Genomic DNA, 57,671 nt, shown 5'->3' on the forward strand with positions numbered 1-57,671 from the left:
TTCAGTTCGAGTTCTTTTGCAAGCCCTTCTGTGAAGGCACTCACATAATATTTAGATGCAGAGTAAGCAACACTACCGACAGCAATGACATATCCGAGTGCTGATGATACGTTAATTAACTGAGTACCTTCTACGTCAGCATAATCTCGCACATATAGTGTTGAAAGGATGGTCAAGGATTCGATGTTAACGCGTAACATGGTTTCGACTTTTTGCAGTTTCTGCTCGGCTACGAAGGAGCCTTCACCAAGCCCTGCATTATTAATCCATGTCTCGATTTGATATTCCTTTAAATCGTTATACAGTATATAGGCTTGATCCGTAACCGACAGGTCGCTTGTACGAATCACAACATCTACGTCAGGATGGTTATTTTGGATCTTCGATTTAAGCTCTTCTAATTTGTCCAATCTTCTGGCTACCAAAATCAAGTTTTTGCCACGTGCAGCAAACGCCAATGCTGTTTCATATCCAATGCCGGAGCTTGCTCCTGTGATCACGGTGTACTTCATATTAATCTCTCCTCCAAAAGTTCAGATTCATCTGTGTAACATAATTGAAGAATGATCATTCTAATTAGAATAAAAAAAGTTAGATCTAACTTGCTTTTACTATACCATTTCTAGAACGATCAGTAAAGAATTTATTAAAAGGATTAAATTCTACCTATGCCTAGAAAGTGATCCCGCTGGCCATCATACCCAAAGTTCTTCTCTTTTAGGATCCGGATACAAGTTCTTTTCTTGGAGGAAGACAAGAACTTGTATCATTGCAACAAATAAGGGTGTTCGGTTGCCCCTTCAGCTCTATCTGCTGTTCGCCCGCATTGTTATGGTATTCAAAAATGACACTGGTTGTAATCACGTTCAATCTAATACAGCCAGCGTCGTATCAACAATATCCTTTAGCTTTTGTTGATCCGTCGTGGTCTTAACCAATGTCCGTAGTCCCAACCAGGCATTCATTAAAAAGTGAGACATAACTTTAGTTTCAAGGTTAGCCCTGATTTCACCGGTTTGCTGCCCTTCCTGAAGAAGTTGAGTCAAAAACGCTTCAGTCTTGGAATAACTTTCCTCAACCAAGGATGCAACTTCCGGATCCAATACGCCCAATTCCACACCCGAATTCACAAGTAAACATCCCAGAGGCTCTCCTTCATTTCTCAATGTCAATTGGAACATTTCCCGAATTAATTCCTTGACCGGCTTTTGCTTTTCAACGAGAAATCTCATTTTTTGGGTTTGCTTAGCTTCATACCGTTCGAGAGCTTTCATAAACAAGGCATGCTTATCCCCAAACGTATCATAGATACTTCTCCGATGAATGCCCATAAAATCAACTAATTCCTGCATTGAAGTTTTCTCATATCCTTGTGTCCAAAACAGTTGTATTGCTTTATCCAGTACTTCATTAACTTCAAATTCTTTGGATCTTGCCATTGTTATCACCTCAGACAATCATTATACATTTAAGTGAACGATCAGCAAACTGGATGTGAAAAAAACAAAAATAAAATCAAGCGTGGCGCTCGATTTTATTCTTTACAATGCTATACGATGATTCAGATCGGTTTACCGAAGGATTCTTCGTTAGTACGCTTGTAACCCAACCGGATTTCAGCCTTTTTCCAACGTATCCAGGAAACTCCCACTCAAACTAAGAATAGATCCTAGTAGAACCTTCCATACTCAATACTCAATGGTACCGCATAAATAACACTTCTCAACTGCCGGAAGCGATATATGTTCTTGTCCTTAATCGGGAAACGATATATGTTCTTGTCACTGGCTTTTGACAAGAACATATATCGTTAAAATAAAAAAAGCCGCAGCTAAGCGACTTCTTATGGATATATGTTCTTGTCACCCGACAGATTCTTATAAAAAAAGCAGGAAGCCTCATGTTAAGGCTTCCTGCTTTCTTATCACTATCAACTACTTCAACAATGTGTAAGAGCCAATGATCGGCAACGGTTTCACTTGCCCCTGCGCTGCAGCTATAATGCCAAGAATGGCGAGTACACAAATCGCCAGATTCGCTATAGGCAGCAAAATCCACCCAATGATCGGGATGATGCTGAGTACGATATTCGCCAGAACTGCTGTTAGAAACAACGTTAACCCTTGATTCGCGTGGTACATGGCAAATTTAGATTCTTTGGCGGCTAGAAGCGGAACGAAAAACAAAATGTACGCGATAATAGCCATTGCTTTATTATTCTGAATATCTGTGGAGTCATACATGGGCTTCACCTCTTTGTTCAATAATCGTTATATTTCATTATATTCGGTTTGGCCCATGTATTCTGTTAATTTTGAAACATTTTGCAAAATTTATTGGATCGGCTTCCATTCATATAATTGCTTTACATCACAACCTATTGCATCTGCGATATGGATAGCTGCTTTTAATGACATAACTCTCTTGTTATCCATGAAATCTTGAAGCTTTTCCGGTTTGTACTTTAGTACACGCGCAAGGTCTTCCTTATTCATTCCGGATTCGTCCAGTCTTTCTTGCAAAAGGCATCGTCCAAGCTCATCTTTCATCGTACACGCTTCACCCCAATGTTACATTCTGAGCCTACAACACCCGATCATGCCAACGGCGAAGCAACTCCGATTCGCGGGTTGGTTCCATGCCCGCCTTGCGTTTCGCATCGGTTGGGCGGCTCTGGTCCCACTTTAATGTATCTTGCACCGTTTCGAGCAGCGGTCTTGTCGTTAGTCCTGACGCTATAGCTTTGGTATTATCTACGCCAAACATACCTACTAAGCTATCGCTTCGAATCCATAGCGGCAATTCCAACCACTCTCCAACTTCCTCTGCGATTAAAAAAGACTCTGAGACCCACGTACACGTTGTCTTTACTTCAGTTGCCCGACCGCAAGTCTCGACCAGCTCTTCCATCGAATAATTACTGCCGCTGGCATGTATGATGCCAACCGTCTTCTGTTCCACCAACCGTACAATCCATGAGGCAAGATCTCTCACGTCAATGAATTGCAAGTTGCGTTCTTTCGGCAAAGGTACCAACGCCTCCCCACCCCGATTCAACCGAGAAGGCCAATAGGTGAAGCGATCAGATGAGTCAAAAGGTCCAACGATGAGCCCTGGGCGGATGTGCAGCGTTCGACCAGGCATCGCAGCTTCAACTGCCTGTTCGCAAAGTGCTTTAAGCGCACCGTAATGCTGCGCAACATCCTCCGTACTTTCATCTTCAAGTCTGGCAACTGGAGCACTTTCGTTCACATTCATTTGCCGCAGGTCTTCATAAACCGATACGCTGGAGATGAACGTATAGTGATCAACTTGATCTTTGAGCAACTGTGTCGCCGCGCTTACGACTCGAGGGACATAGCCGCTTGTATCGATCACGGCATCCCAACGTCGGCCTTGCAATCGAGCAAGTTCGCTTTCACGGTCTCCAATGGTATGCTCGACCTGAGGAAATGCTGAGGGATCATGCTTACCCCGGTGGAATAAAGTAATATCATGACCTTGCTCCAACGCTGCTTCGGTAATCGCTCTTCCAAGGAACTTCGTACCGCCTAAAATAAGTAACTTCATAAGGACAGACCTCCTCAAATCAATTGTTATCGTAAAATAATATTATTACGTAAATCATTTGTTGTAAACAAAATCTTCTGTAGCTCTGCTAATTGTTAGTCCCAAGCAGCCAATGCAATTGATTCATCTGTATTTGCTCCGGCATAAGGCGCAGTATTTGATTACGGATGCCTATGGCCAAAGGATTATCCAACTGCACCATTCGGCCCATTTTGCGGGATTGCCGAACAACTCTGCATGTTCGAGGTATCCTGATTTGTTCATAATTTCTCAACCCTCGGGTAACATCCACATCTCCTTGCAAACACTGAGCAAGTACAAGTGCATCCTCCATGGCCTGAGCGCCTCCCTGACCAAGAATAGGCAGCATCGGGTGCGCGGCGTCGCCGAGCAAGGTGATGCTGCCTTGACTCCAGCGTTCAAGAGGTTCACGATCGAAGATATCGTGAGAAAGGATTGCATCAGCATCCGTCGCTTGAACAACTGCTTCAATGGGGTCGAACCACCCGTGAAAATGGCGCAGTACTTCCTCCTTCAATTGTTCTTGTGGAATTCGTTGATTTGCAGGCGCGTTGATGGCCGCGAACCAGAAGATTCGGTCCTGCCCCAAATGCGAATAGCCGAAGCGTTTGCCGCGCCCCCACGCCTCAAATCCTCCACCCTTTTCAAGTACATAACGCTTATCTTGAAATGATGTAACGCCTCTATAAGCTGTAAACCCCGAGTAGCGAAGCTCTGCATGACCAAAAAGCTTGTCTCGTACAGCGGAATAGATACCATCGGCGCCAATCAGAATATCACCTGTTTCTTTATTCCCATCCTCAAATCGTGCAGTCACACCTCCTTCTTTTTGTTCTATTCCTGTGAGCTTCATATTTAGTTTTAACGTCGCATGTTCAGTTAAGCCGCGATACAGAATGGACTGGAGTGCAGCTCGATGAATCAGATAACTGTACGTCCCGTATCGCGCAGCTAGTTTATGCGTGGGCAAAGCTGCGATCAGATGCCCGTTCCAAGTTCTAATTTCTGCTACTCCTACCTTTGCACCGGCATCACGCACTTGTTCGGCTATGCCCAAACGTTCCAATACCTCCATGGCATTTGCCGCAAGTACGATCCCCGCTCCATATTCCGAAAGCGCAGACTTTTTTTCAAATAAAGTCACTTCCCATCCTTGCAGCTGTAGGAAATTAGCGATACATAATCCGCCGATTCCCGCCCCAATGATAAGCGCCTTATTCTCCCTCATATGCCAGACTCCTCATTTCTTCCCAAAGATGATGACTATTTTCATTCACTTTAACATAAACTACACATGAAAAAACCCCCAAACCGAAGTCAGGGAGCTGCTTTATGAAAGTGATGACTATTTTGCAGCTAATTTCGGCTGCACTTCCACCATTTCTAGATTAGAAAAGGAACGGCTTAATTTAATCATTTTTTCCGTAGCCTCTAGCTTGGTTAACGGGGAACATAATGGTTTCCCTTTGTAACAAATGACGTACAACAAGATCGACCACCCCAGTTCATCAACATAACATCCGATACACAATGTATCATACAATATTTAGGAGATCATTGCAACAAAAAAAGATAATTACCTACATATTATGCAATATATGAAGCCGAGGTTCAGGACTTTTGTACCTTATTGCCGGTTTAGGCCTATTGGAGTTATTTTTTTAAATTTTCTGAATATATTTGATTTATAAGTTGAAAAGGCTTACAATAGGAAATAATAGGAACAAAAGCTGTGTGAAGGGTGATGATAATGATGAATAATTATCCAAACACTGCAACAGGCTTTGTCAATGGCATTATGTTAAGCGCATTCATCTGGATAAGTGTATTTACGGTGTGTTGGTTTATTAGACTTCTCTAAGATTACGAGGCCACTTTCGAGTGGCTTCTTTTTTTATCATGTAATAATAGACAAGCCACACTTTCCAAAAGGAAGGGGCAGCTTGTCTTTGCTATCGATTCGTATTTAGGCGATTCCTAATTCCTTAAGCTTACAACGAACACTTTCAACTACATCAGCAGCATCAGCAGCACGGTTAACAACATCCACACGATCCATATCAACGATCAGTACTTCAGAGGCATTGTAGTGATTCATCACCCAGTCGTCATAACCAGACCACAAAAGCCGATAGTAATCGACTAACGATTGGTCTTGCTCGAAGCTGCGGCCACGCAAACCAATTCGGTACATCACAGTATCGAATGAAGCTTTCAGATATACCATTAAATCAGGTGCTTTTTTAGGCAGTTCTGCGAGCTCGGACATCATGTTGTCAGCCAGGCCTTCATACACATCGAATTCCAACTGACTAATCCTTCCCAGCTGACGGTTTACCTTGGCAAAGTACCAATCCTCATAAATGCTTCGATCCAGGATATTGCGATTATGTACCAGCGCTTGCTTTATCGATTTAAAACGCGTATTCAAAAAGTGCAATTGAAGCAGAAACGGATACCGCTTCTTCTCGATTTCTTCCGGTGTGGACGTATAAAACAAAGGTAAAATCGGATTATCATCTACGCTTTCATAGAATACATCCGAATTCAGTTCTTGCCCGAGCAGCGTGGCTACCGAAGTTTTACCAAGCCCGATCATTCCCCCAACCACAATCACAGCCATTGACCCCTTTCCCCTTCTACCATTCCTGATATTAACCAACAGTCAATTCTTGAAAACTCCCCTATTATACAAGGAAATGAGAGCCGTGGGAACCCTGTAATTATGAACTCTATCCTTCTCCCTCTTCTTTCGTGATACGTTCAATCACGGCATGAAGATCATCCGGTCTTAACAGCTCGACTGGAGAGACACCTTTCTCGAAATGAAGATATTCCCCTTCGATGAGAATGACGTACCGTTCGCCTTGCCGGGCAATGTGTACCTTGCGGCCGTAATCGGCCAACTGCGCTTTAACGCCTATGTGGTCAAGCTTGATGCGCATCTCGAGATCGGGCTTTTGCTCAACCAGATAATTAGCTGCTTCCATCACCTGCACGGGTGTCCACTTCTCTTGAAGCTCCCGTTTCTCGCTTGCTGCCCACAGCTCCAAGTCTCTTTCCTCACGCTCACGGTCTTCGGGCATGTGTCCATAATCCCGTTCGAGCTGCTGTTGGACGAGACCGACCACTTGGTGATGCAAAATTTCAGGCATCGACTGCTCATATTCTACATATTTAAGGAAATCCTCAAAGTATCGGGCATGCGAAGCTTGATGAATTTTGAGCTCTGCTTCCTCGAGCATGCCTTCCTCCGGCATAAACGGGTATTGGATCGATTTCATATTTTTCGCATTAATGGCCATTTCCACTTGATTGAGCAAGCTCTTCTCATCGGTAATGCGGGCGATTTTCGGTTCAAAATCACATTTTAAAATAAATACGAACGGATCATCGAAATATTGATTGAGCTTCGCGCTGGCAATTAAGAAGGCTCCTCCCCGAACAGCGCTAGTGTTCAAGTAAGCATTCAGCAGTTCATCGCCAACGTTCAAAAAATCTTGCTTGCTTTCGGCAAATCGCAGACGTGCAAACAGATTATAGTTCGGATTGCTTTCCAGACCGAAGCCCGACTCTGTAATGAAACGACCGACCTTGGTCGGCACTTGTTCAGCCCTTGGATTACGTTCAACCTTGCGCTTTGCGATGCGGGCGAACTCGCCATCCAGAAAATGCTGCAAGGCGCTCTCCTCATAATCCACCTCATCCAGCGTCTGATAATGTTTGTAATTCTTATGGGATGAAGCGTCCCCTCCGTCAACCTGGATGACGAAAAAGGATATATATCGGATTGAGAATTTCATGTTGTCTCTCCCTGTCGAATGAATAAAAAAATCATAACTTAGATTGTACTTGGTCTTAGACAGAAACGCTATAAAAAAATCGTTATCCGAATAATCGGAAACTTAGAAGTATTATGTGGTAAAAAAAATGCACGCGTGTGCGTGACGACCTGCTTACTCATGCTGTCTCTAGTAATGACATACACTACACTCATAAAAACGACAGAGGTGCGAAGATGATCTACGGAACTAAATTACTCGATACGGATACTGAGCTGTTCGTCGCAGCACTGACTCAAACACCTGTTTACGTTTGGTCACTAGACTCTCTGGGGGTCTATTATCAAGTCGATTCAGGCTTTATCGTGAAATATACACCCGATTATGTGAGAATACACAGCGATCGTGAAGCGAATGAACAAGTACCGCTATGGTACTCCAGAGAAACGACTGAATTCAGTATTCGCTCATAAAGAAACGAAACCGCCAGCACCTGCTTGTCGGCAGAACTGGCGGTTTTCTCATGCTATTCAAGCTGTGTCACAACCTGATGCTGTGTCGGCAGAAGCACGTCGATCATCGTACCTTCCCCGATCGAACTCTGGATTTGCATCGTACCCTTATGGGCTTCAACAATTTTGAAACACATCATCAGACCGAGCCCGGTCCCTTTTTCTTTCGTTGTATAGAAAGGTTCTCCCAGTTGCTTCAATCTCTCCTCCGGAATGCCGCAACCATTATCCTTCGTACGTACGAGTATATGGTCATTCCCTTGCATGGATACTGAAATACGTATATGTCCATCTTTGGGAATCGCTTCTATCGCATTTTTAACCAGATTAATAAATAACTGTTTCAAATGCATTTCAGAGCAAACGATTTCCGGAATTTCCGATTCGAATTCCAGAACAAGCTCCGTATTGCAGAGGACGGCTTGCGTTTCTAGGAGCGCTATCACGGTTTGCAAGATGTCTTTGAGATTGCTCCGCTTATAATGTATCGCTTCAGGCTTCGCAATGACTAGAAATTCACTGACAATGAAATTAATGCGATCGAGCTCGGAAAGCATGATGTCAAAATAATGCTGCTTCTCTTTCATGTCGCTTTGCAGCAACTGCAAAAAGCCGCGGAGCGATGTAAGCGGGTTACGGATCTCATGCGCAAGCCCGGCAGCCAGTTGACCGGCTACCGAGAGCTTATCGGATTTGCGCAGCAGCTCCTCCGTTCGCTTGCGCTCCGTAATATCCCGCGCAATACCGGCGAAGCCAATGATATCGCCCTTTTCGTTCTTGATCGGCGTCTTTGTCACGCTCACGTGAACGAACTGCCCATCTTTGCGCAGCCGCACCGTCTCGAGGCCTGAGATTTGCTTGCCTGCCCTCAGCATATCGTAGATCTCTTTGCGCTGCTCTTCCAAAAATTCCGGATAAATCGGCAGCCTCTGATCCTTCAGCTCTTCCTGCTTCCAGCCGAATACATGCTCGTATGCGGCATTCACGGAGATGACTCTAGCCCTCAGGTCCAGCACGCAGATCGCATCAGTTGTATTATTAATAAAAGATTCCAGCAGCTCTTTGGTTTCCCGGAGCTCCGTTTCCATTTGCTTGCGTTCGGTAATATCCACACAAGAGCCGATCACTTCAATGACTTTGCCTTGTTCAAGAATCGGCCGCAACGAGGTTAGGTAGGTTATACCGCGAAAAGTCGCCTCATAGATAACATTTTCTTCCCCATTCCAGGCTCTTCGATAATACTTTTCGATATTCGCCGCCATGTAAAATGGCCAAATTTCATATAATCCGTTACCGATAATGTGAGATGGTTTGTATCCGAGTCTATAAAGCAGCTCCCCATCGCACAATGTATGTATAAATTTCCCCCTCATTTGTCTAAATTTCATCGTCATGCCCTGTTGTCTGCGTACCGTATCATGAAGGTCTTGCTGAGCGATTCGCAGCTGTTCTCGATCTTTGTTATGCTGGGTGATATCCCTGGCAATGATATACATGCCTTCCATTAAGTCATTCACGATGATCGGCACATTTTTGAGTCCTAGAACGATCGTATCGCCATTTTTATGCTTCACACTCAGCATATAATTATCTGCTTCTTGAAAAATAAAGCTATGGGTCGCCGACGAATCACCACTCTCCTTGTTACCCAAAAAGCGATTGATCGGATGACCGACCATCTCCAACTCCATATAGCCTAGAATCCGTTCCATCGCAGGATTTATACTTTTGATCAATCCGTTTAAATCGCAAGTAAGAATGCCCGCGGGATTATGTTCAATGAGGGACTTGTATCGCTGCTCGCTTTCGGCCAGCTTTCGTTCCATGTCTGTTCCTCGGGAGATATCTCTATAGTGCGCGACAAAGTATAGTGGAGCGCCGGTCAGATCTCGGACAAGTGACATGCTGCATTCCACCCAAACCACTTTCCCCGATTTATGTCTGAATCTTGTTTCGAGTTGAAACGAGCCCAATTCTCCGGCAAGCAATTGTTCCATGAGTGCAGACTGTTTCTCGTTATCTTCCGCCAAGGAAATATGATGGACTTCGGTATTTAGCAGCTCTTGACTGGAATATCCTGTAAGGGCACTAAAATAGTTATTCATTTTTATCCAGTAGCCATCAGGTGCAATTAATGCCATACCGATCGCAGCGAATTCGAAGGCAGCGCCAAAAGTCGGCTCCATACCCGTAAGCAGCTTTTGAATATGGTCTGGATAATCACCTTTCTTCAAGTTCAGCGGCTTATTGATCATTGTTTTTTATCTCCCATCTTCAAAAACATTTGATGGTTTCCATCACCGCTAGTTGAATTCGACGATTTGCATATTATTCCTGCCTTAGTAACTGTTGGACTGGAAATTATGCACGAAATATGCCCTCATTGTCGAAGATTGTGCTAGAATGTAACGTGTACTGACGACGCCGGATTTACTCGTGAAAAACAATAAGTTTATGCTAAGGAGTGACAGCCATGCCTAATATATGGACACACCTCATCTTCGGTCAGGAATTGATGACTCAGATGGGTCATGAACACGTTCTGAATGATAAACAGCTGCGCCACGTCTTCACGTTGGGCTGTCAAGGACCTGATTTTTTATTTTATCACAACTTTCTGCCATGGAAGAAGAACAAGACGCTGAATCAGCTTGGCAGTCGGATGCATACCGATGCTTGCGGTCCTTTTTTGCTTGATCTGCTTCGCCATGTTCAGGGTAGAGGCTTGTACAACCCGGCAGTCATGTATGTGCTTGGCTTCTTTACGCATCACATCTTGGATCGCAATATGCATCCTTATGTGTTTCATAAATCCGGCTTTAAAAAATGGAACCACCAACGTTTTGAAATTATTATGGATACGATTATCGTCAAACGAAAGCTGGGACTTCAAACATGGAAAACACCGGTATGGAAAGAAATTTACGTAGGCGAAGCTTTTCCACTCGGCATCGTGCCGGCACTCGCACATTCTGCATCACTTCACTATCCCGACCTGACATCAAGATTGACTGAAAAAGATTGGAATGATGCATATCGCGATATGATTAGAGCGCAGCGGTTGTTTCATGATCCAAAAGGGATCAAGCGCGTACTCACCTTAGGTCAAATTTCACCCCTCGTTTATACCAAAAACCCGGCTCCGCTCGATTACATGAACGAAGCCAAGGCTGTTTGGAATTGTCCCACTTCAATTGAGGAGACGTACACTTTTAGCGCATGGGATTTATGGGACAATGCCATGGTAGAAGGGCAAGCTGTCCTGCAGGCTGCCGTAGAAGCTCTGCAAAGCGGTCTTCCAGCTCATTACGAAGCCTTGCAAGATGTCCTCGACGATCGCTCCTATGAAACCGGTAAGCCCTGTGAGAGCGGACTTGAAATCGTCCACGTGCAGCCAATCATTTAAAGCTTGGTATCATCCACCTGATCGAGCCATGTTTCGATATGTCCAATAACGGAAGCGACGCAGCCTTCTTGGAACGGAGAAATGAGATCCGCCACGCTAACCAGCTCTGTGAACGATTGGCTTCCGCCTTGATTGCAAAGTCGCAGGTAATCCTGCCATGCAACGCCCGGGTTCTCGTTAGCCCGCTTCCAGAACTGCAAAGCGCAAATCTGGGCAAGTGTGTAATCAATGTAATAGAACGGGCTTTTGAAAATATGCGGTTGCTGCTGCCAGAAGCCTCCTCTTTCCAGATACGCCTGGTCATCGTAAACGCGATTCGGCAAATATTTACGCTCAATCTCGCGCCACACTTGCTTACGCTCTGCTGGCGTCAGCTCCGGCTGTTCATAAATTCTATGTTGGAATTCATCTACAGCAACACCGTAAGGAATGAACATCAGCGACTCGCTCAAATGCTTGAACTTATATTTGTCCGTATCTTCTTCAAAAAACAACTCCATCCAGGGCCATACCAGAAACTCCATGCTCATTGAGTGAATTTCACAGGCTTCCAGCGTCGGGAATATGTATTCAGGCACTTGAAATTCCCGGCTGCTGTAGCCTTGGAACGCATGGCCCACCTCATGTGTCAAAACATCGATGTCTCCTGCCGTACCGTTGAAGTTGGAAAAGATGAACGGTGCTTTGTATTTGCTGATGTAGGAACAATAACCGCCTACCCGTTTGCCTTTTTTCGCCACAAGATCCATGAGGCTATTCTCGGTCATAAACGTATAAAACTCATTCGTTTCCGGGGAAAGCTCTGCATACATCTTGCGGGCTTGTTCCACAATCCATTCCGCATCGCCTTTTGGCTCGGCATTGCCTGTTGCGAAGCCAAATTTGTCGTCATAGTAATGCAGCGCATCTACGCCAATTCTGGATTTTTGACGTTCTTTCAGCTTGGTAGCAGCAGGCACAATATGTTCCAGCACTTGCTTACGGAATGCTTCAACGCCTTTTGCATCGTAGTCGGAGCGATTCAAACGAATATAGGCCAGCTTTACAAAGTTGTTATAGCCAAGCTTTTGGGCGATCACTGTACGGATTTTTACCAATTGGTCATAGAGCTCATCCAGCTTTGCTTCATTTTCTTCAAAGAATTTATATTTTATATCATTCGCATCTTTACGCACCGATCGGTCCGTCGACAGCTGAAAAGGCACTAATTGGGACAAATTGCGCTCTTCGCCTGCAAACATCAATTTAGCAGAGGCAAGCAGCTTGGAGTATTCGCTGGCCAGCTTATTTTCCTGCACCAAATCGTCGACGATTTCTGGTTTGAACGTTTTCAATGAAAGTTCAGCAATCGTGAACAGCTGTTTTCCCCATTTGGTTTCGAGCTCGGTGCGGAATGCAGAATCGACAAGCGCTTGATAATATTTTGTAATCAGGCCTTGATATAAAGGTTCAATTTCATCAAGAAACTCCTGCTCAGCCTTATAAAATTCGTCAGCCGTATCAATCGAATGCCGAATTCGCGCTATTGCTTCCATCGACTCGTGCTCGCCACGCAAGCTGACGATCGTTTCCATAACCGAATCCTGCTCCTCAAAAGAGTTAGCATGCTGAAAACGTTCAAGCAGGTTGTTGAATTGCGTTTCAAATGAGGTAATATCAGGCCTCTCATACACAAAATCTTGGAATTTCATTATTTCGCCTCCTTAAATAAAAACGGTCAACCCAAATTAACCATCGGTTCTTATTTACTTTACATTAATTTGGGTATCTTGGAAATAGTAAGGGGCATTAACCGGGTATATTCGGAATTTGCCAGTCAATTGGCGTGCTGCCAAATTCCGCAAGGTATTGATTGGCTCTTGAAAAAGGCTTGCTGCCGAAAAATCCGCGATAAGCAGATAACGGGCTCGGGTGCGGGGATTTGATAATCCGATGCTTGCCCGTATCGATCAGTTTTTGTTTGGCCTGCGCATGGCTGCCCCAGAGAAGGAATACGATCGGTTGTTCCCGCTGGTTTAAAGTTTGAATGATAGCGTTTGTAAATTGCTCCCAGCCTTTATCTTTGTGGGAATTTGGCTTGTCCTCACGGACGGTAAGAACCGTATTCAGCATTAAGACCCCTTGCTGTGCCCAGCTTACAAGGTATCCGTTATTGGGGATATAGCATCCCAGATCCGTCTGCAGTTCCTTGTACATATTTTGCAAGGATGGTGGTGCGGGTATGCCCGGTTTGACAGAAAAGCTAAGGCCGTGGGCTTGACCTCTCCCATGATAAGGATCCTGCCCCAGAATGACCACCTTCGTATCGGCGTATGCGGTCAAATGGAACGCGTTAAAAATATCATGCTTCTCCGGAAATATGGCTTTGGTATGATATTCATTCACAAGAAATTGGTGCAGCTCCAGATAATAGGGTTTCTGCAGTTCCTCTTCTAATAATGTGGACCAATCGTTCGTAAAAATTTTCATACTTCCTCTCTCTTATTCGGTCTCCGTACCAAGCTCCCCTGATTGAGGATCTTTCAGTACGATACGTCCGTCAACCGATGTACCATCGGCCAGCACGAGCTTGAGCTTGGCCGTTTTCCCCTTTTGGACGAGCGCTTGAATTTGCGTATCCGTCAGACTCCTGCCGAAGCTTTCTTTCCAAATGACGAATTTACAGCCTTCCTTATAGTGAGAACAGCCGTAGCCTTTGCGCCCCATGAACAAGGAACCCCCGCAGCCAGGACGCGGGCAGGCAGCTAATAGGCTTGGAGAGCCATCAGGTTGTTTGGCGGCCTGTGGCTTTATTGTTGATGAAGCGCCGTTCCCCACGGATTCTTCTCCCTGCTTTTTACGTGATGCAGTGGCTGCGCTTGATTTGGCTGACCCGCGTTTTCCGCCTTGTGCTTGGGGCGTTTCTCCTTCGAAAGCCGTCTTCGAGGCTCTGGCCTGCACCCGTACTTTATTCACGATGAGCGTAGCGAACTTTTTTACATTCAGCATAAACTGCTCGTCTGATGCCGTGCCTCTGGAAATTTCGTTCAGTCTCCGCTCCCATTGACCCGTCATCTCCGGTGAAGTGAGAAGCTCGATTCCTGCGCCGCGAATTAATTCTACAGCCATGCGGCCTTTCTGTGTCAGGACAATTTTCTTGCCCTGCATATCCACATAGCCGACCTTTTTCAGCCGTTCGATTGTAGCAGCGCGCGTCGCCGGAGTGCCAAGACCCGAGTCTTTCATCGCATCGCGCAGCTCCTCATCTTCGATTTGTTTGCCTGCGCTCTCCATGGCCTTAAGGAGCGTACCTTCCGTGAAATGTTTGGGCGGCTGCGTATCCTTTTCCTTGACAATCGCATCACTGCACATCACGTCAGCTTGCGGATCGACGGAGAAAGGCTCATTGACCTCGACTTCTTCTTCCTCTTCTTCTTCCTTGTCTTTCCCTTTGGAGCTTTTAGCCTTTTCTTTTTTCTGATCCGCGTAAATGACCTTCCAGCCTAATTGCAGCAGTTCTTTGACGGTCGTCTTGAACATTTCCTGCTCGATTTCCGTCATGACCGTATGCATTTTATATTCTGCAGGCGGATAAAACTGGGAAAGAAAACGACGAACGATCAGATCATACAGTTTCTGCTCGTCTGGATTGAGACCGCTCGCTTTGCGGTTCGTGGGAAGAATCGCATGGTGATCCTCAACCTTGCTTGGATTGCAGATGGACTTGTTATTTTTGTGAACCAGGTTACGGTTTGCCCCTTGAACAAGCTCGTTATAAGCCGTTCCTTGCAGGGCGGAAAGTGATCTGTGCATTTCCGGAATATTTTGCTCAGTCACATAGTTGGAGTTAGTCCTTGGGTACGAAATAACTTTATGCTTCTCATAGAGCGCTTGCGCCGTATCGAGTGTTTTCTTGGCGGAGAAGCCGAACTTTCCGTTAGCTTCCCGCTGCAGCAGCGTCAAATCATAAAGTTTGAACGGGTACTCTTTGGTGTCCTTCACTTCATAAGAAACGATTCGGCCTGGTTTCCCTTTGACTTTAGCGGCGAGCGCCTCGACTTTCTCCTTATCAGTCATGCGCTCCCCTTGCCACATCCCTTTGTATGTGGTGTCTCCCTGGGTGAAATGACCTTCCAATTCGAAAAACTTTAGCGATGAGAAAGCTTCAATTTGCTTTTGGCGGTCATAAATGAGCGCAAGGACAGGTGTTTGTACGCGTCCAACGGAAAGAAGCACATTATGCTTGGTCGTAAAAGCACGCGAGCCATTCATGCCTATGAGCCAATCCGCTTCACTGCGCGATCTGGCTGCACGGGTCAAATTTTCATATTCAGAGCCATCTTTCATCGTTTCAAATCCGGTACGGATCGTCTCCGAGGTTAAATCGGATATCCACAGCCTTTTGACCGGATGCTGCAGTCCAAGGTGCCGCTGGATTAATGAAAAAATATGCTGCCCTTCCCGCCCGGCGTCACAAGCATTGACGAGCTTGTCGCATTTTTTAGCCAATTCAGCGATCACTTTCAACTGGTCATAGGTACGAGGATTGGGGACAAGCTTAAACGTATCAGGAATGATGGGCAAATGATCGATGCTCCATTTTTTATATTTTTCATCGTATTGATCAGGTTCCGCCAACTCAATCAAATGTCCGATCGCCCACGTGATGATATAGGACTCGCCTTCCAGATAGGATCGTTTATTGACTGCTTTCGGCTCGATTGCGGACGCAATATTGCGGCCCATATCGGGTTTTTCTGCGATTACTAGAGTTTTCACTACCATACCTCATGTCGAATTTTGCTGTATTCTTTTTTCGTTCAACTAACATGTATTCGCGCCTGAAATACCAAATTCCTCTTTGCAATCCGAATTGGTAAAGCACAAGTCATCTTGAAATTGTTGCTGGCAGAGCCTGCATCTTTGAAGGTATTTTTTCCCATCTGCCGAATTTAGAAGATAAGCTTTTATTAAAGGAGGGCATATATGGCAAAGCGCGTTCAATTGCTTATCGGAACGAATAAAGGTGTTTTTATTTACTCTTCGACGGTGGAAAGACGGGATTGGTCGCTGCGCGGACCTTATTTACCGGGTTGGGAGGCTTACAGCGTACTTGGGGATAGCAGGAACGGAAATGTCTTATATGCCGGAACATCGCATGCCGCTTACGGCGCAACCATTCGGATATCCCGAAATGACGGGGAAACGTGGGAGCAAATTACGGAAGGTCCAAGGTATCGTGAGGATAGCGGTTTCTCCTTAAACCGGATATGGCAGTTGACGCCAGGTCTTGAATCGGAGCCCGGAACGCTCTTCGCCGGTACCGAAGAAGCGGGGATATTCGTCAGTCGAGACAGCGGTCAAACCTGGAAAGAACTGGACGGCTTGACGAGCCATCCCACACGGCCGGAATGGTTCCCGGGCGCAGGCGGCATGTGCCTCCATACGATTCTGATCGATCCAAAGGATTCGCAGCGGATGTGGGTTGGCATATCGGCAGTCGGCGTATTCCGGACGCTGGATGGCGGTCAAAGCTGGCATGCATGCAACAAGGGCTTAAACCGCATTCCAACCGGACAGCCAAGTCCGGAAGTCGGCTATTGTGTGCATAAAATGGTGCTCGACCCTGACGACTCCAATGTCTTGTATATGCAAGAGCACGGAGGCGTCTTCAAATCCACCGACGGCGGTGACAGTTGGCAATCCATTGAAGAGGGTTTAACGCTACGCGATGGGGATGCCCCGTTCGGTTTTCCGATCACGGTCTCGCCAAATGGCGACCTGTTCCTTATTCCTCTGGAGAGCAGCGAACAGCGCTCCATGCGCGACGGCAAGCTGCTTGTCTATAGAATGGCGCGAGGCGAGCAAAGCTGGAAACCGATCGGTGACGTGCTGCCGGAAGAAGAACGCCACGTCAGCGTATTGCGCGACGCCATGTCTATTGATTCACTGGATCCGTATGGCCTGTACTTCGGTACAACCTCCGGCGAAGTGTTCTGCTCATTAGATCGCGGCGAAAGCTGGGAACGCCTGCCGGGTCAATTCTCACGCATTCTGACCGTAAAATCATGGATCGTGGAGGACTAGGATGCTGATTACGGTCAGCGTTCCTTCCCTGTTGCGGGATTGTACAGGCGGGAACGTGAAGTTCGAATTGGAAGCGCATACCCTGCAAGGGGCACTTGATGAGCTGTTCAACATCTATCCGCTTCTGAGAGTTCATCTGTTTACGGAAACGGGACAAGTTAGAAAGCACGTATTGCTTTATTATAACGATACGAATTTGGCGTGGCTGGATAACTTCGATCTCGTCCTTCAGCCTGGAGATCAGCTCATTGTATTTCAAGCTGTCTCCGGCGGTTAACAACGGAATGAATCAGCGGATGCCAAAGAATTAGATTTTGCTGTCGTAGAAGAAATGCTCTGCCCTGATTTTTTCGCCCAGTTCGATAATGCCGTAAGAGTACCTCGGTTGCCTTCGTTTATCCGTCGGCGAGCCCGGGTTGAACATCAGCACGCCATCAATCGTTTGCTGAAAAGGAATATGAGAGTGCCCGAAGATGACGATATCCGGCTGTTGCGCCTGGAACGCTTCACGGGCTCTTTCCTCTGTCGTTTTGCGATATCCGTCTCCATGGATAAGGCCTATCCGGTACTCACCTAGCGTGAGCAATTTCTTATGACCGAAGCGATCAATGATGTCGGGCCCATCATTATTTCCCGCAACCCCTTCGCAAGGCGCGATTTGCTCAACAAGCTCGATAACGCGAGGGCTGACCCAATCCCCTGCGTGGAGAATAAGCTCCACCCCTTGAAGCCCTTGAACCAATACATCCGGCAGCTTCTCGACCCTGTCCGATAAATGAGTATCCGAAATAATGCCAATGCGCATGTGCAACCACGACTCCTACCTGTTTTTGGACATATTGTATCATATTCGATGTTTGCCCGGCAGTTTGGTACAATAAAGCTTACATACTCGATCAATTACTGGAGGATCAGCCATATGAAAGAACCAATCGCCGTGCAAAACAAACTAAGAGAAGCGATGGGACATCTGGAGAAAAGATTTATGGAACGTGAAGAGCTTATTCGCGTCCTGTTACTAGCCATGATGAGCGGTGAAAATGTGCTGCTGGTCGGTCCTCCCGGCTCAGCCAAATCCCAATTGGCGCGCGCAACAGCAGAGTTGTTCGGCAACGAGCCTTTTTTCGACTACTTGCTGACGCGGTTCACGACGCCGGACGAACTGTTCGGGCCTGTTTCGCTGCAGAAGTTGAAACAAGATGAATATGTCCGTCTTACGGACGGTTACTTGCCCGGTGCACGATTTGCTTTCCTGGACGAAATTTTCAAAGCGAACAGCGCCATCCTCAACTCGCTTCTCTCGGTCTTGAATGAGCGCGTCTTTTTTAATGGCCGGAATAAACAGGCAACCCCTCTACTCTTCCTTATGGCGGCCTCCAACGAGCTGCCGGAGGATAACGAGCAGCTAGCTGCACTATACGACCGATTTCTTTTCAGATACGAAGTCGAATATGTGAAACAAATCGCGAGCTTTGAGCTCATGTTCAGTGCTCCCTCCTCGCCGATTCCTGCTTTATTGTCCACCGACTTGGTCAAGCAAATCAAATCTCAAGCAACCGATGTCATCTTGCCGGAGCCGATCATTTACATGATGTTTCAGTTGAAAAACGCATTAGAGGAAAAAGAGTATGTGCTTTCCGACCGCCGATGGAACAAAATCGGACATGCATGGAAAATATCCGCCGCGATCCATGGACGCAGCATAGTTAACGTATGGGATACTGTGCTGACGCCGCATATGCTATGGGACTTCCCCGAGGACTTAGTCGAGCTGAAAGAAGTGTTCAGCACCCTCTTTCAAGAGATGCTGAAAAAAGAAATGGAGCAGGAATTGCCGCTGCAGCAATTCAATCTCACCGTGAGGAAGTGGCTCGAAAAAGAAGATGAGCTGCATGCGTTTCAATTCAAAAAAGAAGTCGGCGGCGCACTCAGCAAAGAAGCTTCGGAACGGATGAAAGTTGCCTTGGAAGATTGCCGCACAGAGCTGGAAGAAACCGCAAGAAGCTTGCGCGGCAGATTAATCTCCTGGCAGGAGAAGGAAAAGAAACTGCCGGACTGGATCGCCTCCCAATCCGTCTTCCTGCAATATCCCGAGCAATACGCTGTGAAATTCACGCATCTGCGCATTCAAGGCGAGCGCATCTTGCAATCCGTACAAGGCTTGTACCGTACCCTGTTTGACCGGGAAATTCCCGGCATCGTGTACGACTATACGTTATAAGAGGTTACCGCTATGATTATTCGCTGTACCCGGGTAGACCGCTATGTATTTGACGGATACGTTCACTCCTCCCGCGTCGCCCAGGAATGGATGCGTGAAGCGTTGCGGCAAGCGCCTTGGTTTAACCTTGAGCTGTTCGCCGACTTTTTCATGTGCTTTTATTTGACGAAGCCGGACATCGACGGCACCGTGGAGGAAACGCCGTTTCACCGCTGGCTCGTATTAACGCTGCGCAAGCAATACTTCTATGTGTCGATCCATCCTCGTACGATCGGACAAGTGAATGCATCCTTCAAAACTGCGCTCAAAGCGCTGATGTGGCTGACCGAGTCGTACGAGAAAGAGGTCAAGCGCAGACACAGGGAGCAGCAGCAGCTCGGCGTCGGCTTGAAGGACAAGCAGCAGCAAACCGGCCAGGATGAAGCCAAAGTGAGCGAACGGCTAACGGACAAGCAGATCGAGAAGCTCCGGCTTGTAGGCTATACGCTGCAACAAGGTAAGCGAACCGTCGAGGAGAAACAGGATGCGGCCGACGCCCGCCCCCTTGTCGCCGAGGAGATTCGCGCGTTGAAGCAGCGCATTACGGAGCTGAAGGAAGAGATGCGCACCGAGTTCATGAAGCGCGACAAGCTGAAAGCGAAGCTGCGCAAGGCCGAAGAGGAACTCGAGCGACGCGAGCGGCAGATGGACCGTATGGCCGCGCGTGAACTCGCGGCCATGAAAGAAATCGAGGACGAGCTGGGCGACTGGCTCGGCAGGTCTTTGAAAGAAACGCTGTCCCTAGAAGAGGCGGACAGCTTCAATGTGCACGAGCTGGTGCAGGCAAGCCAGCGGCTCGCCAACCGGCGCTGGGGCAGCGAGCTGGGCAAGCTGCGCCGGCAGACGTTCGAGCACTACATGCAGTGGATCGAGAAGCTAAAACGCAGCAAGGATTTGGTTGCGTTCCTGCAGGAGGTGGGACGCAATCTGCACCACCTTCGGGTGCAGCGAAAGAAGCTGCGTTCGCCTTACATCCCGGAGGCGTACAATGATTTACGCCAGTCCGGCGACATCGCTCACCTCCTGCCCAGTGAAGCCAGCTTGCTGGCCGATGAGGACTTTGAGCCTTATTTTCTCGTGAAGTGGATGGAAAATAAGCTGATGACCTACAATTACACCGGCTCACTTGACGAGCCGCAAAAAGGTCCGGTTATCTGCATGCTCGACACGTCGCACTCGATGAAGGGCAGCAAGCTGAAGCTGGCGCAGCTATTCACGGCGACGTTCGCGTCCTTCTCCTTGCTGGAGCGCCGCGATTTCGTTCTGCTGCTGTTCGGAGCGAAAGGCGAGATCATCGAGCATGCGCTCCACCACAAGCGGCCCGATTGGGATCGCTTCTACGGCCTCGCGCAGCTTGCATTCGGCGGCGGTACGAATTTCGACGCCCCGCTGGCGCGCGGGATGGAGATCGTCCAGCACCAGCCGCATTTCCAAGATGCCGACTTCGTTATGGTTACGGACGGCGTTGGACAAATTTCCTCCGGGACGCTGCATAAGCTAGGCGTTCTCGGTCAGAAAAAACAGCTGCGGCTCCACTCACTGATCATCGGCTCTGCCCGCCAGCACTTGGTTCAGAAATACGAAATTATCGGCGTATCTCACCAGGTTCGCTTCGCTACGGCATGGGATTTCCAAGATCCCGTTAAGGATGAGCTGCTTTTGAATGTATTCGCGAAGCATTGAGCGGACAATAAAAGAGGCTGCTCAAGTAGCTATGCTACAAGGAGCGGCCTTTATCATGGCACTTTTATACATTTGCGACCCACAATACGCTATTAAAGAAACTTGAGTCGCTAATAAGTGGGTGAGTTGAGCTGGAAAGCAATTTAAGAACAAAAGTCCATAAGTAACGAAGATCGTTCGTTACTTATGGACTTTTGTACGTTCGGATCGGAGCATGAAACAATGCGTTCTGACCTTTACTTGCGTCTCCAATATGCCTTATTAACGTCCATTGTTCTTAACGGATCAGGAATGCTTAGTGAGGAATACCTGTACAATTTCTAAGTGCCTCGTTCTTTCCTTCTGCCCGCCTCGCTAACCCAGTTTTTTTCATATGAGGTCAACTTACAGTTGATAGCAGCGAAAGGAATAGCATTGGGGTTATCTGAAGGAGCTGCCGGGTTCAAGCCCTTTTAAACTATCTATGCTCTTAATAACTCTTTAATCGTCTGCAACGAAACTCCCGTTTGATGATACACCTCAAGAATCGTTGCACGCGGGTTCGATCGAACGAAATCCTTCACTTTACGAGTATCCATAAGTTGAAGCTGGGAACACGATTTACAACGCTTTTCGTTATTCGTAATGATCACTTGTCCGCATTGTTCGCAATTGCAAATTGACATGTTTCCACACCTTCCGCTTCTATTCATACAAAGATAATATATAGAGTTCGAGTAGATTTAAACTTTTGTGGGGGTAGACGAAAAAAATTAAATTTGTATTTCTACCTGATCTCCAACTTTCAGTTCACCTGGACGCTCTACGTAGGCGACAATCCCTCTCATCTTCTGGGCAAGTTTGACGAATTGATGGGTCAATTCCTTATTCCCGTAATGATTCGCAATCTGTTTGCCGGGACCCGTGCAAGGCTCGTTCTCCCCCTCGCATACGAGTCCGCCGCCGCTTGGCAGCATTATGCGGATGCCGACCGGCAGCTTGGTCAATTCCGGAACGCCGCTGACGACAATATTGGCACCCAACCACTCGGGTTTAATCTCTGCTACACCCAAACGCTCAGCAATGCCTTGCAGCTCCTCGACGGACACGATGCTAAGCTGACGACGGTTCATGATTTCAGTACCACGAGGGTACATCGGCTGCCGCGAATCCGCCTTTGCCGTAACGCCAAAATGACGATCGCCTTCAATGCCGCCAAAGCGCAAATCGAGCTTATCCAATTCCCTTGTTACGAAAGTCGAAGGATCATCTGCGATTAGAACAGCTTCAATTGTGGCAAATTTAGCCATTTCGTACACCTACCTTATGTATAATTATACATCTTCTGACATTATTCCTTCTTTTGCGACGCATTTTTCTCAGTAGGCCACATGACGCCTTCATGCCAGCCAAGAACAAATGACTCATTTCGGCGCTCTTCCGGAAATTGGTCCAGATCGCCAAAGTATTTGGCTATAGCCGCACGCTGTGAGGCATGGGCACATAGTGCAGCTGCTTTCGTCTCCCAACCGGCTTCTGTATCAACTTTAATCGCAGGCTCATGTCCGGCGCTATACAGTGTCGCACTTGCCGTAAAATATAGCTTCTCTACGGTTGTGCACTTACCGCTGAGTACCGCAGCCGTCACCGCTTTGGATATCGCTACATGGTCAGGATGACCGTTCCCGCCATCTTCGGGAAATGTGAATAGAACGTTTAACTCATGACGCTGTATAAACGAAATTACACCTTCGACCAGCTCCTCGAAAGGAATAAGCCCGAGCTGACCATCCGGCCAACCCAAGTATTCCACAGCAGATATGCCCAGAATGCATGCAGCTTCAGTCATTTCCTGCTCCCTGATCGCCGCCAGCTCCGCTTTGTTCGTTGCCCGTTCGGTCCCTAACTTTCCCGCCTCGCCTCGCGTTGCAAGGAGGAGTACAGGGCTTTGCCCCTGATCGGAATATTGCCGGATGATACATGCGCTTAGAAAGGTTTCATCGTCAGGATGTGCATATATAAAGCCAATACGTGCTGTCAATACCTTCACTCCACTCTTATTTATTCGTTAAAGACCGCTGCTTTCATAGTACCATAATCAGCTGGTCATGTTTAACATACCCATTTTAAGAAAAGCTTGCAGGCGGATAAATACGCTCGATACAATAAATGGCCTGATCCATCGGCATCATAGTTTCGGTTTGCTCATACATATCCTTGAGTCTTACCGCGTTTAACGCCATTTCATCAGAGCCGATGAGGATAACAAAGCGTAGTCCCTGCTCAGATACGCTGGCCAACAGCTTCTTCAGCTTGCGTTTTTCGCTGGCCATTCTGGCGCGAATTCCAGCTAAACGGAGTTCCGTCGTCATGCGAAATGCTTCACCGGCAGCTTCCTGACCTAATGGAACAACTATAGTTTGAGTCCGACTCCCATGGCCTTCTCGATTACGCAGCATTTCCATGATCGATTCCAAACCGAACGATAAACCGACAGCTGGTATACCCGCATCCTCGCTGCCTGCGAAGTGACCGACGATCGTATCATATCTGCCGCCTCCGCCAAGACTTGAACTGTAAATGCCTGTAACATCCATAATTTCGTACACTGTTCCTGTATAGAACGATAGTCCTCTCGATAGAAAAGGATCAAATCGACAAACCGTGTCTAGATTCGATTGGCTCAAAAGCAGCTGCAGCTTCCGGACTTCCTCAGCTCCATGACTTTGATCAAGCTCAAACTCCCCGGTCATTTGCTCAAAAGTCGGCGGTTCCACGCTGATAAATGCAGCGATTCGTGTTAAGACGTCGTCGCGCAGCCCTTTCATAGCGAGTTCCGCCTTGACACCCTCTACGCCAATTTTAGCCAATTTGTCGAGACTAAGCATAACCGATAGGTGAGCGTCAATTGGCACTCCAACCCGCACAAGCCATTCCGTCAGGAACTTGCGGTTGTTCCATTTAATCACAATCGGTATGCCAAGCTTCATGAACGCAGCTGCCGCTAGCTGCATTAATTCTGCTTCCCCCTCCGGTCCTGCAATACCGACACAATCGACGTCACACTGGGTAAATTCCCGAAGCCTCCCCTTTTTGACTGGACCATCACGAAATACCTTGCCAATCTCATATCGCTTAAAAGGGAGTTGTAAAGCAGGTTGCGAGGCTACAACTTTAGCAAATGGAATGGTCAAATCGTAACGCAGCGCCAAATTTCGCTTACCTTGATCACTAAGCCGATACATCTCCTTCAAAATTTCCTCGCCACCCGCATATTTCGAAGTTAGCAGCGCTTCTTCGTTCAAAATCGGTGTCTCCATCCCATCATAATCATAAACCTCGAACAATTCCTTCAGATTTGCTTCAACTTTTTGTCTTAGCGCTTGTTCCTCGCCCCAATAATCGTTCGTTCCTTTGACGTTTTGCATCTTCCCATTCCTTTCCGCTCCGAGAGCACGAGATAAAATAAAAATCGCGCCGGACCTCTTTGGTCCCGCGCGATTTGCTATCCCGCAGGGAGGCCAACGCGAAGTGCGTTAGCCCACCCTGATTAGTTACAGGTATGTGCTAACGCTGTTCAAAATAATGAAATTGTACGAACCAAGAACGACACATAAGATTCGTCTCCTTCAAATCGATGATTATTCAAATTATAGCGACTACATGTCAGATGTGCAACAGGCATTTTGGGAATTTCTATACTAAAAGCTCCTCAATGTCGGATGCAATGGCAGCAGGTTCCGTACTAGCGCTGTATTGCTTCACGATGTTACCGCTCGCATCCACCAGGAATTTGACAAAGTTCCATTCGATATCGCCCGTGTGATAAGGTTCTGGGGTATGATTAACAAGATAAGTGAATAATGGATGCGCATGATCGCCCTTGACATCTACTTTTGCAAATAAAGGGAAGGTTACATTGTAGTTTAACTCACAGAAGCTTTGAATTTCCTCGTTAGTACCTGGCTCTTGGCCTGCAAACTGATTGCAAGGGAATCCTAATACGACTAACCCCCGGTCCTGATATTGCTCGTATAAACTTTGAAGCCCTTTATAATGCGGTGTCAGTCCGCATGCGCTGGCCGTATTCACAAAGAGCAGAACTTTTCCTCTATAATCTGACAGCGATTTGGATTCTCCCGTGATCTTTTGTACTTTAATATCGTATAAAGACATATCTGCATTCTCCTTTTCAACTTAGGTAATCGTTCATGTCCATTATAGCATTATTTTCCAATGCGCCCAAACTTGCGGCCGCTATCCGTAAAACTTCCCTATTGCTCGCAGATATGATATATTGTTTACCTGTTTTATTTCCAGAACATACTAATTTCCGGCTATCCGAAAAAATCAGCACAAGCTTACGAAGAAAGTTTTGTTATTACAAAACTCTTAGGAGGTAACTGATCTTGGACACAAAGACTCAAAGTGCCTATCAAGAAGAATTACAGCGACTCGAACGAACGAGCGCCGAAATTGACAGACAGCTGCAACGTTTGCAGGCGACTCCGGTTTATTACGGACCCGACCTGGCCGAGCAAGCGCTGGAAGTTGCACGCGAGCAAGGGCGGCAAAACTTGTCCAAAGCGGTGGAAGAGCCGTACTTTGGAAGACTCGATTTCCAGGAGACGGGCGCTGCGGCAGCAGCCCCGCTCTATATTGGCAAAGCCGGCGTCGAGGACGAACGCACGGGGCAATTGCTTGTGATCGACTGGCGGGCTCCGGTAGCCAGCCTCTTCTATTCGTTCACAGGCGGACTCGACGCCGCTTCCTACGACTCGCCGGACGGTCTGATCGCCGGCCTCGTTTATTTGAAGCGTAACCTTGTCGTACGCAAACAAATCCTGCAGCGTGTCGTGGACACGTACAATCGTGACGAAGACTCCCTTGCGGTTGGAGACGAGTTTCTACTCTACCGGCTCGGCGAGAACAAAGATAACAAGCTGCGCGATATCGTGTCGACCATCCAAGCCGAGCAGGATCGCATCATCCGTGCTGCGAAGAACACAGCGCTCATCATTCAAGGGGTTGCAGGGAGCGGTAAAACTACCGTCGCCCTTCACCGCCTCGCGTTCCTGCTCTATCAGTATCGCGAGCAAATTCGTGCGGAGCGGATGGTCATATTCGCGCCGAACTCGATGTTCCTCGACTACATTTCCGGCGTTCTGCCGGAGCTTGGGGTCGGCAACATCCAGCAAACCACCTTCTCCGACTGGGTCCTCGATATGCTGGATCAGGAAGTGAAGCTAGCAGATCCGGCACTGACGCTTCAAACCTGGTTTGCCGTCGGCAGCAAGAGACCCGTGGTTAACAATCACGCGCCCGGCCGCTTCAAAGGTTCCATTGCGTTCAAGCAATACTTGGAGGATTGTCTACATCGCTTCGAAGAATCGTATGTTCCTGCCTCAGACTTCCTTCCGTGGGAAGGCGCGAAGCTGCCGATCGCTACGATTCGCGAATGGTTCTTTGTTGAGAACAAGCACTATCCGCTTGTGAAACGTCGCGAACGTGTTATTGCGCGGATTAAACGTTGGATGGAAATGCAGCTCGACAAGATCTGGGAGCAAAGCCGCAAGAAAGAGCTCAAGAAGAAAGCATCGCAGCGCTTACGTACTTATTTGACAGGTTGGCCGGAGCATACCGCTTTCTCTTTTTACAAGATGCTGTTCAGTGATACAGGACGCCCCACAAGCTTGCCTGCAGAGCTCCTCGGGCAAATCCCGGAGGCGATCGTTACAGCCTCAGCCAAGCTTTTCAAGAAAAAAGAAGTGCAGCTTGAAGATCTCGCTCCTCTTCTGTATATTCATACCCGCCTCAATGGCATCGCTTCGGATCGGATGTTCGACCACGTTGTCATTGACGAAGCGCAAGATTTTTCGCCTTTCCAAGTAGCTGTCCTAGACAAATACACGCGTAATCGCTCTTTTACGATACTAGGCGATTTGTCGCAAGGGATCCATGCTTATCAAGGCATTATCGACTGGAAGGAATTTTCCGGTTTATTTAAAGAGGAAGAAACCGGCTACTTTGAGCTTGAGCGAAGCTATCGATCTACGGTGGAAATCATCCAGTTCGCGAATTCGGTGCTGAAACGAGGCATCGATGACCCGCTTCTGGCCGTTCCAGTGTTCCGCAGCGGGAACAAAGTTCGCGTCCTGCAAACGGATGCCAAAGGGCGATTGCCGCTCTTGAAGATGGCCCTCGCATCCTTGCAGGAGGGTACCTCCTCCAGCACCATCGCCGTGGTCGCAAGGACGGAAAAGCAGGCCAATGAACTGCACGATGCACTGAGTGAAGCAGGCATCTCCACGAACCTGATAACCGCCAAGCAGCGGGTCTATCGTGGCGGCATCTCCGTCCTGCCTGTCTATCTAACCAAAGGCCTTGAGTTCGACGCTGTGCTGCTCATGGATGTCACTGCCCAACATTACGAAGCGACGCTGATCGACGCCAAGCTGCTCTATGTTGGCTGTACCCGTGCCCTTCATGAACTTTGGCTGATCGTACCAGGGGCGTTATCACCTCTCGTGGATACCGAGGATAGCGAAATCGTAACGACCGATCATTCAGCTTAAAAAAAGACACGCATTCTCTGATCTCTATGATCAGGAAAGTGCGTGCCTTTTTGTTTCAATACAAACGTTTGGTGTAGCTCTCATGAAGTGACTTTGCGATTTCCTCAGGCGTCACGCGCTCATCTGGAAGTTGAATATGAGCTGCGAGCATATTCGGGATTGACGGAAGCTGGTCCTCGGATAGCCAAGTGCTTGGCTGCCATAGTCCCGAGCGCTTTAAAGCCTTGGCGCAATGGATATAGCACTCTTCGACTTCAACGCCAATACCGACGAGTGGTACTTTGCCCTGCACAGCCATCCCCTCTAATATTGCTTGATCGCGGATGACATAGCCCCGGCCATTGATCCTCAACGTCTCGCCAAGGCCTGGAATCAAGAAGAACAGTCCGAGATTTGGATTAGCCAGCAAATTCAGCAAAGAGTCGAACTTCCGATTGCCCTGCCTCTCTGGAATTACGAGGTGCTTGTCGTCAAGCACCTTAACAAATCCGGGTGCATCTCCGCGTGGCGAAGCATCGCAGTTTCCTTGTACATCAGAAGTTGCGATAACAAGAAAAGAAGACTTTGCAATATAATTACGGCAGTGGTCATCCAGAATTCGGATCGTTTTATTCGCCGCTAACTTGCCCGGATGCCCGAGCAAATCTCTTAACTCTTCTTCTGAATTTACTAGATGCGTAAAGACATTAGTATGACCCAACACCTACACTCCTCATTGGAAGGCCTCGCCCAATTTGTTAATATGCAATCAATACGCCGCCTTCTCCGGCATATGTTCCGATGACCGTTCCCATGTTCGAGAACAGCACGTTCCGGAACGGGTATTTCTCAAGCAGCTGGTTCAGCACCGCTCGCGCTCGCTCCTCGCAGTTGCTGTGCGCAACGGCAATCACGTCTTTCTCGAAATCATGACGAGCCTCTCCGACCTTTTCGATCAGTCGCTTCAAAGCTTGCTGGGTACCGCGTATCTTCTCAATTACTTCTACCGAACCTTCATCACTGGCTTTCATCAGCAGTTTGATGTTAAGCACGGATGCCACCGCTCCTCGAACCCGATCCAGCCTCCCGCCTTTGATAACGTTTTCTAACGTGTCCAAGAAAAAATAAGTGCCGGAAGTACTCACAGAATGATGCATGGCTTCCACGATCTCCGCGAACGGAAGACCGCCTTCAGCCATTTTCGCCGCTTTATAGACCAGTACCCCGAGACCTAACGAGGCTGTTTTGGAATCAATCACTTCTATTTTCCCGGTAAAACCTTCATCCAGCAGCATATCTTTTGCCATCATGGCATGATTGTACGTGCTGCTAAGCACTGAAGACAGACAGAGGACAAGAATATCTTGCCCAGCAAGAGCTTCCTGATAAGTCGCGAGAAATTGAAGCGGAGACGGGCTGGATGTCTTCGGCAGTTCGCTCTCTGCTTTCATTTTCGCATAAAAATCGCAAAGCTCCATGTGGGGAGGCATGCACTCCTCGCCAAAATGTACGGATAATGGAACGATGGAAATATGTAGCTCCTCCACCAGTTTTTTCGGAAGGTCGCAGCTGCCATCTGTGATAATCTTGATTGTCGTCATGCCTTAGCTCCACTCGTTATTTATTTTTTAGCGAATACAATTCCTACGGTGCAAGGCCCGCAGTGGCTGGAAATAACACAGCCGGTTTCTGTGATATATACACGTTTCACATTCGTATGCTGTTCGATTTGATTTTTCAGATAAGCGGCATCCTCAGCGGCCATCGCGTGCGTAATGAACAGAATTTCCTCATCCATAAGGTCTTTTTGTGCTAATGCGTTGTTCAAAAGCTGATCAAGCGCTTTCTCGCGCTTTCCTCTCACTTTATCCGTCAGCGTCATGGCCCCTTTGATTACTTTTACAAGCGGTCGAATTTTCAGCAAGCTGCCAATGAAAGCCTGCACGCTTGAACATCGTCCGCCTTTATGTAAATACTCTAGCGTATCGATGACGAATTCCACTTCAATTTTGGCGGTTTGAGGCTCAATCAAAGCCCGAATCTCTTTAGCGCTTTTACCTTCTCCCGCCGCTTGCGCCGCTTTCAAGACTAGCAATCCGATCCCGGTTGATAGATTTCTGGAATCGATCACCGTGACCCTGCCTTCCTCGAATTGTGATGCTGCGATTGTCGCGTTCTGAATCGTAGAAGATAATTCTGACGATAGACCAATGAAGACGATATCATCACCGGCTGCGATATAAGGGGCAAAAGCTTGCTCGAAATCCGTCGGCGAAGGTGCTGCCGTTTTGGGCAGCTTGCCGGTTTGACCGACTAAATGGAAGAGCTTGTCCGGTTTAATGGATACCCCGTCTTTATAGGAATCACCATCAAAGATTACATATAGAGGTACAACTTCAATCTGATAACTTTGTCTCAGCTCATCGCTTAAATCGTTCGTGCTGTCTGTAAATATCTGAACCCGTGACATCTCTTTGACTACCACCTTGTCGTTGCAAACTTTTCTGAATATACTAAAGGTCTACTCATAGAATTGAATTTAGTATAATAGATACGAGCTGAAAGCTCAATCGGTTCATATAAAACCGAAGAACAAAAACAAAACCACTGAAAGATGCAGGCTTAATACTACTTTCGCCTGATCTCCAGCGGTTGGAACTTAGCGTACAATACGTCTTGATTACTTGGCACGTCTCAACCATTTTTTTATATTCACGTACAAACTGTCTTTGAGCATGCCGCATTGTCTTGATTCGATATACTGTTCAACTTGGATTGGATTTTCCCACATCTTGTTCAGCCCCTTCGTGCTTCGTGTTTATAGAACTATCTTAGCACTGGGAAGGGGATCCATCGTCGGCGGCATGTATGAGTTTGCGCTACGCAAATGGTCCGATGCGAAAAACTATCAGGACCTACGACCAAAGTCGTAGAAACCGGGTACAGAAAGGAACAGTCTCTCTTGATCAGGAACTTAACCCTTTCTTAACGGCATAAATGGCAGCCTGCGTCCGGTCAGACAGCCCCAGCTTGCTAAGCACGTGGCTCACATGTGTCTTGACCGTTTTCTCCGTGATATGACAATACGCGGCGATTTCCTTGTTGCTCTTGCCTTCAGCCAGCAGCACCAGCACTTCGCGCTCGCGCGCCGTCAGACTGTCGATACAGGGTGAGACGACCGCAGCAGGCGCGGGCGATGCCAGATGCGCCATCAATTGATCCGTAATGCGCGGGTGCAGCTGCGCTTGGCCCGAATGTGCGCCGCGGATCGCGAGCACTAACTCCTCCGGCTGCACATCCTTGAGCAGGTAGCCGTTAGCCCCTGCCCGAATAGCGGGCAGCACATGGTCTTGATCGGAAAACGTCGTAAGCACGATGACCTTGACGTCCGGATAGAGCTGCTTTATCTGCCTGGTCGCTTCAATACCGTTCATGACAGGCATAATCAGATCCATGACAACGACGTCAGGCCGCAGCTCTTTAACTTTTTGCAGAGCTTCCTCGCCATTCGAAGCCTCCCCGATCAATTCAATACCAGCTTGGGTGCCAAGAAAATATTGCAGTCCTCTTAGAACCACAGCATGATCATCTACAAGTAAAACTCGAATAGATGACATACCTTTCCCCCCCTTTCTCAAGCATTCTTCATAATGGATAAAGGTAAAGTAATTTGAATCATCGTGCCTTTTCCTTTTTGACTTTGGACGTTGAACGTACCGCCCAGAGCTTCCGCACGTTCCCGCATCGTATGCATGCCGAACTTTACTTGCCGGGTCCGCCGCTCTTTGGTAAAGCCGATACCATCGTCTGTAATTTCAAAATAGACATGATCCAGCGTGGAGCAGAGCCTGATGATCGCATTCTTAGACCGCGCGTGCTTAATCACGTTGTTTAGCGCCTCTTGTCCGATACGCCACAACGCTTCCTCCACCATGCGCGGAAGCTCCCTAACGCCTTCAACATGGGTTGTAATTGACAAACCGATTTGTCTTCCGTACTGCGCAAGACCTGTCAGCAGACCATGCTCTAATCCGGCCGGTCTCAGTTGGAGAATAAGGGAACGCATTTCGGTCAGGGAATTTTGCGATAGCTGCCGAATGTCCGTCAGTGCTTCTTTCACCAGCGGCTCCGTTTCACCAAGCATACTCTCCAGCCCTCGCGAAGTCAGATTGAGCGAAAACAGCATTTGACTGACCGAATCATGCAAATCCCTGGCTAACCGGTTCCGCTCCTCACTTCGCGCCAAATCACGACGCTGCTCATACACCCTTGCATTCTCATAAGCTAGTGAAATGTGGTCCGTGAACGCTCTGGCCACTTCGGCATCGACCGTGTCGAAATACTGCTTCTGCGGGCTGCCGATAAAAAATACGCCGATCGGTTCATCCCTTAGAATAATGGGTACGGCGACACCGGAACGAATTTCAGGGTAAAGAACCTTCGTTTTCGGATTGCTATTATCCGCGATCGACCTGTCAAAGCGGATAACCTCCTGCTGTCGATAAGCTTGAGCGATCGGTCCTAGGCTGCGCATGGAATAGGAGCTGCAGCAAGTATACACCTTGCCGTTCATGAATTCCGTTCGCGGCGACAAATTGTCACCTTCTTGAATGAACACCGTGACCAAAGGGATATCAAATGCTTCGCCAAAACGCTGGACAGACTCCCCGGCTATTTTATCCGTCGCCAAGAGACGTCCTAGTGACCTTGTAATTTCCCCGAGTTTGGCAAAATGAACGGCGCGCTTCTGCTGCATACGATACAACATCGTCCGCTCAATCGCTGTCCCGATCTGAAAGGCAACCGATTGGAGGAGCGCCAGCTCCTCATCGCTGAAGTGCTTCTTCCCCGGAGAGGCCACATTCAGGATGCCGAACATCTCCTGACCGGCCCACAGTGGAATCGTCGCATGATGACTGATGCCTTCCGTATCACCAACCGCAATCATCGCTTCTTCTTCCAAACGCTCGCAGCTCAGAATGTTAACGGCATGCTTCAGTCTTCCGTCGCGGAAGCGGTCAATGCACCAGCATGATTTTAATTTAAGCGGAGCCATTTCATTGCGGGCGAGTGCCTGCGGAATCCCTTCAGCGGACAAGCAGGAGTGACCCGAATCAGGCTCTTTGCTAACGCGAAAAATCCAACCCGCCTTTAAATTCGTCAATTCCAAAAGCTTGGCTAATACTAGGGAAAGCACCGACTCCATTTCATTGGATTGATTAAGCGTCTCGGCAATCGTTTTTAAAATAACAAGCTCATTCGCGCGGAGCTCTGCTGACATCGAATCCGACACCTCCTTAGAAACCGTTTATATTCATGCCTCCGTATCTGCCCCACTCCAGAGCGAGCACCTTGGTCATTTGAATCCTGGCAGCTTTCATAGCCGTGTATACAACTCCGATTCTCAGGGCAACCTGTCCAGCGACAGAAGAAATATTGATAATTCTTCCATAGCCCTGCTTCGATTATGTAATTGAAATGAAGGTAAAAACATCGTTTCACCGTCCTATCTATATCAAATGGAAAGAAGGCTGCTATTATGGACTACTCAATGCGTGAAGAAAGAGCCAATGCCATCAGTCATGGCATCGGCGTGCTGCTCAGCATCGTTGCTCTCATCCTGCTCATCGTTCAGGCGAGCCTGCGCGGCGACGCTTGGCACATTGTCAGCTTCAGTGTTTTTGGCGTTGCGCTTGTAACCTTATACTCCTGCTCCACCTTGCTGCACAGCGTTCAGCATCCGAAGCTGAAGGATGTTTTCGAAATCTTAGATCACTCTGCGATCTACTTGCTCATTGCCGGTACATACACCCCTTATCTGCTTGTCACCTTAAGAGGACCTTTCGGTTGGACCTTTTTTGGCGTCATTTGGGGGTTAGCACTAATCGGCATGGTGCTCAAAATCTTTTATGTCAAACGTTTCATAGTCCTGTCGACGGTCTGTTACATACTGATGGGCTGGCTGATCGTACTTGCATTTAAACCGCTTTATATGAATTTGCCCTTTGGGGGCATCTTATGGCTTATTGCAGGCGGACTGCTATATACATTCGGCACCATTTTTTACTTATGGCGGCGCGTCCCATATCATCATGCGATCTGGCATGTGTTCGTATTGGCCGGGAGCATTTCTCACTTCATCTCGATCTATGGCTACGTGCTGCCATAAGCTTGAGACCGGCTCTCATCTGACCAGCTGCTGAAGCTGCTCGAGCGGTACGGTGCTTTCCACCTGACGAGCGAGCACTTCATAGCCCTGCCCGTTCGGGTGAATGAAATCCTCAGCCAGATAGCAGCTGTCATTCCCGACGAAAGCGTCATATACCTGTACAATACAGATGTGAGGCTTCTCCAGCTTTCGCAAAAACAGATTAAAACGCTGCACCCAGTAAGCGGCATCCGGTACTTGCGGCAATGGGTTATATAGACCTATCAATACAATGACGTATGGAGTTGTCACATTTTTACGCAAATCCTGTATACGTTCAATCAGCTTCCGATAATTCCCTTCGTACACTTGAAGCGCGGACTTTAAGTACTGTGGATCGCCTTCATAAAAGAATGGGATAGCGGCTTGGATTAAGTCGTTGCCACCGGCCGTAATGGTGATCAAATCCGCTTGCCTGACATGCCGTTGGAGTTCCTGCTTCGATTCAAGCGTTTCCAAAAGTTCTGACGTTGTCGCACCGTTAGTACCGGCATGACATAAGTTAACGGGTACGTTTAACAACTGTTCAATCCATTGCCGGTACAAAGCTACGAAGCCAAGACCTGCCGGATCTCCAAAACCAACGGTTAACGAGTCTCCGAATGCCAGATAATTGATCGTCTTCTCCATCGCTATCCTCTCCCCACACACTGACATATAACCAATGTATGCGTGTGCGCCCATTTTGGGCATGTACGGCGGTGAGACTTGGCGAAGTTTTTCTATGCAACAATCGGCTGGACAAAGCTCTCGATCTGCGATTTTTCCGATAATGTGAATTGGAATTCGCAGTCACAGCCCTCATCCTGCAGGACGATTTGTACAATGTCACCATCCTGATTGCAAATAACGAGCACTGATGGATCAAGCAAGTCCTCCGGGTAAGATTCACCATTCTCCATATGGATTCCAAGGTAAATATCCTGCCACTGCCCTCTTTGCTCCATTTCTTTGAAAGATAATGTAAACCGGTGCTCAATGGGTTCTGCCCCATACTTCATCATCGACATTCTCTCCTTATATCAGCATCGTTATGTTCATTTATTGTAACTCAGAGGTACGAAAAGTGGTAGATCACCTTCCTTTATACTACAATGGAGTTAAGAACCGTTCAATGAAGGAGCTTCCTCTATGAAATCTACGATAACAGAAACGATCGATCTCCAGGCTGAGAGATTCAAAGCGATCTCCAGCTTTATTGGAGCCAATCCCGAGCTTGGCCATGAAGAATTTCTTGCGGCCGCTCGCTTAACCGAAGAACTGGAAAGCCAAGGGTTCCATGTCGAACGCGGTATCCTGGATATTCCAACTTCTTTTCTAGCAACCTATGATTCCGGTAAGCCGGGACCGATCGTAGCATTCTTAGCCGAATATGACGCTTTAGCGGAGCTTGGCCATGCATGCGGCCACCACCTCATCTGCATGATGAGCATTGGCGCTGCAGTCGGCCTGAAGTCGGTCATCGATGAAACCGGCGGAATCATCCGCGTATACGGTACACCTGCGGAAGAAACCAAAGGCGCTAAAGTGCCCATGGCCGCTGCCGGACTTTTTAACGATGTCGATATTGCGCTTATGGCGCATCCCTACTACACCTACGAGAAATCCGGCGAATCGCTGGCGATGGACGCCATTCAGTACGAGTTCTTCGGGCGTTCCGCTCATGCTGCCGCTCATCCTTATGAAGGCGTGAACGCGTTAGACGCCGTTCTTCAGCTGTTTAACTCCATCAATGCGCTGCGCCAACAAGTAAAGTCCGATGCTCGCATACACGGCATCATCAGCGAAGGAGGCAAGGCGCCGAACATCATCCCGGATTATGCGGTCGCTCAGTTCTATATCCGTTCCGCCAGCCGAACATATACGAATGAACTTGTACAAAAAGTACTGCGCTGTGCGGAGGGCGCCGCTCTCCAAACCGGCTGTACGCTTAAGACGTCGAACTACGAATTCTCATACGATGAACTGCGGACCAACGAAACATTGTCTTCCGTATTCACGGACAATTTGTACGCGATGGGCGTTAAGCCCGAAGAGATCGAGATCGGTAAAGATCACGGTTCCCTTGATCTGGGCAATGTATCGATCCAGTGCCCAACAATACACCCTTTCATGAAGGTCGTTGACGAGAAGCACCTGCTGCACACGAAAGAATTCCGGGATCTGGCCATGCAGGATCGTGCGCTGGATAGCATGATTTTCGCAGCCAAAGCACTCGCGAACACAGCTTACGATGTTCTGGTTAATCCCGAGCTGCTGAAGCAAATAAAAGCCGAGTTTGCGGCTAAGGTGAAGTGACACCGAGTTAACTCTAAAAAAAGACCTGTCTACGTTTCTGTAGAATGGTCTTTTTTGCGTTATTTTTTAAGCCGATACATTAGTCGGAGAATCATGCAATACCTGAGCCCCGGCTCTACGAGCTTCAAGGCGCCCCATTATGGCATAGAACATCACCATGCCGACAAGGCCGCTCAGCGCGATGAGTGAAGCCATCATCCACGAGGACATGTAACCGCCTAGAATAACGCCTCCGCCTCCAAGCAGCATAGCCCCTTTATAAACCATTCCATTCACAGCCATATAAGAGCTTCTAGCGTGATCAGGCGCAATATCGCCTAGATAAGCTTGATTGATAGGCACGTACATCAGTTCTCCGACTGTGGCGATAAGCATCGCAAGAATCAGCAGCCACGGCTGATTGCTATAGGCCAAATAGCTGTAACCAAAAATGTAACAGGTGTAGCCGATAAACAATACTTTGCTGTCCGGGAATCTACGCATAATGACGCCCATCATAACTGAAAGTACAACGACAAGAACGGTATTTTCGGTTCGAATAAAGCCGAGCATTTTCAGACCGTCAATATGAAAAGTATTATTTTCCCACACCATAAACGGCACGTTCACCATCTCTTTTTCCAAGCGTACGCCGACATAATTGCCCAAGTGGAATTCGACAGATACGAGCAGCAGCGAAGCGGCAGTAAAAATCATGAACGTGGAGTCTTTCAGCACGGTTCGGTAATTTGACCACATGGAAATCGTGCCTGTCCGTTTGCCGCCAATTGCTTGGCTTGGATCCGGGTTGTAAACTTCTTCAATAAAAAAGCAAGTCACAATCAGAGAAATGAACCCGATTGCGGATAAACCGATAAAGAGCTCGAACAAGTACGATTTGAACAAGAAAGCGCCCGCCATACCGGCAATGGCAAAAGACAAATTGTTCATCCAATAGGATATCGCATACATGAATTTGCGTACTTCCGGCGCCGTTACATCGAGCAGCATCGCATCGTTGGCAGGTCCATGAACCCCCCAGAACATGCTGACCAAAATCATGAGAACAAAAGTAATGCCCGGCGATTCAAACCAGGGCGAGTTGGAAAGCGCCATTCCCATGAAGGACAGCATCCAACCGACTTCAGCAGCAATCATAAGCTTTTTACGGCCGATACGATCTGCATAATAGCCTCCGATGATGCCTGCCATTACACCAGCGGCAATCCCTAGAATTACCACTAGTCCTGCGCTTGTATCCCCCAACTTTCCGGAGAAATAAATGGACATGAACGGAAGCACCATATTATTGGCGGTTCCTGATAAAAATGACAAACCAAAACGAATTTTAACATTCCGGTGAAAATCCCGAAACCTCATGCAGCACCTCCGGCAGTCATATCGATACGACCGAAATAATTAACCTTTGATCAATAAATCGCAAAAAAACTTACTTCTCTTCGTTGCTTCGTAAAAACATAGCCACTCCGATGAGAAGCAAACAACCTGCCATAAGCTGCAGCATGGTGATCGTCTCGCCGAGCAGCACGAAGGCCAATAGAGAAGCGCCAAGCGGTTCTCCAAGGACCGTCATAGAGATCGATGTCGCTTTCATATACTTTAGCAGCCAATTGAATACATAGTGACCGAATACCGTAGGCACAATCGCCAAGAGGAAGAATATCCCCCACTCTTTCGCCGGGTACTCTGTAAAAGAAGCTCCAGAGGCAATGTTATAAACGGCAAGAATGCCTCCCGCAAATAAAAAGACGAAAAAGCTGTACACAAATGCGGATACGTGCTCTCTTATACTTTTGCCCAAAAGCATATGCATGGCTACGGCAACCGTCCCGAGTAATGATAATAGGTCGCCTTTCAAAGCTTCCCCGGAAAATTGGAAATCACCCCAACCAATACAAATCGCTCCAATGATAGCAATCGCCATGGAAATCAAAGCTATACGGCTTGTTCGCTGCCTGTATAAAAGGAAGGCGCCAAGCATAACAAAGATGGGTTCCAATGTTAAAATCGCCGTCGAACTGGCAACCGTTGTGTAATGAAGCGAGTCCATCCAAAATAAAAAATGAAGACCAAGCCCAATGCCTGATGCAATCGTTCGCAACCACTCTTTCAAATGAATTTGCGAGATTTCATGTGCATACCGCCATAGAAAAGGCAGCATAAGCACATTTGTCATCAACAGCCTATACATGGCAATGACGGAAGTCGGCGCTGATGACCATTTGACAAATATCGAAGAAAAAGAGATAGCTATAATACCGATGACAAGAAACATCGAAACTGGAACTTTGGTTTTATTCATTGCATTCATGCAGGGAAACTCCTTGGTGTAAACTGGTAGTCGTTGCCGTATAAGTATATAGTAGGAATCGGCACTTGCCAACCATTTTTAACACATGTTCAATTAATTTTTGATGAAAAAAAGCCCTAGGAAGTCTGCTCTCGTCATACGAGCAGCTCCCAAGGGCTTTTATAAGCTTAATCTAGTACAGCAGTTATATGTTTGGACGTTACCGACCAATGTGAAGTATTCCAAACCGATTCTTTATTTTTAAAATATAGAATTTGCGGTGAAGCATGCTTGATCCCAAGGTCATCAGCGATTTGATTGGAAACCGGACGTGATTCAATGACTTTCACCAAGTAATAGTCGACATCGCCATTCGGCTTACCTGCCAAGTATTCCTCATATTCTTCGAGTGCGCTCGCGCTTACCGGACAAGCTGTGCTATGTTTCAGCACTACCGCCGGTTTCTCTGTGGAGTGATCCAAAACCTGCTGCCATTCTTCAAGCGTCATTAACTCTTTCCAAGCCGACATGTGAACATCTCCCTTCCCATCTTAATAAGAATGATTATAAAATAACCTGCTTGCTTATGCAAATCGAGAAAGCGCACAATTCGCATCTAACGCAAACCGACTGGTATAATGCTTATAGGTAAGCGCACTAGCATTGAAGGAGGCACCCATGCAGCCATCACCACCGATAACCAGACGTGAGTTCCTCAAAAAAGGGATACGCCTAGCAGCTTCTCTAATTGCAACAGGCGGTGTTATAGGCGGTTATTCAACTTTCCTGGAACCGCGTTGGTATGACCTGACAAGAGTCATAATACCTTTTGAGCGACTGCCTTCTGCCTTTCATGGGATCAGAATCGTTCATATTAGCGATATCCATATGGGACATTACTTCGAGCTGTCTGATCTGGAGACAGTTATCAATCTTATACGCCAAGAGAAACCCGATCTGATTTGTTTCACGGGTGATTTGTTCGACGCCAAGATTACTGTAGATCCTAAACAAATTAGCAGCTTATTGGCCACATTGGAAGCACCGCTTGGGAAGTGGTCTGTGCTCGGCAATCACGATCGTTTGGCAGGAAACCTCAAAATAGCAGCGCTTCTCCAAAACGGCGGATTCAGAACGCTATTCAATGATCATCAAGTCATTCGCAGCGGTGGACAAGCGATTCAAATTGCCGGTGTGGAAGACATGCTGACAGGCGAACCTGATCTTGCAAAAACGCTTTACGGCGCGAACGCCGGCATATTTACCCTCCTTCTCTCCCACTGTGCCAATTTTGCCGATATTGCTGCCGGGTATGCGATCGATTTGCAATTGTCCGGTCACAGTCATGGCGGCCAGATTCGATTGCCCCTTTTTGGTGCGGTCGTTACCCCTCCACTCGGCAATAAATATGTGATGGGGCTGCATAGTGTCCCGGGATCCAAGCTGCAAGTGTATACCACTCGCGGGGTCGGCACTACCCTGTTTCCGTTCCGTTTTCTATGCAGGCCGGAAATTACAGTCCTCACGTTAGAACAAATAAAACCCTGAGCGCCTTATTTATTGGCATCCCAGGGTTTCTGTTTTATTGTCTCACATGTAAAAATTGACGAAATAAGAACACGGCTTTCAGCTTCAATAAATCGTTCACTTTTTTAAAATCAACCTGCAGCAGGTCGCTGATCTTCTCCAATCGGTATGTGACCGTATTACGGTGAATGAATAGTTGCTTAGCCGCTTCGCTAACTTGACCGTCATTGCGGATGAATACCTCTAGCGTACGAATCATTTCTTGCGAATATTCAGCATCCCTTTCAAGCAGCGGCCGCAAAATTTTCGTACAGTAGTCTTCCATGGCGTCGGAAGAAACATTTTGGAACAGATGAGCAAATTCGATCGTTTCGAAGTGGAGCACGCGGTCCGGCAATCCAAGCCGGCTGGACAATCGATGTGTCTCCACACATTCCATATACGCTTCTTTAAGAGCAATCGGCTTCGATTTCACCGGGCTTACATAGAAGGCCACTTCACCCGCTTCTTCCAAGCAAGCCGCATCTCCGGCATACTTCGCCAGCAGTTGGGACAACTCTTCCTCCGGAAACCCTTCGGCTTGATTGGCCGTAAAGATGGAAAACAGCTGATCCTTTAAAACAAAATGATTAACCCGCAGATTTGTCGACTTAGGGTGAGACTCCATATACTGCTTCAGCTCTTTGAGTTTCCCCACAGGTGGCTCATCCAGTGAAGAATCATGGTTGCTGAGCTTGATTTTGCTAATGACACATTGATAAGCCCCCGTAAAAATGTTCAATCCACGCATTTGTGCCAGCTCCATGAATTCCTCTAAAGGCGCCCCCTTCTCCAAGTAACGAAGGAGATTGTTTTGCAAGTCGCGCAGCGCCGAAGCCTCAACGTGAGAACGGAACGTAAAGCCCATATGAAAAGCAAGAATGTCAGATGCTTGTTGGAACAGTCCTTCCTCCACGTTAGCAAGCAGCACGGCATCGGGCATGACCAGCAAGCTGCCAAGCTGTTCTTCATCCTGCCCAATCAACGCTACACGGTATGCCCGGTCTTTGCCCGCATGAACCCAGCCCGCTTTACGTTTCCAAGGCCAGTTCTGCTGCAGCTGATCATTCGTCCAGGCGCTTGTATTATAAAGAATTTGCCCTTTAGCACCCAATATCGCCATCGGGTATCCGATAATGCCACTAATTAATTTAAACATCGCGACCATATCGTCCTGTTTCAAGCCGAACTGCATCAGCTTCTTTTGCTTCTCCAGCACACTTTGCAGCAGTTGCGTATTTCGGCGATATTCCGCGTTAAATAGAGCGTTCATTTGATCCGAGAATGTGAACTGGAACGGCATTTCGATAATCGGAAAATGAAGCCGGTCCGCCTCCTCCACAACGACCTGCGGGAGTTCCGTCCAGAATCGTCCAAGCTTAATGCCCAGCCCCGCTGCCCCACGATCATTTAATTTACGCAGCAAATTAACGGTTTCCTGAGGGCTATCTTTCATGGCGAAAGCCGTTGTAAAGAGCATTTCACCGGATTTCGTCCAATCCGCGATATCGGGAGCATCCATCACATTCACCGATTTGACGATACGCGATTCTCCTTGTTTGCCGGCAACCAGCTTCGCTTCTGTTAAAGGATATATGGTTAAAGCCTCACGGATTGTAAGATGCATATCGTATTCCCCCTCATGCCTTTTTAACGATTATAGGATGATGTTTCCAATCAGTCAATGATTTTATGTTAGTTTATATGACATTTGAGATAAATTAATGAAATATTTTTGAACAAAATCGCTTTTATGTTAGATTATATAACATTAATTTCACATACAATTAAAAAGAGACGTGCATCATGCACGCCCCTCTGCTTAGCTTACTTTCTAATTACCAATTAGATGACCCTAAACGTCCCTGTTCCAATCGTACCGAGATTGCCCTCGCTATCGGTAACGCGGCCTTGCGTCGTAATCATTTTGCGGGATTGATGAACGATTTCCGCAGTGACAAGAAGCCTGCCTTCCTTAAGCGGGGATACGAAGTGGACATTCAAGTTCGTTGTAACCACTTTCTCCTCGGGCCTGGCTGTCATAATCGCAATCCCCATCGCATTATCCAGTAAGGAGGAAAGTACGCCTCCATGTACGATGCCAATGAGGTTCAAATGGTGCGGCTTGGCATCTAAAGCAACAGTAACCACACCCGCTTCCATACTGACAAACTCACAGCCCAGAAAGCCCCAGAATGTCGGCTCTGCCGCCGCTGCCAATCGTTGCAACCTTTGTTCGATTTCCATTTGTGATCCATTCACAGGGTTCCCTCCTCCTCTTCTCTCTTTATCATGTTCCAATCTTCGTACTATACCCTATTATGAAGATTGTTTTTGCTCTTCTTCCAGCAGCTGTCTGCGCAGCACCTTCCCTACCATCGTTTTCGGCAGCGATTCCCTAAATTCGATTCTGCGGGGAACTTTATAGGCAGCCAGCCGCTCTCGGCACCACAGTTCCAATTCTTTCTCCGTCAGTGTCATTCCCGACTTCAGGACAACAAATGCTTTTACCGTCTCACCGCGATATTGGTCAGGTATGCCGGCGACAGCCGCTTCCTGAACGGCAGGGTGCTCATACAAAATTTCTTCGATTTCCCGAGGATAGATATTATAGCCTCCAGCAATAATCAAATCCTTCTTGCGATCTACAATCGCAAAGAACCCATCGTCATCCATTCGCGCCATATCTCCGGTGTACAGCCAACCTTCCTTAATCGTTAATGACGTTTCTCGTTCGCGGTTCCAATAACCTTTCATGACTTGAGGACCTCTAATGATAAGCTCCCCAATTTCACCGATCGGCATCTCCTCTCCGCTGTCCGGATTGACGACTTTGGCTTCCGTATCCGGAAACGGGATGCCAATCGTACCGATTTTGCGGTAGCCCAGAACCGGATTGGCATGGGTGACAGGTGAAGCCTCCGTCAAGCCATAACCTTCAATGAGTCTACCGCCTGTCAGTTCCTCGAACCGCTCCTGCACTTCAAGCGGCAGCGGCGCTGAACCGCTTACACAAACATTAATAGAAGAAATATCATAATCCTTAATCCGCTTATGATTAATAAGAGCAACATACATTGTGGGCGCGCCTGGGAATATCGTCGGTCTCAGTTTATTGATCGTAGTCAGGATCAGATCGATGTCAAACTTAGGAATAAGAATGAGCATTCCCGCCAGCAGCATCGCTTGATTCAGCAAAACGGTAAGACCGAAAACATGAAAGCATGGCAGCGCTCCCAGGTAACGCTCTTCTCCGAACTGTCCCTGATAGCACCAATTCCTCGTTTGATACGTATTGGCCACCATGTTGAAATGCGTGAGCATCACGCCTTTGGATATGCCGGTCGTACCCCCGGTATACTGCAAGAGCGCAAGGTCTTGCTCAGCATCGACCTCAACACAGATAGGAGAAGCCGATGACTCGCCAAGCAGCTTCTTGAAATTGCTGACGCCATCGCCATATTCGACCGCCAGCTTGGCACCGTCTTTTTTCATTTTGATCGGATATAACCAATTCTTAGGAAAAGGTAAATAGTCCTTAATCGACGTAACAATGATATGTTCAATCTGCGTTTTGCTTTTGGCCTTTTGAACGCGCTCGAAGAGCAAATCCAGCGTAACGATTGCCTTTGCCCCGGAATCGGAGAGCTGGTGAACCAGCTCCCGTTCCATGTAGAGCGGACTCGTCTGGACAACGATCCCGCCCATCATTAGCGTGCCGAAGTAGGCAATAACCGCTGACGGGCAGTTCGGGAGCATGATCGCGACGCGCTCACCAGGGAGAATGCCCATTTCTTTTAAACCATTGGCGAATCGGTACGAAGCTTCAAGCAACTCTTTGTAACGCAGCGTTTTGCCCATAAAATAAAGAGCAGAGTTGTCTGGGTATTTCTTCGCCGTATTAACCAGTATGCGTGCAAGATTATGCTTCGGGTACTCGTAAGTCGGAGCTACTTCACTAGGGTAATGACGCAGCCAAGGCTTTGCGGAACTCATACAAAACCATCCCTTTCAGGTTCTTGAAGTTATGGACTATACGATGTACTTCTCACCTTGAATGATACGAGCAGCGATATCCCGTTTCAATCCAACTGTATTGACACTGCTGCGGCGGGTCAGCTTCTTCAGAATCGAAAGCTGCGTACGGAGCACATCTCCTTCTTCCATCGTACTTAGCGCTTCCTTGGCATATGCCTCAATTTTGTCAAATGCTTCGTGAACGTAGACGGTTGTCATTTGGACGGCATTTTTTGCCTTTTCTTCCCCGGCTTTTTCGATCTGCTTCTGTGTGCGAAGCAGTCCGCTTTCCGCAGCGAAAATTTGGATCATGATATCGGCCAGATTGCTTAGCACTTCTTGATTTTTCTCTAGAGCCATGCCATATTTCTGAACGGCCAAACCGCCAACCATGAGGAAAATCTTTTTCGCCATGGAGACCAGGTGAGCTTCTTCAGCTAGAGTTCCTTCAAAAGTCTGTCCTGGGACGAGAGACAGCAACTCGCCTTGCAGCGCTTGCGCTTTTTGCAGCAAAGGCAGCTCGCCTTTCATAGCTTTCTTCACCAATGTACCAGGGATAAGCAAGCGGTTAATTTCATTCGTTCCTTCGAAAATACGGTTAATCCGTGAATCCCGATAAATGCGCTCTACTTTATATTCTTGAATAAAACCGTAGCCGCCATGAATTTGCACGCCTTCATCGGCAATTCGATCAAGCACCTCGGAAGCAAATACTTTGTTAATCGAACATTCCAGTGCATACTCGGAAATACCCTTGGCGGAATGCTTACCCGCATCGAGACTCGTATGATCAATATCTTTCAAAATGCTGTCGAACAAGCCGCTCGTTCTGTATACCATACTCTCCATCACATAGGTTTGGATATTCATTTCGGCAAGCTTCTTCCCGATAAGCGGGAACTTGGAAATTGGCGTATTGAACTGCTGACGGGTATTCGCATACTTGCTCGATAGCTCGATCGTCTCTTTGGCGGCGCCGACACAACCAGTAGCCAGTTTGAAACGGCCGATGTTGAGGATGTTAAAGGCAATCAAATGACCTTTGCCGATTTCGCCGAGCAAGTTCTCCGCCGGAACGTGGACATCTTCGAAAAAGAGCGGGCGCGTCGAGGAGCCCTTAATGCCCATTTTCTTCTCTTCCGGGCCTAATGAAAAGCCAGGCAATCCTTTTTCAACGATAAAAGTACTGAAGTCTGTACCGTTAATTTTGGCATAAACGATGAAAATATCGGCAAATCCGGCATTCGTAATATACAGTTTGGAGCCGTTAAGAATATAGTGCTTGCCGTCTTCCGACAGACGAGCTGTTGTTTTCGCGCCCAGCGCATCGGAGCCTGATGTCGGCTCGGTTAAGCAGTATGCTGCGATTTTCGCACCTGTTGCGAGGTCCGGCAAGTACTTTTTCTTTTGCTCAGGTGTACCGAAAAAGACGATCGGCAGCGTTCCGATGCCCACATGCGCACCGATGGAAAGAGCGAAAGAGGAAGCTCTCGCGAGATTTTCGCTAATGACCGTGGAGCTTACTTTATCCAAACCGAGACCGCCGTAAATCTCCGGTACATCCGCACCAAGTAGACCCAACTCACCTGCATTACGCATCAGCTTCACAGTCAGATCATAATCCAGTTTTTCCAGATGCTCGTCATTTGGAACCACTTCGCCGTTCACAAAATCGCGTGTCGTTTCCCCGATCATGCGGGTCTCTTCCGAAAAATCCTCAGGCGTCACGATCGTATGAAAATCTGTATCCGAGATTACAAAACTTCCGCCGATAACTTTGTTTTCCATATTTCATCTCTCCCTGATTATGTTTGTGAACTTGAATAATATGAAGGGTTTAAAAGCTGGCTTTCAGAACCGAGAAGGTTGAACGTGTTTGGAGAAGGAGGAAACGGAGCGTAGTTTACTACGTGAGTACCGGACTTCCCGATTTCGTTCAAGATTCGATGCCGATTCATCTTCTTGAAACACTTCGTTATCAAAGACAATTTTTTAACTTCCTCATGAAGGATGGACTTCGAAGACGCCTGCTGCGCCCATACCGCCGCCAATACACATAGATACGACGCCATACCCGCCGCCCCTGCGCTGCAGCTCGTGGATCAAACTCGCTGTCAGCTTCGCGCCTGTACAGCCAAGCGGGTGACCGAGCGCAATCGCGCCGCCGTTCACGTTCACCAGCTCCTCGTCTAAGCCGAGTTCGCGTATGATATGCACGCACTGCGATGCGAACGCCTCGTTGATTTCATACAGGTTCACTTGATCCTGTTTGATCCCTGCCATTTGCAGCGCCTTCGGGATCGCTTTCACAGGACCAACCCCCATAATTTCCGGCTCCACGCCGGAAAGAGCAAAAGATCGGAACGTCGCCAGCGGCTTCAGCCCCAGCGCCTCCGCACGCTCCCGGCTCATCAGCACCGCTGCCGCTGCGCCGTCGGACGTCTGTGACGCGTTGCCCGCCGTCACCGTACCGTTCAAGCTGAACGCAGGCTTCAGCTTGGCTAGCCCTTCCACGGACGTATCCGGGCGAACGCCCTCGTCCATGGCGAATGTGAACTTCTTCTCAAACGCCTTGCCGCGTTCGTCGATACCCTTCACGCTCGTTGCCACCGGCACGATCTCATCCACAAACTTGCCGGCCTCAATCGCTGCCGCCGCCTTCTGATGACTGCGCGTCGCGAAGCGGTCCTGGTCTTCGCGCGAAATGCCGAAGCGCCTCGCGACCTCTTCGGCCGTATGCCCCATGCCCATGTAAACCTCGGGCATATCTGCCACGATCGCCGGATGCGGCGAGAGCTTGAAGCCAGTCATCGGGACGTGGCTCATGCTCTCTACGCCTCCGGCGACAATCACCTCCGCGTGGCCAAGCATAATGCGCTCCGCCGCATATGCGATGGCTTGCAGCCCGGAGGAGCAAAAGCGATTGACCGTGATCGCCGGCACGGTCACCGGAAAGCCCGCGTAAAGCGACATCGCGCGGGCGAAGTTCAGCCCTTGCTCGCCTTCCGGCATGGCACATCCGATGATGATATCCTCGACATCCTCTTTATTCAAACCCGGAGCGCGCCGAATCGCTTCCTCCAGCACCGCTTTACCGAGATCTTCCGCCCTCGTCTGGGCGAAGCTTCCTTTCTTTGCGCGACCGACCGCCGTACGCGTAATCGAGACAATAACTGCTTCCTTCATCGGTTTCACCTCTTTATTAATAGTTATGGTGTTCAATTAATTGCGAAGGGCTTTCCCTTTGGAGAGCATATACTGCATGCGCTGCTGCGTTTTCGGTTCGCCGCATAGGCTGAGGAACGCTTCGCGCTCCAGGTCGAGCATGTATTGTTCAGTAACAAGCGTACCTGCAGGTACATTGCCGCCGGCAAGCACGTGCGCCAGTTTATTGGCGATTAACAGATCGTGATCGCTGATGTAGCCGCCTTGGCGCATCGTGTAAGCGGCAATTTGCATAACCGCTTTTCCGTTTTCGCCAACGACACGGAACTTCTCTTGCGGCTGCAACGAGTAGCCCGCTTGCTCCATGCGAAGCACAGCTTGCTTCGCTTCATAAATGCGATGATCCGGATTGATGACAACCGTATCTTGGGCACGCATGTAGCCAAGCCGCTTCGTATCGTGGCCGCTGGTGGATACTTTCGCCATCGCAATCGTTTCAAAAACGTGATTGATTAACGGCTGGAGATCCACTTCCGGATCGGCAATGTGCTGACTTGCGCGCATCGCCAGCTCTTTACAGCCGCCGCCCGCAGGTATTAATCCGACACCGACCTCAACAAGTCCGAAATACGTTTCTGACGAATAGATGATTTGATCGGCAGGCATACAAGCCTCTACGCCGCCGCCTAATGTCATCCGATGCGGAGCCGCAACGACCGGCTTTTCAAGCCCTTTAAGCTTCATCATCGAATTCTGGAACAAACGGATGATACCGTCGACTTCATCCCATTCGCCGTCCTGAGCTTCCATGAGCAGCAGCATAACGTTTGCGCCAACGCAGAAGTTTTTTCCTTCGTTCGCGACGACCAACCCGCGATAGTTGCTGCGAACTTCGTCCGCACTTTGCTGAATCATCGTCAAAATGTCCGCGCCGATCGCATTGTTCGGAGAATGGAATTCCAGACAGGCAACGCCGTCGCCAATATCGATCAAACTTGCTCCGCTGTTGGAGCGAATCACTTTGTTCTGCTGCTTCAACGCCTGAAGCGAGATTAGCTCAGGTCTTGTCTCCAGACCGCGGTATTCGTTTTTCAAGTAATAGAACGTGCGGCCTTCACGATTTTGATAAAAGCTGTCATACCCGGCTGCGATCCATTCTTTAACCCACGCCGGTACGGTGCTGCCTTCCGCTTCCATCCGTTCCACGGAACGCTTAAGGCCGATGGCATCCCAAGTCTCGAAGGGACCAAGCTCCCAGTTGAAGCCCCATTTGAGCGCATTGTCGATTTCGACGATGGAGTCGGCGATTTCGCCTAATTTTTCAGCTGAGTAAATAAGCACCGGCTTCAAAATGTTCCACGCCAGATCGGAATAACGATCTTTCGCGCCAAGAAGTGCTTTCAGCTTCGCCGGCGTCCCCTTCGCTTGCTTGGATGCTTCCAGGGATGATGAACTAATTTTGCGGCTGGCCGCATATTCCATCGTTTCCAGGTTAAGGGCTTGAATCTCCTTGCCTGCTTCGGTTTTAACCTTTTTATAGAAACCTTGGCCCTGCTTCTCGCCGATCCAGCCCTTTTCGACCATGACGCGCATAATCTCAGGTGTGTTGAACACTTCTTTCTCTACCGGATCTGTGACCAGGTCGTAAACGTTATTCGCCACATGGACAAAGGTATCCAGCCCAACCAAGTCAAGCGTGCGGAACGTTGCGCTTTTCGGACGCCCCATCGCAGGCCCCGTAACTGCGTCCACCTCTTCTACGGAGTACTCGTTTGCCAGCATTTCGCGAAGCGTAACGAGCAGTCCATATGTGCCGATTCGATTGCCGATAAAATTCGGCGTATCTTTCGCTTGAACAACGCCTTTGCCGAGTTTCTTCTCGCAAAAATCCGTCATAAATGCGATGATTGCAGGGTCTGTCTGCTCACCGGGAATCACTTCAAGCAATTTCATATATCGCGGAGGATTAAAGAAATGTGTGCCCAGGAAATGTTTTTTGAACTCGCTGCCCGCGTTCTCGACCATCGCATTAATGGAGATGCCCGATGTGTTGGAGGTAACGATCGTCCCCGCCTTCCATACCGTTTCAATGCGGCTGAACAGCTGCTGCTTGATCTGCAAATTTTCTACAACAACTTCAATAATCCAGTCTACGGAGCCAAGTTTGGCCAAATCGTCTTCAAGGTTGCCCGATGTAATCCGGCTGGCAAAAGAATCGCTGTATAGCGGGGCCGGATTCGTCTTTTTCAGCTTGTCAATTGCGCTTACCGCAAACCGGTTGCGCACTTTTGGGTTCTCGAGGGTGAGTCCAGCCGCTTCTTCTTGCGGCAGCAGCTGTTTGGGAACCATATCAAGCAATAGAACAGGAATGCCTACATTCGCTAAATGGGCAGCAATACCGGAGCCCATCACTCCGGAGCCGATGACGGCCGCTGTACGGATTGTTGTCATTGTGGGATTGCCTCCTTAGAGTTTTCGATAGAAAACTTGCTTCGTAAGCATATGCTGAGTTTTTCGCCAGAAAAACTGGCTTCGAAAGCATATGCTATGAGTTTTTGGTGCCAAACACAGACAATTCAAGAATTTCAGCGATATCTCGCGCCTTAACCCGCTCTTCAACCTCCTTCAGCTTGGTGCCATCCTCCACCATCGTTAAGCAATACGGACAAGCCGAGCTGATTACTGTCGGATTCACGGAAAGCAGCTGCTCGGTGCGCGCCACATTGACGCGTGTTCCCGCCGTTTCTTCCATCCACATCATGCCGCCGCCAGCACCGCAGCACATGCTGTTCTCGCGGGATCGCGCTTGTTCGACCAATTCAACGCCCGGTATCGCTCGAAGCACGTTGCGTGGCTCTTCATACACCTCGTTATAACGCCCAAGATAGCAGGAATCGTGATAAGTAATGCGCTCACGAACTTCGTGTCGGGGCTTCAAACGCCCTTCTTTCACCCATCGGTCAAGCAGCTCGGTATGATGGAATACTTCCGCTTCCAACCCGAATTCCGGATATTCGTTTTTGAATGTATGATACGTGTGCGGGCAAGCCGTTACGATTTTCTTTACCTTGTACTTTTGGAAAGTCGCAATATTGTCCGCACACAGCTGCTGGAATATAAATTCGTTCCCCATTCGACGCGGGGTGTCGCCGGAATTTTTTTCTTCGTTGCCCAAAATGGCAAAGGAGATGCCGGCTTCATTCATCAGTTTTACGAAAGCGCGCGTAATTTTACGACTCCGGTTATCGTAGGAACCCATTGAACCGACGAAAAGCAGATATTCGAAATCCGGGTTTTCTTTTACTGTGCGCACGCCCAGCTCATCGTCCGGATCCACTTCTTTCACCCATTTGACACGATCATTGCGGCTGATGCCCCATGGATTCCCTTGTCTCTCGATATTTTGCAATGCGCGTTGTCCGTCATGCGGCATGCTGCCTTGCGTCAGCACGAGATGCCTGCGCAGATCGATAATTTTATCCACATGCTCATTGCCGACCGGACATTGATCCTCACAGTTGCGGCATGTCGTACAAGCCCAAAGCTCTTCTTCCGTTATGACATCACCGATCAACTCGGCTTCCAACGGATTTTGCCCGCTATGTCCGGCGAAGGCGAATGCCGGTACCCAAGGCGACTTGGACGTGATGGCTGCTCCTTTGTCCGTTAGGTGATCGCGAAGCTTTGTAATCAGGTGCATCGGCGACAGCATTTTCCCGGTCGTATTCGCAGGGCACATGCTGGTGCAACGGCCGCACTCCACGCAGGAGTAGAAATCGAGCATTTGCTTTTGTGTAAATTCTTCGATCTTCCCTACGCCGAACGACTCTGCATTCTCGTCCTCCAGATCAAGTGAAGCCAGCTTGCCGACCGGCTCTGTTCGGCGAAGCAAAATGTTGATCGGAGCTGTAATAATGTGAAAATGCTTCGACTGCGGCACATAGATCAAAAATGCCAGAAGAATAAGGAGGTGCGCCCACCAGCTCATGTAAAAGCCGACCGTTGCAGCCGTATGCGACATACCGCTGAATGCTGCTGCGAATAAGGAAGAGAACGGCGCGAATGCCGACGTTGCCAGTCCCTCGCGCACTCGCTCGAAACCGCCGCTAACGAGCACGGAAAGCATCAGGAAGAAAATGAAGAATATAACGATGCTTGGCTTCCAGCCGCGTTTCAGCCTTTTTAACTTTTCAATGTAGCGTCTATAAGTGGCATATCCCATAGCTAATAGGATGAGAGCAACCGTTACTTCCTGAATGAGCGTGAAATACTCGTACCCCGGAATCGGTAACCCTTGGCCAATTAATCCTTTTAAAATGAGATCGAGCGCGCCAAGCTGCAAAATAATGAAGCCGTAAAAAATAACGATATGCATAATGCCGCTTTTCTTGTCTTTCAGCAGCTTCGTCTGACCGAACACCTGAATGGCGAATTCCTTGAGACGAGCCTTTGCTTCTTTTTTCAAATTCACGGACTTTCCAAGCTTGATATATAAATATCGGTGATACACGACCTTTCCAAACAGATAAACCGCATACCCGGTAACCGCAAGGAACAAAATAAACTGAATGAGTGAACCGGTCATTGGGATCATCCTCCTGCGTGACTGAATTTTACTTTTGTTCTTTCTTACATCACTTCATGATTCTTCCTTTCGTCATCCCCTTCTTCTAAAAAAGCGCTTACATTTGGCTTTCGCAAAAAAGCATGTTCATTAGGAAACGTATCTCCGATAGTGAAAAATGCTTTTAACTTGAAGCAACCCGTAAACCCTTCTCTTCTAGATGAATAAGTCGTTGACAAGGTGTACTGCGTATTTTATGATGAGATCAGAGAACTGAATGAGTATTCATTCATCGATATCTGTATTCTAACACCGAGGTGATCCGCTTGACAAGTAGCAAAAAACCAGACAAGTATTATGCAATTCTCGAAGGCGCTCTGAGAGTGTTCGCCGAGCATGGCTACCACAAATCCCAAGTATCGCGCATCGCCAAAGAAGCCGGTGTTGCAGATGGTACCATCTATTTATATTTCAAGAAGAAGGAGGACATTTTAACAAGCCTGTTTCAAGAAAAGCTGGGCGAGCTTGTCGTAAGGTTCAATGAAGGCATTAACGATCAGATGACTGCCAAAGAAGCGCTTCGAAAAGTTTGCGAAATTCATTTTTCCGAATTGGAAGCGAATATTCCTCTCGCCTACGTGACGCAAATCGAACTGCGGCAGAGCGATCTGGGGCTGCGCAAAGAAATCGGCCAGGCGCTCAAGAGATATATTGTCTTCATCGAAAATATACTTGAAAAAGGCAAGCAGGATGGCAGCTTTCGCGCAGACATCGATGTGAAGCTGCTAAGGCTCCTTATTTTCGGAGGCATGGATGAAGTCGTTACTTCCTGGCTTATTTCCGGGCAAAAGTATTCGCTGACCGCACAGGTCGGCAGTACGGTTGATTTTTTCATGAGAGGTATCGAGTCTTAAGTCCCTTTATATCATGTATATTCAGAAAGGAGCTTGGCTATGGACATTTTTGTATTAGTGAAGCAAACGTTTGATACGGAGGAAAAAATTACGCTGCAAGGCGGAGCAGTTATCGAAGATGGCGTTAAATTCGTAATCAATCCATATGACGAGTATGCCGTTGAGCAAGCGATACAAATTCGCGAAGACTTGGGAGGCAAAGTGACCGTCGTTTCCGTTGGTCCCGGCCGATCTGCGGAAGCGCTGCGCACGGCTCTGGCGATGGGTGCCGACGAAGCCGTGCTCATCTCCGACGAGCGTATTCAAGGAGATGAGTTCGAGGTTGCAGAAATTTTGGCTGCATATTTACGCGGACAATCCATTGATTTGCTGATTGGCGGCAACTTCTCGGTTGATAACGGCGCCGGCCAGGTGGCCATCCGCCTCTCTGCCCTGCTTGGCTTGCCGCATGTCGCGTCCATCACGAAACTGGAGCTTACGGATGGTAAAGCAGTCGCTCACCGCGATGCCGAGGGAGATGTGGAGGTTATTGAGGTTCCGCTGCCTGCCCTGTTCACCGCCCAACAAGGCTTGAACGAGCCGCGCTACCCTTCCCTGCCGGGTATTATGAAAGCAAAGAAAAAACCTTTTCAGCACTTATCCCTAGATGATATCGAAGGCGCGTCGGAAGCAACTGCAAAAACCAAACGCGTTGAGCTGACTTTGCCGCCGGACCGCAAAGCCGGACGCATCCTTAAAGGCGGGATCGCTCAGCAAGTCTCAGAGCTCGTGCAAGCATTACGCAACGAATCCAAAGTGATATAAGAAAAGGAGGCTATTACCATGCCAAAAACATTTCTCGTCGTTGCAGAAGCTCGCGGCGGCAAGCTTCGTCAAGTATCCTTTGAAACGTTACGCGCAGCGCAGCTGTCTGCTGAGGCTGGCGATTCCATAGCAGCTGTCTTGCTGGGCGGCGCGGGAAGTAAAGCTCTTGCAGACGAGCTTGCCGCTTACGGCGCAGACAGCATCTACGTTGTTGAACATAGCGCGCTCGACAACTACAGCTCGGAAGCGTATTTGAACGCGTTGCTTGCAGTCACGGATAGCGTGACGCCAAACGCGGTTTATTTCGGCCATACGGCGGCAGGCCGGGATCTCGCCCCGCTGGCCGCAGCGAAGCTCGAAGCCGGCCAGCTTTCGGATGTGACGGCTATCGAGCGCAGCGGCGACGGCGTGTTGTTCACGCGCCCGCTTTACGCCGGCAAAGCCGTCGAAAAGAAAGCGTTTACCGAGCCGAACGGGATCTGGGTCGTCACGGTAAGACCGAACAACATCGCAGCCGGGGAGCCTGACGCATCGCGTCAAGCCGAGGTTATCGATGTTGCCTATCCCGCTCCCTCCCTGCGCTCCGTCATCCGGGAGGTCGTGAAAAAAACGTCCGGCGCCATCGACTTGGCGGAAGCCAAGATCGTCGTCTCCGGCGGACGGGGCGTGCGCAGCGCCGAAGGCTTTCAGCCGCTCGAAGAGCTGGCTGCCGTCTTGGGCGGCGCTGTCGGCGCTTCCCGCGGAGCGTGCGACGCGGGGTACTGCGAGTACGCGATGCAAATCGGCCAGACCGGCAAGGTCGTGACGCCGGAAATCTACATCGCGTGCGGCATTAGCGGCGCCATCCAGCATTTGGCGGGGATGAGCAGCTCGCGCGTGATCATCGCGATCAACAAAGACCCGGAGGCGCCGATCTTCAAAGTCGCCGACTACGGCATCGTCGGCGATCTGTTCGAGGTCGTGCCGCTGCTGACCGAGGAATTCCGCAGCTTGCTGCAATAATAAATACAAACGAGCCTGCTTTCAGATCTTAGGGATCTGTTGGCAGGCTCGTTCTAACTTTCGCTTGAATTTGCCATTATTTATCTAGTAAAGTTAGAGCTACTAAATGAATTGAAAGGCGGCGCCTCATGTGACTCTCACCCAAAGAAGTCGTAAGTCAATTTTTCAAAAAAGTCCGATCCGGCCTCAAACCGGAAGCCGCACATCACTACATGGCTGAACAGGTACTGGCTCACCAAATGACCGCTGAGAACGAAACAACGGTTCATCGCACTCCCGGCAACTATGCGGATCATGTTCATGAGATGATCTAAGCTTATGGCAAATTCAGCATTGAAATTCAGGAGCTGATAGCACAAGATGATCGCGTGTATGTTCGCTGGAAGCAAACAGGCACACACGTCGGTATTGTTGACGGCTTTGCTCCGACAGGCAAAACAATCATCGAAATCGCCAGCGCCGTATACCGTGTTGATCAGGGGAAAATCGTGGAATATTGGATCCAGATCGACCGCGAAGGCATCCGAGTGCAATTAGAACGGAACGCCGCATCTTAGAACGGACCATTCGATATTGCGCAATTCTGAGAACAAAGAAAAATAGGCGATATCGCACAAAAGACTATATTCAAGGCACAATATCTTACCTCCATATTTAGCGCCTTCAGTATCTTTATTAGCGAATAAATGGCCAACTAATGCCGTCACAGTCCAAAAGAAAAGCTGTTCCTATGAGTAGATACTTCTACTAATGGGCACAGCATTTTTCACTTACTCACATGAGCCTCAAGCCACGTTAAAATGTCCTGCATCACTTCATCCCGATTCACTTCATTCAGCATTTCATGCCGTCCGCCTGGATACAGCTTACTGCTTACGTCTTTCAGACCCAGCTCCTTATACATGCTGACCAGCCTTCGCACCCCTTTCCCATAATCGCCCACAGGGTCGTCGTCACCGGATAGCACGAAAACAGGCAAATCCTTACGGAGCTTTCTCACGTGATTAGGATGATGAATTTCCCTCAATCCTTTGAAGAAATCTCTGTAATAACCCGATGTAAATGTAACCCCGCAATAAGGATCGGCTTCATAAGCATCGACTTCACCCGGATCTCTGCTCAACCAATCGGATGGCGTTCGGTTCGGCGCGTATTTTTTGTTGAATGCGCCAAAAGAAAGCGCCGTGATCAGCTTGCTCCGATGGTGGTCGCCTCTCAGCGCCGCTTCCAAGGAAGCTATTGCGATGCCGGCATGCAATGAGCTCCCTTGTTTGCCGTTAGATCCCGATAATATAATGCCTTGCACTTGCTCAGGATGTTCATTCACATAAGAAACCATATAATGCTGTGTCAAAAAAGAACCCATACTGTGTCCGAGCACGAACAACGGCAGCTCCGGTCTATATAACGAGCGAATATGAACAGTGAGACCTCCCATATTCTCCACCAAGCGATGGAAGCAATCTTTGCCGAATTTCCCTACCTGATCCGGGGAACCGGCTGTTAAGCCATGCCCCAAATGATCGTTTGCATAGACCGCATACCCATGTGCGGTCAAGACGCCAGCCAGCCGCTCATAACGGGCTGCGGTTTCCGACATCCCATGTGCGATTTGGACAATAGCTTTAACGGGCATCTCATCGTCCGGCAGCCATTCATACACATGCACGCGGATATTCTGTGTATCTTTCCATTTGAAACTTTGTGTCTGCATGGTGCTTCCCCCATCTTCATTCCATATAACCTAAGTATACAGCTTACTCATCATGAAAACAGCCCTCGTTCCGAAGAAGAAGGGCTGTATGTAACCGATACCGCTGCTGAGCGGCGACTAACCTTTATTGGATTTTTTGGCACCTTTTACAGCGACTAAAGTGGATTGGGAAGATGCGGAATCAAACCGTTTTCTCTCTGTTTTATCGATCTGTGCGATCTTGCCGTCATGTACGACAATTTGTACAGATCCATACTCAAGACCATTTAACATTTGCTTAATTCGATCTATCCATAACTCATCTAACTCCAATGGTTTCGCCATCTCGATTCCTCCGCTCTATTAAATCGTCCAATCATTCCATTCTTTTTTCCGCTTTTGAATAATAGCAAGCCAATTTGTTGTTTTCTCCAGCAGCTCTTTCGTTGAAAGTGACGTTGAATACGTATGATCCGCCTGATAAATAAGTTCGATATCGCACTGCCCTTGTTGACGCATCCAGAACATTTTCTGATATAACGGTGCATAATCAACTGGAATGATATCATCTGCCGTTCCATGAATGACAAGCACATCGCCGTTAAATTTCCGCAGCTGCTCAAACGGTTGGTGCTTGGAAAGCGAGTCGAAATACCGGCTTGTCAATAAATATCCGTGATGATCGATCGAACCGCCAAGCGGCAGTCTTTCATATTCGCTTTTGCCGACGATGCGTACGATGTCGTTGTGGGGATGGGCAACAGCAGACCAGAGCACCAGCGTTTTGACGCGGTTGTCCTTCGCAGCTGTAAGTAGCGCCGTCGCGCCCCCCAAGCTGTGTCCGACCAGGATAACTCTGCTGAGATCAACACAGTCGATCGTCAGCGCATAGTCAATCACGCTCCGCGTCTGCTCGATCATCACATCCAAGCCGCCAGCCCCGTAATCCCCCGTACTTTCACCGCATCCGCCATAATCAAATCGAAGAACAAGGAAGCCTTGAGAGCTGAATTCACGAGCAGCTTTCACAAACAGCCGGTCTACCCCGATGCGGCTTCCAATAAAACCGTGACAAATGATGATAAGCGGCCAGCGCTGACAATCCGCTTTGCCTGCTCCTCCAGATTGATCGGTCGGGTAATGAAGGGTAGCCGCTAATTCGGCGTTTTCGCTTTGTATCGTGATTGTATGCTCCATCGTAAAATGACTTCCTTTCTCGTTGTTATATATGAACCGGGTACGGATCAGTTTTCAATCCATTCTCCAACATTTGTGTACTCTCGCTGTTAAACATGTAAATCCGATGGATAAGAACAA

Annotated in this window: 52 protein-coding genes and 2 pseudogenes (2 of these 54 only partly in view); 14 read left to right on the forward strand and 40 right to left on the reverse strand. The window is 48.3% G+C overall.

Going from position 1 to position 57,671, the window contains the following annotated elements:
• The 8 genes from ICC18_RS23310 to ICC18_RS23345 all read right to left on the reverse strand — a co-directional run.
• A protein-coding gene (locus tag ICC18_RS23310; protein WP_188176844.1) for an SDR family NAD(P)-dependent oxidoreductase crosses the window boundary here: on the reverse strand, positions 1–512 show its 5' portion. 241 nt of this gene lie to the left of the window's left edge; only the first 512 of its 753 coding nucleotides appear in the window; its start codon is at positions 510–512; the stop codon falls past the left edge of the window.
• Between the two features lie 354 nt (positions 513–866).
• Complete coding sequence (locus ICC18_RS23315; RefSeq protein ID WP_188176845.1) at positions 867–1,439, reverse strand: TetR/AcrR family transcriptional regulator; 573 nt, start codon at positions 1,437–1,439, stop codon at positions 867–869.
• Between the two features lie 495 nt (positions 1,440–1,934).
• Entirely contained in the window at positions 1,935–2,243 is a 309-nt protein-coding gene (locus tag ICC18_RS23320; protein ID WP_188176846.1) for a DUF4870 domain-containing protein, read from the reverse strand.
• A gap of 90 nt (positions 2,244–2,333) precedes the next feature.
• On the reverse strand, positions 2,334–2,549 hold the full coding sequence (locus ICC18_RS23325) for a helix-turn-helix domain-containing protein (RefSeq protein ID WP_188176847.1): 216 nt from the start codon (positions 2,547–2,549) through the stop codon (positions 2,334–2,336).
• A 34-nt stretch (positions 2,550–2,583) separates the two neighbouring features.
• Positions 2,584–3,570 carry an NAD-dependent epimerase/dehydratase family protein gene (locus tag ICC18_RS23330; protein WP_188176848.1) on the reverse strand — a complete coding sequence of 329 codons (987 nt, stop codon included), beginning with the start codon at positions 3,568–3,570 and terminating at the stop codon, positions 2,584–2,586.
• An 88-nt stretch (positions 3,571–3,658) separates the two neighbouring features.
• Entirely contained in the window at positions 3,659–4,819 is a 1,161-nt protein-coding gene (locus ICC18_RS23335; RefSeq protein ID WP_188176849.1) for an FAD-dependent monooxygenase, read from the reverse strand.
• Positions 4,820–5,557: 738 nt separating this feature from the next.
• A complete protein-coding gene (locus ICC18_RS23340; protein WP_188176850.1) occupies positions 5,558–6,214 on the reverse strand; it encodes a deoxynucleoside kinase in 657 nt (218 codons plus the stop codon).
• A gap of 109 nt (positions 6,215–6,323) precedes the next feature.
• A complete protein-coding gene (locus ICC18_RS23345; protein ID WP_188176851.1) occupies positions 6,324–7,394 on the reverse strand; it encodes a DUF3900 domain-containing protein in 1,071 nt (356 codons plus the stop codon).
• A gap of 215 nt (positions 7,395–7,609) precedes the next feature.
• Here ICC18_RS23345 and ICC18_RS23350 point away from each other — a divergent pair, with 215 nt between their 5' ends.
• Entirely contained in the window at positions 7,610–7,846 is a 237-nt protein-coding gene (locus ICC18_RS23350; RefSeq protein ID WP_188176852.1) for a hypothetical protein, read from the forward strand.
• A 53-nt stretch (positions 7,847–7,899) separates the two neighbouring features.
• On the opposite strand, the gene ICC18_RS23355 is transcribed toward ICC18_RS23350, so the two are convergent.
• Positions 7,900–10,140 carry a PAS domain S-box protein gene (locus tag ICC18_RS23355; RefSeq protein ID WP_188176853.1) on the reverse strand — a complete coding sequence of 747 codons (2,241 nt, stop codon included), beginning with the start codon at positions 10,138–10,140 and terminating at the stop codon, positions 7,900–7,902.
• Positions 10,141–10,358: 218 nt separating this feature from the next.
• Between ICC18_RS23355 and ICC18_RS23360 the strand changes: the two genes are divergently transcribed.
• Positions 10,359–11,291, forward strand: coding sequence for a zinc dependent phospholipase C family protein (locus ICC18_RS23360; RefSeq protein ID WP_188176854.1), 933 nt, complete (start codon positions 10,359–10,361; stop codon positions 11,289–11,291).
• Here ICC18_RS23360 and ICC18_RS23365 read toward each other — a convergent pair.
• From ICC18_RS23365 to ICC18_RS23375, 3 genes are all read right to left on the reverse strand, one after another.
• Entirely contained in the window at positions 11,288–12,982 is a 1,695-nt protein-coding gene (locus tag ICC18_RS23365) for a M3 family oligoendopeptidase (protein WP_188176855.1), read from the reverse strand. The two genes, ICC18_RS23360 and ICC18_RS23365, sit on opposite strands and share 4 nt — an antisense overlap.
• A 97-nt stretch (positions 12,983–13,079) precedes the next feature.
• Positions 13,080–13,760 (reverse strand): uracil-DNA glycosylase, encoded by a 681-nt coding sequence (locus ICC18_RS23370; RefSeq protein ID WP_188176856.1) that lies wholly within the window; start codon positions 13,758–13,760, stop codon positions 13,080–13,082.
• Positions 13,761–13,772: 12 nt separating this feature from the next.
• Entirely contained in the window at positions 13,773–16,049 is a 2,277-nt protein-coding gene (locus ICC18_RS23375) for a type IA DNA topoisomerase (RefSeq protein WP_188176857.1), read from the reverse strand.
• A 207-nt stretch (positions 16,050–16,256) separates the two neighbouring features.
• On the opposite strand from ICC18_RS23375, the gene ICC18_RS23380 reads away from it, so the two are divergent.
• Both ICC18_RS23380 and ICC18_RS23385 read left to right on the forward strand, forming a co-directional pair.
• Positions 16,257–17,357, forward strand: coding sequence for a beta propeller repeat protein (locus ICC18_RS23380; RefSeq protein WP_188176858.1), 1,101 nt, complete (start codon positions 16,257–16,259; stop codon positions 17,355–17,357).
• Between the two features lies 1 nt (position 17,358).
• Positions 17,359–17,634 carry a MoaD/ThiS family protein gene (locus ICC18_RS23385; RefSeq protein WP_188176859.1) on the forward strand — a complete coding sequence of 92 codons (276 nt, stop codon included), beginning with the start codon at positions 17,359–17,361 and terminating at the stop codon, positions 17,632–17,634.
• A gap of 30 nt (positions 17,635–17,664) precedes the next feature.
• Here the strand turns inward: ICC18_RS23385 and ICC18_RS23390 are convergent, their stop codons facing one another.
• On the reverse strand, positions 17,665–18,162 hold the full coding sequence (locus tag ICC18_RS23390; RefSeq protein WP_188176860.1) for a metallophosphoesterase family protein: 498 nt from the start codon (positions 18,160–18,162) through the stop codon (positions 17,665–17,667).
• Between the two features lie 114 nt (positions 18,163–18,276).
• Between ICC18_RS23390 and ICC18_RS23395 the strand changes: the two genes are divergently transcribed.
• Positions 18,277–19,578, forward strand: a complete 1,302-nt coding sequence (locus ICC18_RS23395) for an AAA family ATPase (protein WP_188176861.1) — start codon at positions 18,277–18,279, stop codon at positions 19,576–19,578.
• Positions 19,579–19,590: 12 nt separating this feature from the next.
• On the forward strand, positions 19,591–21,300 hold the full coding sequence (locus ICC18_RS23400) for a vWA domain-containing protein (protein ID WP_188176862.1): 1,710 nt from the start codon (positions 19,591–19,593) through the stop codon (positions 21,298–21,300).
• Between the two features lie 461 nt (positions 21,301–21,761).
• On the opposite strand, the gene ICC18_RS23405 is transcribed toward ICC18_RS23400, so the two are convergent.
• From ICC18_RS23405 to ICC18_RS23425, 5 genes are all read right to left on the reverse strand, one after another.
• Positions 21,762–21,965, reverse strand: coding sequence for a hypothetical protein (locus ICC18_RS23405; RefSeq protein ID WP_188176863.1), 204 nt, complete (start codon positions 21,963–21,965; stop codon positions 21,762–21,764).
• Between the two features lie 87 nt (positions 21,966–22,052).
• Positions 22,053–22,589: an MOSC domain-containing protein gene (locus ICC18_RS23410; RefSeq protein WP_188176864.1), complete on the reverse strand. Its 537-nt coding sequence runs from the start codon at positions 22,587–22,589 to the stop codon at positions 22,053–22,055.
• A gap of 41 nt (positions 22,590–22,630) precedes the next feature.
• The gene (locus ICC18_RS23415; protein ID WP_188176865.1) at positions 22,631–23,320 is read right to left on the reverse strand and encodes a PIG-L deacetylase family protein; all 690 of its coding nucleotides are present in this window, start codon (positions 23,318–23,320) and stop codon (positions 22,631–22,633) included.
• Positions 23,321–23,405: 85 nt separating this feature from the next.
• Positions 23,406–24,707, reverse strand: coding sequence for a histidine--tRNA ligase (gene hisS, locus ICC18_RS23420; protein ID WP_188176866.1), 1,302 nt, complete (start codon positions 24,705–24,707; stop codon positions 23,406–23,408).
• Positions 24,708–24,975: 268 nt separating this feature from the next.
• A complete protein-coding gene (locus ICC18_RS23425; RefSeq protein ID WP_188176867.1) occupies positions 24,976–25,455 on the reverse strand; it encodes a glutathione peroxidase in 480 nt (159 codons plus the stop codon).
• A 233-nt stretch (positions 25,456–25,688) separates the two neighbouring features.
• On the opposite strand from ICC18_RS23425, the gene ICC18_RS23430 reads away from it, so the two are divergent.
• On the forward strand, positions 25,689–27,854 hold the full coding sequence (locus ICC18_RS23430) for a HelD family protein (RefSeq protein ID WP_188176868.1): 2,166 nt from the start codon (positions 25,689–25,691) through the stop codon (positions 27,852–27,854).
• 55 nt (positions 27,855–27,909) lie between these two features.
• On the opposite strand, the gene ICC18_RS23435 is transcribed toward ICC18_RS23430, so the two are convergent.
• The 6 genes and pseudogenes from ICC18_RS23435 to ICC18_RS23460 form a co-directional block, all read right to left on the reverse strand.
• The gene (locus ICC18_RS23435) at positions 27,910–28,554 is read right to left on the reverse strand and encodes an MSMEG_1061 family FMN-dependent PPOX-type flavoprotein (RefSeq protein WP_188176869.1); all 645 of its coding nucleotides are present in this window, start codon (positions 28,552–28,554) and stop codon (positions 27,910–27,912) included.
• Positions 28,555–28,591: 37 nt separating this feature from the next.
• Entirely contained in the window at positions 28,592–29,434 is an 843-nt protein-coding gene (locus tag ICC18_RS23440) for a DegV family protein (RefSeq protein WP_188176870.1), read from the reverse strand.
• 20 nt (positions 29,435–29,454) lie between these two features.
• The gene (locus tag ICC18_RS23445; protein WP_188176871.1) at positions 29,455–30,303 is read right to left on the reverse strand and encodes a DegV family protein; all 849 of its coding nucleotides are present in this window, start codon (positions 30,301–30,303) and stop codon (positions 29,455–29,457) included.
• Between the two features lie 496 nt (positions 30,304–30,799).
• Positions 30,800–31,450, reverse strand: coding sequence for a response regulator (locus ICC18_RS23450; protein ID WP_188176872.1), 651 nt, complete (start codon positions 31,448–31,450; stop codon positions 30,800–30,802).
• A 17-nt stretch (positions 31,451–31,467) separates the two neighbouring features.
• A complete protein-coding gene (locus tag ICC18_RS23455) occupies positions 31,468–33,114 on the reverse strand; it encodes a GAF domain-containing sensor histidine kinase (RefSeq protein WP_188176873.1) in 1,647 nt (548 codons plus the stop codon).
• A 25-nt stretch (positions 33,115–33,139) separates the two neighbouring features.
• Positions 33,140–33,295 (reverse strand): annotated as a pseudogene (locus ICC18_RS23460) (SDR family NAD(P)-dependent oxidoreductase); the annotation flags it as partial.
• A gap of 77 nt (positions 33,296–33,372) precedes the next feature.
• On the opposite strand from ICC18_RS23460, the gene trhA reads away from it, so the two are divergent.
• Positions 33,373–34,002: a PAQR family membrane homeostasis protein TrhA gene (gene trhA, locus ICC18_RS23465; RefSeq protein ID WP_188176874.1), complete on the forward strand. Its 630-nt coding sequence runs from the start codon at positions 33,373–33,375 to the stop codon at positions 34,000–34,002.
• Positions 34,003–34,017: 15 nt separating this feature from the next.
• Here the strand turns inward: trhA and ICC18_RS23470 are convergent, their stop codons facing one another.
• Together ICC18_RS23470 and ICC18_RS23475 are read right to left on the reverse strand one after the other, a co-directional pair.
• Entirely contained in the window at positions 34,018–34,671 is a 654-nt protein-coding gene (locus tag ICC18_RS23470; RefSeq protein WP_188176875.1) for an SGNH/GDSL hydrolase family protein, read from the reverse strand.
• Between the two features lie 92 nt (positions 34,672–34,763).
• A complete protein-coding gene (locus ICC18_RS23475) occupies positions 34,764–35,045 on the reverse strand; it encodes a hypothetical protein (protein ID WP_188176876.1) in 282 nt (93 codons plus the stop codon).
• 127 nt (positions 35,046–35,172) lie between these two features.
• On the opposite strand from ICC18_RS23475, the gene ICC18_RS23480 reads away from it, so the two are divergent.
• Positions 35,173–36,339 carry a M20 family metallopeptidase gene (locus tag ICC18_RS23480; protein ID WP_188176877.1) on the forward strand — a complete coding sequence of 389 codons (1,167 nt, stop codon included), beginning with the start codon at positions 35,173–35,175 and terminating at the stop codon, positions 36,337–36,339.
• 66 nt (positions 36,340–36,405) lie between these two features.
• Here ICC18_RS23480 and ICC18_RS23485 read toward each other — a convergent pair whose 3' ends face one another.
• The 3 genes from ICC18_RS23485 to ytxJ form a co-directional block, all read right to left on the reverse strand.
• The gene (locus tag ICC18_RS23485; protein WP_188176878.1) at positions 36,406–37,698 is read right to left on the reverse strand and encodes an MFS transporter; all 1,293 of its coding nucleotides are present in this window, start codon (positions 37,696–37,698) and stop codon (positions 36,406–36,408) included.
• A 70-nt stretch (positions 37,699–37,768) separates the two neighbouring features.
• Positions 37,769–38,650: a DMT family transporter gene (locus ICC18_RS23490; protein WP_188176879.1), complete on the reverse strand. Its 882-nt coding sequence runs from the start codon at positions 38,648–38,650 to the stop codon at positions 37,769–37,771.
• A 167-nt stretch (positions 38,651–38,817) separates the two neighbouring features.
• Positions 38,818–39,159: a bacillithiol system redox-active protein YtxJ gene (ytxJ, locus tag ICC18_RS23495; RefSeq protein ID WP_188176880.1), complete on the reverse strand. Its 342-nt coding sequence runs from the start codon at positions 39,157–39,159 to the stop codon at positions 38,818–38,820.
• A 148-nt stretch (positions 39,160–39,307) separates the two neighbouring features.
• On the opposite strand from ytxJ, the gene ICC18_RS23500 reads away from it, so the two are divergent.
• Complete coding sequence (locus ICC18_RS23500; RefSeq protein WP_188176881.1) at positions 39,308–40,177, forward strand: metallophosphoesterase; 870 nt, start codon at positions 39,308–39,310, stop codon at positions 40,175–40,177.
• A gap of 34 nt (positions 40,178–40,211) precedes the next feature.
• On the opposite strand, the gene ICC18_RS23505 is transcribed toward ICC18_RS23500, so the two are convergent.
• The 7 genes from ICC18_RS23505 to ICC18_RS23535 form a co-directional block, all read right to left on the reverse strand.
• The gene (locus tag ICC18_RS23505) at positions 40,212–41,822 is read right to left on the reverse strand and encodes a PucR family transcriptional regulator (protein ID WP_188176882.1); all 1,611 of its coding nucleotides are present in this window, start codon (positions 41,820–41,822) and stop codon (positions 40,212–40,214) included.
• Between the two features lie 218 nt (positions 41,823–42,040).
• A complete protein-coding gene (locus ICC18_RS23510) occupies positions 42,041–42,442 on the reverse strand; it encodes a PaaI family thioesterase (RefSeq protein WP_188176928.1) in 402 nt (133 codons plus the stop codon).
• A 72-nt stretch (positions 42,443–42,514) separates the two neighbouring features.
• Positions 42,515–44,191 (reverse strand): long-chain-fatty-acid--CoA ligase, encoded by a 1,677-nt coding sequence (locus ICC18_RS23515; protein WP_188176883.1) that lies wholly within the window; start codon positions 44,189–44,191, stop codon positions 42,515–42,517.
• Positions 44,192–44,227: 36 nt separating this feature from the next.
• Complete coding sequence (locus ICC18_RS23520) at positions 44,228–46,000, reverse strand: acyl-CoA dehydrogenase FadE (RefSeq protein ID WP_188176884.1); 1,773 nt, start codon at positions 45,998–46,000, stop codon at positions 44,228–44,230.
• A 213-nt stretch (positions 46,001–46,213) separates the two neighbouring features.
• Positions 46,214–47,398: an acetyl-CoA C-acyltransferase gene (locus ICC18_RS23525; protein ID WP_188176885.1), complete on the reverse strand. Its 1,185-nt coding sequence runs from the start codon at positions 47,396–47,398 to the stop codon at positions 46,214–46,216.
• A 36-nt stretch (positions 47,399–47,434) separates the two neighbouring features.
• Positions 47,435–49,828 (reverse strand): 3-hydroxyacyl-CoA dehydrogenase/enoyl-CoA hydratase family protein, encoded by a 2,394-nt coding sequence (locus tag ICC18_RS23530; protein ID WP_188176886.1) that lies wholly within the window; start codon positions 49,826–49,828, stop codon positions 47,435–47,437.
• 94 nt (positions 49,829–49,922) lie between these two features.
• Positions 49,923–51,962, reverse strand: coding sequence for a (Fe-S)-binding protein (locus ICC18_RS23535; RefSeq protein WP_188176887.1), 2,040 nt, complete (start codon positions 51,960–51,962; stop codon positions 49,923–49,925).
• 305 nt (positions 51,963–52,267) lie between these two features.
• On the opposite strand from ICC18_RS23535, the gene fadR reads away from it, so the two are divergent.
• The 4 genes and pseudogenes from fadR to ICC18_RS23555 form a co-directional block, all read left to right on the forward strand.
• Positions 52,268–52,855 carry a fatty acid metabolism transcriptional regulator FadR gene (gene fadR, locus ICC18_RS23540; protein ID WP_223192800.1) on the forward strand — a complete coding sequence of 196 codons (588 nt, stop codon included), beginning with the start codon at positions 52,268–52,270 and terminating at the stop codon, positions 52,853–52,855.
• A gap of 39 nt (positions 52,856–52,894) precedes the next feature.
• Positions 52,895–53,659, forward strand: coding sequence for an electron transfer flavoprotein subunit beta/FixA family protein (locus ICC18_RS23545; protein WP_188176888.1), 765 nt, complete (start codon positions 52,895–52,897; stop codon positions 53,657–53,659).
• Positions 53,660–53,677: 18 nt separating this feature from the next.
• Positions 53,678–54,661, forward strand: coding sequence for an electron transfer flavoprotein subunit alpha/FixB family protein (locus tag ICC18_RS23550; protein ID WP_188176889.1), 984 nt, complete (start codon positions 53,678–53,680; stop codon positions 54,659–54,661).
• Between the two features lie 152 nt (positions 54,662–54,813).
• Positions 54,814–55,218: pseudogene (locus ICC18_RS23555) on the forward strand (ester cyclase); the annotation flags it as partial.
• Between the two features lie 209 nt (positions 55,219–55,427).
• Here the strand turns inward: ICC18_RS23555 and ICC18_RS23560 are convergent.
• The 4 genes from ICC18_RS23560 to ICC18_RS23575 all read right to left on the reverse strand — a co-directional run.
• The gene (locus ICC18_RS23560) at positions 55,428–56,375 is read right to left on the reverse strand and encodes an alpha/beta hydrolase (RefSeq protein ID WP_188176890.1); all 948 of its coding nucleotides are present in this window, start codon (positions 56,373–56,375) and stop codon (positions 55,428–55,430) included.
• Positions 56,376–56,492: 117 nt separating this feature from the next.
• Positions 56,493–56,699: a YezD family protein gene (locus tag ICC18_RS23565; protein WP_188176891.1), complete on the reverse strand. Its 207-nt coding sequence runs from the start codon at positions 56,697–56,699 to the stop codon at positions 56,493–56,495.
• A gap of 18 nt (positions 56,700–56,717) precedes the next feature.
• Positions 56,718–57,551, reverse strand: coding sequence for an alpha/beta hydrolase family protein (locus ICC18_RS23570; RefSeq protein WP_188176892.1), 834 nt, complete (start codon positions 57,549–57,551; stop codon positions 56,718–56,720).
• Between the two features lie 25 nt (positions 57,552–57,576).
• Positions 57,577–57,671 carry the final stretch of a sulfate/molybdate ABC transporter ATP-binding protein gene (locus ICC18_RS23575; protein WP_188176893.1) on the reverse strand. The gene runs 964 nt beyond the window's last position, so only the last 95 of its 1,059 coding nucleotides appear in the window; its start codon lies off the right edge, out of view; it ends in the stop codon at positions 57,577–57,579.

The sequence above is a fragment of the Paenibacillus sedimenti genome (assembly GCF_014534655.1).
Taxonomy (GTDB): Bacteria; Bacillota; Bacilli; order Paenibacillales; family NBRC-103111; genus Paenibacillus_E; species Paenibacillus_E sedimenti.

Coding starts and splice junctions, on each gene's coding strand:
- ICC18_RS23515 (WP_188176883.1), bottom strand. CDS start 44,191: ATGAGTTCCGCAAAGCCTTGGCTGCGTCATTACCCTAGTGAAGTAGCT.
- ICC18_RS23485 (WP_188176878.1), bottom strand. CDS start 37,698: ATGAGGTTTCGGGATTTTCACCGGAATGTTAAAATTCGTTTTGGTTTG.
- ICC18_RS23325 (WP_188176847.1), bottom strand. CDS start 2,549: ATGAAAGATGAGCTTGGACGATGCCTTTTGCAAGAAAGACTGGACGAA.
- ICC18_RS23395 (WP_188176861.1), top strand. CDS start 18,277: ATGAAAGAACCAATCGCCGTGCAAAACAAACTAAGAGAAGCGATGGGA.
- ICC18_RS23550 (WP_188176889.1), top strand. CDS start 53,678: ATGCCAAAAACATTTCTCGTCGTTGCAGAAGCTCGCGGCGGCAAGCTT.
- ICC18_RS23405 (WP_188176863.1), bottom strand. CDS start 21,965: ATGTCAATTTGCAATTGCGAACAATGCGGACAAGTGATCATTACGAAT.
- ICC18_RS23565 (WP_188176891.1), bottom strand. CDS start 56,699: ATGGCGAAACCATTGGAGTTAGATGAGTTATGGATAGATCGAATTAAG.
- ICC18_RS23340 (WP_188176850.1), bottom strand. CDS start 6,214: ATGGCTGTGATTGTGGTTGGGGGAATGATCGGGCTTGGTAAAACTTCG.
- ICC18_RS23315 (WP_188176845.1), bottom strand. CDS start 1,439: ATGGCAAGATCCAAAGAATTTGAAGTTAATGAAGTACTGGATAAAGCA.
- ICC18_RS23510 (WP_188176928.1), bottom strand. CDS start 42,442: ATGGAAATCGAACAAAGGTTGCAACGATTGGCAGCGGCGGCAGAGCCG.
- ICC18_RS23390 (WP_188176860.1), bottom strand. CDS start 18,162: ATGCGCATTGGCATTATTTCGGATACTCATTTATCGGACAGGGTCGAG.
- ICC18_RS23355 (WP_188176853.1), bottom strand. CDS start 10,140: ATGATCAATAAGCCGCTGAACTTGAAGAAAGGTGATTATCCAGACCAT.
- ICC18_RS23505 (WP_188176882.1), bottom strand. CDS start 41,822: ATGCATCTTACAATCCGTGAGGCTTTAACCATATATCCTTTAACAGAA.
- ICC18_RS23450 (WP_188176872.1), bottom strand. CDS start 31,450: ATGTCATCTATTCGAGTTTTACTTGTAGATGATCATGCTGTGGTTCTA.
- ICC18_RS23385 (WP_188176859.1), top strand. CDS start 17,359: ATGCTGATTACGGTCAGCGTTCCTTCCCTGTTGCGGGATTGTACAGGC.
- ICC18_RS23545 (WP_188176888.1), top strand. CDS start 52,895: ATGGACATTTTTGTATTAGTGAAGCAAACGTTTGATACGGAGGAAAAA.
- ICC18_RS23335 (WP_188176849.1), bottom strand. CDS start 4,819: ATGAGGGAGAATAAGGCGCTTATCATTGGGGCGGGAATCGGCGGATTA.
- ICC18_RS23475 (WP_188176876.1), bottom strand. CDS start 35,045: ATGATGAAGTATGGGGCAGAACCCATTGAGCACCGGTTTACATTATCT.
- ICC18_RS23345 (WP_188176851.1), bottom strand. CDS start 7,394: ATGAAATTCTCAATCCGATATATATCCTTTTTCGTCATCCAGGTTGAC.
- ICC18_RS23470 (WP_188176875.1), bottom strand. CDS start 34,671: ATGGAGAAGACGATCAATTATCTGGCATTCGGAGACTCGTTAACCGTT.
- ICC18_RS23530 (WP_188176886.1), bottom strand. CDS start 49,828: ATGACAACAATCCGTACAGCGGCCGTCATCGGCTCCGGAGTGATGGGC.
- ytxJ (WP_188176880.1), bottom strand. CDS start 39,159: ATGTCGGCTTGGAAAGAGTTAATGACGCTTGAAGAATGGCAGCAGGTT.
- ICC18_RS23400 (WP_188176862.1), top strand. CDS start 19,591: ATGATTATTCGCTGTACCCGGGTAGACCGCTATGTATTTGACGGATAC.
- ICC18_RS23520 (WP_188176884.1), bottom strand. CDS start 46,000: ATGGAAAACAAAGTTATCGGCGGAAGTTTTGTAATCTCGGATACAGAT.
- ICC18_RS23330 (WP_188176848.1), bottom strand. CDS start 3,570: ATGAAGTTACTTATTTTAGGCGGTACGAAGTTCCTTGGAAGAGCGATT.
- ICC18_RS23525 (WP_188176885.1), bottom strand. CDS start 47,398: ATGAAGGAAGCAGTTATTGTCTCGATTACGCGTACGGCGGTCGGTCGC.
- ICC18_RS23570 (WP_188176892.1), bottom strand. CDS start 57,551: ATGGAGCATACAATCACGATACAAAGCGAAAACGCCGAATTAGCGGCT.
- ICC18_RS23360 (WP_188176854.1), top strand. CDS start 10,359: ATGCCTAATATATGGACACACCTCATCTTCGGTCAGGAATTGATGACT.
- hisS (WP_188176866.1), bottom strand. CDS start 24,707: ATGCAAAACGTCAAAGGAACGAACGATTATTGGGGCGAGGAACAAGCG.
- ICC18_RS23440 (WP_188176870.1), bottom strand. CDS start 29,434: ATGACGACAATCAAGATTATCACAGATGGCAGCTGCGACCTTCCGAAA.
- ICC18_RS23425 (WP_188176867.1), bottom strand. CDS start 25,455: ATGTCTTTATACGATATTAAAGTACAAAAGATCACGGGAGAATCCAAA.
- ICC18_RS23380 (WP_188176858.1), top strand. CDS start 16,257: ATGGCAAAGCGCGTTCAATTGCTTATCGGAACGAATAAAGGTGTTTTT.
- ICC18_RS23410 (WP_188176864.1), bottom strand. CDS start 22,589: ATGGCTAAATTTGCCACAATTGAAGCTGTTCTAATCGCAGATGATCCT.
- ICC18_RS23365 (WP_188176855.1), bottom strand. CDS start 12,982: ATGAAATTCCAAGATTTTGTGTATGAGAGGCCTGATATTACCTCATTT.
- ICC18_RS23455 (WP_188176873.1), bottom strand. CDS start 33,114: ATGTCAGCAGAGCTCCGCGCGAATGAGCTTGTTATTTTAAAAACGATT.
- trhA (WP_188176874.1), top strand. CDS start 33,373: ATGGACTACTCAATGCGTGAAGAAAGAGCCAATGCCATCAGTCATGGC.
- ICC18_RS23370 (WP_188176856.1), bottom strand. CDS start 13,760: ATGAAAATTTTTACGAACGATTGGTCCACATTATTAGAAGAGGAACTG.
- ICC18_RS23350 (WP_188176852.1), top strand. CDS start 7,610: ATGATCTACGGAACTAAATTACTCGATACGGATACTGAGCTGTTCGTC.
- ICC18_RS23500 (WP_188176881.1), top strand. CDS start 39,308: ATGCAGCCATCACCACCGATAACCAGACGTGAGTTCCTCAAAAAAGGG.
- ICC18_RS23320 (WP_188176846.1), bottom strand. CDS start 2,243: ATGTATGACTCCACAGATATTCAGAATAATAAAGCAATGGCTATTATC.
- ICC18_RS23480 (WP_188176877.1), top strand. CDS start 35,173: ATGAAATCTACGATAACAGAAACGATCGATCTCCAGGCTGAGAGATTC.
- ICC18_RS23445 (WP_188176871.1), bottom strand. CDS start 30,303: ATGTCACGGGTTCAGATATTTACAGACAGCACGAACGATTTAAGCGAT.
- ICC18_RS23490 (WP_188176879.1), bottom strand. CDS start 38,650: ATGAATGCAATGAATAAAACCAAAGTTCCAGTTTCGATGTTTCTTGTC.
- ICC18_RS23535 (WP_188176887.1), bottom strand. CDS start 51,962: ATGACCGGTTCACTCATTCAGTTTATTTTGTTCCTTGCGGTTACCGGG.
- ICC18_RS23560 (WP_188176890.1), bottom strand. CDS start 56,375: ATGCAGACACAAAGTTTCAAATGGAAAGATACACAGAATATCCGCGTG.